Source organism: Prauserella aidingensis, assembly GCF_024171865.1.
GTDB classification, from domain to species: Bacteria; Actinomycetota; Actinomycetes; order Mycobacteriales; family Pseudonocardiaceae; genus Prauserella; species Prauserella aidingensis.
Genome location: NZ_JAMTCN010000001.1, coordinates 115,157 through 172,827 on the forward strand (window position 1 = coordinate 115,157; position 57,671 = coordinate 172,827).

The following is a 57,671-nucleotide window of genomic DNA, read 5'->3' on the forward strand; positions in this document are numbered from 1 at the left end:
GCGAGCGCGCTGGTCAGGGCCTTCGCCAAACACCCGCGCAACCCGGCCGGATGTGTCATGGGCAGCGCGAAGGCGAACATCGGACACACCGGGGCGGCAGCAGGGGCGATCGGGCTCATGAAGGTGCTGCTGAGCATGCGGAACAACCGGTTCCCCGGCCTGCCGAACTTCCGGACGCTGAACCCGATGATCAAGCTCGAGGGATCCGGGATCAGCGTCGACTCGATCGGCAGGCCGTGGCCCGAGACTCCGGGCAGGCCGCGCATGGCGGCGGTGAACTCCATGGGGCACAGCGGAACCAACGCCCACATCGTGGTGGAGGAGTACGTCGCGCGGCCGGAATCCCCGACGCCTGCCTCCGTCCCGGTCGCGGTCCCGCTGTCGGCACGCGACGGTGACCGGCTCTCCGCACTGGCCGCCCGGCTCGCCGACCATCTGGAGTCGGCCACATCGGAGGCAGGCTCCGGGAGCGACGACGGTGTGCGCACACTCATCGCGGACCTGCTCGGAACCGCGCCGTCGGAGATCCGGGGAGAGGACACGCTCGAGGACCACGGTGCGGAGCCGCACCAGCTCGCGCAGTTGGCCGTGCTGCTCTCGCGGCAGGCCGGCCGGGAGGTCACCGTGGACACTCTGTACGAGGCGCCATCCGTCGACGCCCTGATCGCCGAGTTGGCGCCGGTTTCGGAGAAGGCGCGACCGACGTCGACGTGGGAACCGCCCACCCTCGCCGACGTGGCGTTCACGCTCCAGTTCGGACGGACAGCGCTGCCCGAACGTGCTGTGGTGATCGCCGACTCGACACACGATCTCGTCGGTGAGCTGCGGCTGCTCGCTTCGGGGGGCGCAGGCGGCCGCACCGTCCGGGGCCGGGCACGGAACTCGGGGGACACACCCCCGAGCGGCACCTTGCCCGACCTCGCCGCCGCCTGGTGCGCGGGCGCCGCGATCGACTGGCCGGTGACCGGTGGGAGGCGTGTGTCGCTGCCCGGGTATCCGTTCACCCGCACGCGTTACGGTCGCGACCGCATGGCTCCGCGGAGGTCGGCCGCCGAGGGGCCGCCCGGGGCCGGTTCGGCAAGGCCGGAGCCGCTTTCGGTCGCGCTCGCCGCCCCCGACGTCCCTGCCGCTGCGGACGCCGTCGCCGAGCCGGAGGCCGTGACGGACGCAGGCCCGGACCCGGTGAGGGCGCCGGAGTCCACGCAGGAACCGGCTCGGGCCACCGTCCCGCCGAGCCCACGGGCCGGGAGCCCCTCCGCGCTGCGCGAGGACGTGGCTCGGTGGCTCACGAGCGTGGTCGCCGACCAGGTCGGAATCGACCCGGCGGCGATCGACCGGTGGGAGCGGTTCGACGCGTTCGGCGTCGATTCGGTCGTGCGGACGCGGGTGAACCAGCGACTGGCCGAGGCGTTCCCGGCGGCCTCGCGCACGCTTCTGTTCGAGTTCACCACCATCGACGAGGTCGTCGAACTGCTCAGCACCGACTTTCCGGCCGAGTGCCGGTCACTACACGGTGCGGACGTGCGGGTGACGGAGGACGAACCGGCATCGGACGTGGTGACGGCTTCCGGCGGCGGGGATGTCGTGGGGTGGTTGTCGGATGTGGTGGCCGATGAGTTGGGTCGTTCGGTTGGTTCGGTGGATCCGTGGTCGCCGTGGGACGGGTTCGGTGTGGATTCGGTGGTGCGGACGCGGGTGAATCATCGGATCGGGGAGGTGTTTCCCGAGGCGTCGCGCACGCTGCTGTTCGAGTTCTCGTGTGTGGGCGAGGTCGCGCAGAGTCTCGCGGCGGATTTCCCCGACGAGTCCGCCCGGCTCACGGCGGCTATCCCTGCAGTCTCCGGAACCGGAACGTCGTCTCCCGCCCAGGAGCCCGCGACGGTGGTCTCGGCATCGGACGTGGTGACGGCTTCCGGCGGCGGGGATGTCGTGGGGTGGTTGTCGGATGTGGTGGCCGATGAGTTGGGTCGTTCGGTTGGTTCGGTGGATCCGTGGTCGCCGTGGGACGGGTTCGGTGTGGATTCGGTGGTGCGGACGCGGGTGAATCATCGGATCGGGGAGGTGTTTCCCGAGGCGTCGCGCACGCTGCTGTTCGAGTTCTCGTGTGTGGGCGAGGTCGCGCAGAGTCTCGCGGCGGATTTCCCCGACGAGTCCGCCCGGTTGAAGGGTGGCCCCGTCGGGAACGGCACTGCCTCGGCCGTGGCGGCGACGCCGGTGCCGGATTGGCCGGTAGCGCCGACGTGGATCGCCCCCTTTCCCACCCGTGAGACCGGGTTCTCCGCCAGTCGGGTGCTGGTCGACCCCGAGGCCGATCCCGACGACACCGAACTCGTCAGGGAACGGCAGGCGGAGCTGCTGGACGTGTTGCTGGCGGGAACCGACCTCGACAGCACGGGAGGCCTCATCGATCTCCACGGCGTGCGGGGTGCGGCGGGCCTCCGGCTCGCCGGTCGTCACCCGGGGTTGAAGGTCCACGTCCGGGCCGGCGACCCCGAACAGGCCGACATCGCCAGGAGCGCCGCGAAGGAACACGGCTTGGACGGCCGTGTCTCGGTCGAACACCACGATCCTGCAACCGTGACGGGCTTCCACGAGGTCGCGCTCGGCGTCGAAGGCAGTCACTACGTGTCCGACAAGGCTGCGTACCTGACGGGCATCGCCGCGGTGCTGCCCGAAGGCGGAAGGCTGCTGCTCGCCGAATTCCTGGCGGTCGGCTCCGAGGTGTCCGACCGGCGTACCGGAATCGTGCTGTCGACGCGGGAGGACTGGCTCGACCACCTCGCCGACGCCGGATTCGTGCTTGACGAGGTGGTGGATGCGAGCGCGGAGGCCGGTCACTTCCTCGCCGACTTCGACGTCGACCAACACACCGCGGCACTCGCCGACCGGGAGCGGTATCGCTGGCGTTTCCACACCGACCTCGCGGTTCCCCTGGAACGCGGCGCGGCGGCCTACCTGCTGCTCCGGCTGCGCAAGTCGACGACCACCGACGCCGCCGGCCGCCGCTCCGGCAACCGGCGCCGCCTCGCTACGGCAACTCCCTACTCCCAGGCGGTGACCCACCGATGACTTCGACCGTCTCGACCACCCAGGATCCGGCGCTGCTCGCCGACCGGTTGGCCGGTGCCGCCCGCACCGCGCTCGAGGGTGCGGATCCCGGCGCAGGACTCGTCGTCCAACAGGGAATGGACGCGCTGACCGTCGTCGGTAGGCGACTGCTCGCCGGCGCCGTCCGCAGCATGGGAGCGTTCGCTGCGCCGGGGGAGCGGGCAGGCCCCGCCGAACTCGCCGACCGGATCGGGGTCGTCGACCGGCACCGGGCGCTGTTCGACACGCTGCTCGACGTGCTCGTCACGGCGGGGACGTTGCAGCGCGACGCGGGGGACGTGGTCGCGCCGCACCCCTTGCGCGAGCTGTCGCCGGCCGAAGTGGCCTCGATGATCGAGGGCATCGAGGGCGAGTTCCCCGGTACCGCACCGATGGCCCGACTCGTCGGACGGTGCGTCCCCTCCTACCCGGAGGTGCTGACCGGCAGGCGGAGCACTGCCGACGTGTTGTTCCCGGGCGGCGACCCGCCGGTGGACGGACCCGGTGATCACGACGCGGTTTCCGTGGTCGCGGCGGTGGTCGAGGAGTTGGTCCGGGGAACGGACGGGGCGGTGTCGATCACCGAGCTCGGCGCCGGTGCGGGCGGTGCGACGGGTCGTCTCCTCCCGGCCGTGGAGCCGTTCGCGGATCGCGTGCGGTACTCGTGCACCGACCCGTCGCCGTGGTTCGTCGAGGATGCCCGACGCCGGTTCGGAGGCGGTCGGAACTTCGTCGACTTCAGCGGATTCGACATCACGGTCGGACCGGCGGCCCAGGGTGCAACGGCCCGTGGTACGGACGTGCTGGTGGCCGCCAACGTCCTGCATGCCGTGGACGACATCGACGCGGCGCTCGGCAACGCGGCGGAGCTGGTGCGGCCGGGTGGGGCACTCGTTCTCGCCGAGACGGTCTCGGCACCGGAGCCTCTGGTCATGGTGTTCGGCCTGACGGAACGCTGGTGGCCTGCCAACCGCTCGATGCGGTTGCCGGGCTCGCCCCTGTTGTCCGCCGATGACTGGACCGATGCCCTGGTCGCCGCGGGCTTCACGGAGGTCCGCGTACATCCGCTGCCCCCGGGGTCGGATGCCGAGGACGCACCCGAAGCGGTGATCGTGGCGATCCGCTCCCACGATGGGTTCGGGCCGTCCGCAGTGGATACAGGCGTCGGTGCGAACTCGGAGAACCGGGTCGCAGCGGGGGAGCCGGGCGAGGCCGCTGACGTGACGGCGGGCCCACACGGCGGCACCGCCGCGGACCCCGTGGCCTCGACGCCACCGACGCCACCGACGCCGGCCCCGGAGGCCGAACGGGTTCGGTTCGCGGAACGGGAGGGCGCCGCCGCCGACGACCCGGTCGCGATCGTCGGCATGAGTGTCCGCTTCCCCGGCGCGCCCGATGCGCGTGCCTACTGGGATCTCGTCTCCGAGAACCGCGGCGCGATCGATGAGATTCCGGCGCGGCGGTGGGACTGGCGCCGGCATTACACGCCGAACCCTCAGGGCATCGAGGTCGTGTCGAAGAGTCACTCGAAGTGGGGAGCCTTCCTCGACGACTTCGACCGGTTCGACGCCGAGTTCTTCGGCATGTCGGACCAGGAGGCGCGCAACACGGATCCGCAGCAACGGATTTTCCTGCAGGAATGCTGGAAGGCGATGGAGGACGCCGGCTACTGCCCGCACGGACTCGACGCGAACGTGCGGAGGGCGACCGGTGTGTTCGCGGGCGCGTCGAAGCTCGGGTTCGATCGGTTGGGGCCCGAGCGGGGTGTGGAGCTTCCCCGGACATCGTTCGGGGACATGGTCAACCGGGTGTCGTACCACCTGGATCTCGGTGGACCGAGCAAGCCGGTGGACACCGCGTGCTCGTCGGCGTTGGTCGCGCTGCACGAGGCGGCGGAGAGCCTGCGATCGGGTGAGTGCGCGATGGCGCTCGTCGGCGGTGTGAACCTGTATCTGCACCCGTCGACGTATGCCGAGCTCGGCGCCGTCAAGATGCTGTCCAGCCAGTCCGAATGCCCCGCGTTCGGAATCGGCGGCAACGGCATCGTGCCGGGTGAAGGCGTCGGCGTCATGGTGCTGAAGCGCCTCGGCGACGCCGAACGCGACAAGGACGACATTCGTGCGGTCATTCGCGGCACGGCGGTCAATCACAACGGCAGGACCGTCGGCTTCACCAGCCCAAACCCGAAGCGCCAGGCCGACGTGATGACCGCGGCCCTGCGCCGGTCCGGTGTGGACGCCGACACGATCGGGTACCTCGAGACGACCGTCAACGGCACGGAGATCGGTGACGCCGTGGAGATGAGCGCCGTGACGCAGGTGTTCGGCGGCCGCCGCGAGGAGACCGCGGGCACCTTCAGGATCGGCTCGGTGAAGCCCAACATCGGTCACGGCGAGGCCTCGTCGGGAATGGCTCAGCTGGCGAAGGTGGTGCTCGCACTCCGGGAACGCACCTTCCCTCCGACGCGGGTGCCCGCGCAACTCAACCCGGCCATCGACACCGACAAACTCCCGTTCGAACTCTCCGCCGTGCCTGCTCCGTGGGAGCCGCCCGTGGTGGACGGGGGACGTCCGCCCAGACGCGCCGGGGTGACCGGCATCGGCGCGGGTGGAGCGAACGCGCACGCCGTGGTCGAGGAGGCACCGGCGGCCGAAGGGACGACCGGTCACGGACCCGCGCTGTTCGTGTTGTCGGCCCGGACACCCGAGCAGCTCGAGAAGTCGGCGGACAACTGGATCGCCCATCTGAGGGCGCATCCCGGACTGGACCTGGAACGGGTGGCGTACACGACCCAGGTCGGCAGGGAGCCGATGCGGCACCGTCTTGCGCTCGTGGCCGAAAGCATCGAGGGCGTCGTGTCCTTGTTGGAGCGTTGGCGCTCGGGCACGGCGAACGCGGTGGAGACCGGCGAAGCCACGCGTCCCCCGACAGCGGTCCGAGCCGAGCGGGCCAAGGGTCGTACCCTGCACGAGCTCGCCCGGGTGTGGGCGTCGGGCGGGATGATCGCGTGGTCGTCGGTACATCAGCGTGGCAGGCCGCGCAGGCTCGGTGGCCTGCCGACGTATCCGTTCGCCGAGACCTCGTATTGGGTGGACCCGCCGGAGGACGGCGGTCAAGGCCGCCCTCCTGTCGGGGAGGCGCCGGTGATGGACACGGTCACGCAGCCGAACACGGACCCGGTAACGCGGCCGGATGTGGTCGACGACCACCCGATGCTGGACCCTGCGGGCGCCACGACGTTCGACGACGGCACGGTGGTCGTCACCGCGACGCTGTCCCTGACGAATCATCCCTGGCTGGGAGATCACGTCATGAACGGCCGGGTGCTGTTGCCCGGCACGGCGATCGTGGACCTCGTGTGCCGGGCTGGGGACGGGGTCGGTACGGCACGGATCGACGAACTCACGTTGCAGGCCCCGCTGGACCTCACGAACGGGGACGAGGTCACGGTTCGGATCACCTTCGGCGCACCTGCGGCGGACGGCCGCCGTACGGTCGACGTGACGTCGCGTCCTGTGCACGCCGTCGAGAACCGGCCGTGGTCCCGGCACGCGGGCGGGACCTGCTCGCCGCGGCAGGAGGAAGCCGGTTTCGGGTTCGCCGAGTGGCCCCCGCCGGGGGCGCAGGCGCTGCCGATGGACGACTACTACCGGGCGATGGATGCCGCCGGGTACACCTACGGCCCGTCGTTCCAGAGCCTGCGCGCCGTGTGGGCTCGGGGCGCGGAGGTGTTCGCGGAGGTCGAGCTGCCGGCGGAACGGCACGACGAGGCGCGCCGCTACGGCGTGCACCCGGCGCTGCTCGACTCGTCCCTGCATGCCATGGGCTTCGGTGCCTGGGCCGACGGTGGCGGCGGACTGTTGCCGTTCGCCTGGACGGGCATGGCGATCCACGCGCCGGGTTGCGGTCCCCGGGCGCGGGTGCGGCTGGCGGAGGCCGAGGACGGCGGGGTGCACCTGCAGCTGGCCGACAGCACCGGCAGACCCGTGGCACACCTCGACTCACTGGTACTGCGTTCGGCAACGGGGAGGGGCCCGGACCTCGTACGGGACGCCCTCCTCGTGCCGGCCTGGTACGAGGTCGATACCGCGGGGGCACGGGCGTCGGCGATGACATGGACGCTGCTCGGCGCCGATCCGTTCGGACTGGCCTCGGCGGTCGATGCGCGGGAGGACGGCGACTACGTCGTGTTCTCGTGTCCGGACCGTTCGGGGACGCAGGCCTCGGGTGATGTGCAGGTGTCGGAGGCCCATGAGGCCACCGGCGTGGTGTTGGACAGCGTGCGCGACTGGCTGACCGATCCGGCCAACCGTGGCCGCACGCTCGTCGTGGTGACACGGCGCGCGATCGCGGTGGAGCCGGGCGAGGACGTTCTCGACCTGGCGACGGCACCGGTCTGGGGCATCCTCCGTACCGCGCAGTCCGAGTACCAGCGCAGGCTGGTGCTGGTCGACATCGACACGACCACGCGGGCCGCCGAGATCCCCGCGGCCGTCGCCGGCGCCGTGGCGGCCGACGAGCTCCACCTCGCAGTGAGGCGTGGCCGGGTGCTCGTACCGCGGCTGGCGAAGGCCGCCGAGAGTTCGGCGCTGGGGGTGCCCGACGAGCTGTCGTGGCGCCTGGACACGACGGCCCCGGGCACACTGGACGGGCTGTCGCTGGTGCCCGCTCCGGATGCGCGGCGCCCGCTGGCCGCGGGACAGGTGCGCGTGGCAGTGCGAGCGGCGACCCTCAACTTCCGGGACGTGCTCGGCGCGCTCGGCCTGTATCCGGGCGACCTCGTGTTGGGGGCGGAAGGCGCCGGAGTGATCACGGAGATCGGACCGGGCGTGACCGGATTCGCCCGTGGCGACAGGATCTTCGGACTGCTGCCCGGCGGGATCGGGCCGGTGTGCGTCGCTGACGTCCGCACCGTGCGCCACATGCCCGCCGGTTGGTCGTTCACCGAGGCAGCCGCCACGCCGGTGGCCTATCTGACCGCGTATTACGGGCTCTGTGAGGTCGCGGATCTGCGCGCGGGCGAGTCCGTACTGGTGCACGCCGCCGCGGGCGGGGTGGGCAGCGCGGCGGTGCATCTCGCGTCGTGGATCGGCGCCGACGTGTTCGCCACGGCGGGGTCTGCGAAGCACGGCGAGGTGGAACGGCTCGGAGTGCCCGCGGCGATGATCTCCTCGTCCCGCGACACGCGATATGCCGACACGTTCCTGGCCGGGACATCCGGCCGGGGCGTGGACGTGGTGCTGAATTCGCTCACGGGCGAGCATGTCGAGGCGTCGCTGAGCCTGCTGCCACGGGGCGGGCGGTTCGTCGAGATGGGCAAGACCGGCATTCGGGAATCCGAGGACGTCGCGCGACAATACCCCGGGGTCCGGTACACCGCGTTCGACCTCGTCGAGGCGGGCCCCGAACGGATCGACCACATCTTCGACGAGCTGCTGCCGTTGTTCGAACGCGGCGAACTGCCGCCGCCCACGCGGACGGTGTTCGACGTCCGCAACGCTCGCGAGGCCATGCGTCTCATGAGCGGCGGCGGCCACGTCGGCCGGGTCGTGCTCACGATGCCGCGGTCGTTCGCCCCCGGGGGAACGGTGGTGATCACCGGCGGCACGGGCACGATCGGCTCGGTCGTCGCGCGGAACCTGGTCACGGCGCACGGCGTGCGACATCTCGTCCTCGCCTCGAGGAGGGGCGAGGACGCGCCGGGGGCTGAGCAGCTGGTGGCGGACCTGACCGCGCGGGGCGCGGACGTGTCGGTGGTGCGTTGTGACGCCACCGATCGCGGCCAGGTTTCCCGGCTCCTCGCCGGCATCCCGGAGGACCGGCCGTTGACCGGGGTTGTCCAAGTGGTCGGTGCGCTCGACGACGGCATGCTGGCCGGTCAGACACGAGCCCGGTTGGAACCCGTGCTCGCCGCGAAGATCGACTCGGCGGTGCTGATCGACGAGTTGACGCGCGAGGCGGACCCGGACGTGTTCGTGACGTTCTCCGGCGCTGCCGGGGTACTCGGCAACCCCGGACAGGCCAACTACGCCGCCGCGAACTCGTTCCTCGACGCGCTCGCCCGGCGCAGGCGGCACGAGGGCCGCGCCGCGACGTCCATCGCGTTCGGACTGTGGGCGACCGAGAGCGACCTGACCCGCGACCTCGACGAGGCTGCGGCCGCACGGATGGCGAGCGGCGGGTTCCGCATGCTCTCCGACGAGGAGGGTATGCGGCTCTTCGACGCAGCGCTCGCCGACGGTGCCGACGTGGCCGTGCCGATGAAGCTCGACGTGCCCGCGATGCGCTCCGGCCCGGTGCACCCGGTCCTGCGCCGCGTCGCAGGCCTGGACGGGCCGTCGGAGCAGGAGCCGACCGTTCCCGTCACGTCTGCGATCCCGGTGCCGGCAGCTCAGGGAGAGCCGCAGCCCCCGGACGCAGCCGGCGGAGCGGGGACGGCGGGACACCGGCCGCTCATAGACCGGCTGGCGGGTGCGGAGCCGGCACGCAGACGCGAGCTGCTGCTGGGGGTCGTGGCCGAGCAGGTGGCGGCAGTCCTCGAGGGATTCCGCTCCTCGGACGTCGAGGCCGACACCGGGTTCGCCGAGATCGGCTTCGATTCGCTCACCGCCGTCGAACTGCGTAATCGCCTCGACGAGATCACCGGTCTGACCCTGCCGGTCACGTTGGTGTTCGACCAGGCGACGGCCGGTGCGCTCGCCGGGCACCTGCTGGATCGGCTGTCCGCACGGATCTCCGGTGGTCCTTCCGCGAACGACGAGGCGAAACCTGCGGAGCGGCTCGAGTCCGACGCCGCCCTGGCCGGCGTGCTCGGCGGTGAGCACATCGCGTCTGCGGGCGCGATCGCCGACGTGGGGGGTGGGGGCGGCGATCGCCTCGCGGAGCTGGCGGCTCGACAGGGTGATGCGGTCGTGCACACGCTTCCCGCCGACCCTGACGTCCCGCTGCCCGCAACCTACGACCTCGTCGTCCTGCTCGGCGGCCTGGCTTCGGTGCGCAGGAAACGCGAGCTGTTCGCGCGCATCGACGCGGCGCTGATCGACGGCGGCCGACTGGTCGTCTCCGATCACGTCGGGACTCTGCGGGGAGACCTCGACGACCCGGCCTCGGGCCTACACGTGGCGAGCGTGGACACCTGGGTCGGCGTCCTCGGTTCGGCGCGGTTGGTGCTCGAGGAGCTGGCCGAACCGGACGAGGCCGGTATGCCAGGGGCGGCGGACGCGCTCGCGGAGCCGCGCAGGAGGGGCTGGGTCCGGCCGGTCGCCTTCCGCCTGCTCAAGGACACCGCTGCTGCCGCCGCCGAGCGGGACAGCGCCAACCACCACGCGCTGACGGCGTTCATCGGCGCAGGAGATCGGGAGAGCCACACATGACAGACGTCGTGCAGATCGTCGAACAGGCCGCGGCGAAGCTGAATCTGACGACCCTCGCCGGGCTCGACCTGTCGAGGTCGGTGTCGCTCGTCGAGGCCATCAATGCCGAGCTGGGCACGAACCTGTCCACTGGAGTTGTCGCGGAACATCCCGATGTGCGGCGCCTGGCGTCGCACATCGAGAGGGTGCTCGCCGACAGGTCCGCCGGTGAGGACATCGCGGTCGTGGGCATGCACTGCCGGGCGGGCGAGGCAACCGGCACCGAGGAGTTCTGGCGGATCGTGCGTGCCGGCAAGGACGTCACCTCCGAGCTGGCCGATCCGGTCGCCCTCGACATGTACCGCCGGGCGTTCCCGGGTACCGAACTGCCGCGGTACGGCGCCATGCCCGACGTGGACGCGTTCGATCCCGCCTTCTTCCGGATCTCGCCGACGGAGGCGGCCGCCATGGACGCCGCCCAGCGCGTGCTGCTCGAGAGCAGTTACCACGCTCTCGAGGACGCCGCGATCGATGCCGCCGGCCTGCGCGGGGAACGGGTCGCGACGGTCATCGGCACGACGGGACTGGCTCCGCAGGCCGAGTACACGGCGCACTCGCTGTTGGGATCGGACACCAGCGTGATGGTGTCCCGGTTGGCGTACCACCTGGACCTGGCGGGCCCGGCCCTGGCGGTCGACACGGCCTGTTCGTCGTCGCTCGTAGCCATCGACGTGGCTCGCCGCATGCTGCTGTCCGGGGCCACCGACGTCGCGCTGGCGGGCGGCGTGTACGTGTGCAACCACCCCGGCGTGTTTCTGACGATGCAGAGCCTGGGAACCGTCTCGCCCAGCCGGTGTTGCCGCCCGTTCGATGCCTCGGCCGACGGGATGCTCGTCGGTGAGGGGGTCGGCGTGCTGGTGCTGAAACGACTCGACGACGCGGTCCGCGACAACGACCGGATCCACGGCGTGATCCGTGCGAGCGGGACCAATCAGGACGGCAGAACGTCGGGCATCACCGCGCCGAGCACCCGGGCACAGTCGACCTTGCTGCGCGAGGTGCTCGATCGCAGCGGCGTCGACGTCGCCGAACTCGGTTACTACGAGGCGCACGGCACCGGAACGGCACTCGGGGATCCCATCGAGATCGCGGGCATCACGGACGCATACTCGGACCTCACTCCCGGGACCGGCCTGTTCCCCGTCGGGTCCGTCAAGGCCAACGTCGGTCACACGATGGGAGCAGCGGGCGTGCTCGGCGTGATGAAGGTGCTGCTGAGCATGCGAGAGGGGGTGACCGCGCCGTCGGCGAACTTCGACGAACCCAACCCGCACATCGACTTCTCCTCCGCGCCGGTTCGCGTGGACACCGACGAGCGGCCCTGGCGGCCAGCGAGCGATGGGCGTAGGCATGCCGCCGTCAGCTCGTTCGGTTACAGCGGGACGAACGCACACCTGGTGTTGTCGGACCACCCTGCGCCGGAACGGCCGGAGCGGGGGATGCCGAAGCCACAGCTGGTTCCGTTGTCGGCGCGCAGCGCGGAGCGTCTCCGGACCAAGGCCGCGGAGCTCGCGGCGGCCCTGCGCGGTCCGCTCGCCGCCACCGACGTCGCCGACGTCGCCTACACCCTGCAGATCGGACGCGAATCCATGGCCGAACGCGCGGTGGTGCCTGCCTCGTCCACGGATGAACTGGCCGATCGGCTCGACGCGGTCGCCGCAGGTGAGTCCGCGGACATCGATACGTTTCCCGCCGCATTGGCCGAGCCTGCGCGCCAATGGGCGAACGGGGAGCACGTCGCGTGGGCACGGCTGCATCTGGGATCGGCGCCCGGGCGCGTCGGGCTGCCCGGATATCCGTTTGAACGCAACCGGTTCGAGCACGCGTGGGCGGACGGGACGCCGATCGAACGTCCGTCGGCGGGGGAGGCACCCCTGACCCCGCACGCCACGGCCACCGCGAGGGACGACACATCGGGGGAGGCGAGCGGACCCGCCGTACGGGAGGAGCCCGACGGCGTTCCGTCGATGCTGGCGGAGCTGGATGCGGCCGCCGCGGCGCACTTCGCGGCGGATCCCGAACGGACCAGTCTGCGGGCCGCGCTGGCTGCGGAAGAACTCGCCGCCGAGCTGGGTGCACTGTGCGAGCGTCTGCTGCTCGCCTCACTACGGCGCATGGGTGTGTTCGAGGTGGCGGGTGAACGTCACACCGCGGGTGAGTTGATCGAACGCCTCGGGGTCGTGCCCGAGCATCATCGGCTCATCGGCGGTCTGCTGCACCTGCTGGCCGATGCGGGGTATCTCGTGTCCTACGACGGCGTCTACACGACGACCGAAGCCTGCGCGTCGATGACGCTGCGGTGGGACATGTCCGAAGTGGAGGAACTGGCGGGCAGGCTCGTCGAGAGCAGACCCGAAATGGCGGGCTTCGCGAAGCTCCTCACGTCGTGCCTCGACGCCTACCCCGATGTGCTGACCGGCCGACTCAAAGCCCACGAGGTGCTGTTCCCCGAGGGATCTTTCACCGCCGTGGGCGACGTTTACCACAGCGATCAGGACGCCAACGTCCTGGTCGCCCGGTTGGTGGGCGACTACGTCGACGCCCGGCTGGCGCGGGATCCGGACGTCGGCGTGGCAGTGCTGGAGGTCGGCGCCGGAACGGGGGGCACGGCGGCCAAGGTGCTTCCGGCGATCTCAGCGCACGCGGACAAGGTGCGGTACACCTACACCGACATCTCCCGCGGTTTCACTCGTTACGGCGCCGACCGTTACGGAGGTGACCACGGGTGCCTCGAAACGGCCGTGCTCGACATCGACCGGGACCCGGCGACGCAGTCGGTGACCCCGGCCGGTTACGACGTGGTGCTGGCGACGAACGTGCTGCACGCCACTCCGCGGATCGATCGCACTCTCGCGAACGTACGGAAGCTTCTCCGCCCGGGTGGCGTCGTCCTCGTGCTCGAGGTGACGCGGGTGCAGCCCTTCCCGACGTTGACCTTCGGACTGATGCCGGGTTGGTGGAGCTACGAGGACGCCCGACTGCCGAACGGGCCGTTGCTGAACGCTCCGATGTGGCGCAGAGCCATGGAACGCGCGGGCCTGTCGGCGGTGCGCTCGTTCTCCATGCTGGCCACCCGTGAGGACCGGGCGATGGAATCCGTACTGCTCGCCGAGAATCCCGGTGCGACCACGGCCGAGGTCCACGAGGTGGAGTTCGGGGACGTCGGTGCGGCGTCCGATGTGGAGGCGGCCGTGCCGGCAGACCTCGCCGGCGGCGACCCACCGGACACGCCCGAGGGTGGGGCGCTGCAGGCGATGGTCGCCGAAGCGGTTGCGGACGTGCTGGGACTGCCCGACGTGACGGCGACCGACGACTTCCAGGAACTCGGTGGCGACTCGATCCTCGCGACACAGGTGATCTCGCGGCTACGGGGCAGATTCCCGATCGAGCTCGACCTCGGCGGGTTGTTCGAGGCCAGCACGGTGGGCGGGATGGCCAAAGTCGTCGAGTCCGAGCTCGTGGAACGTATCGACGAGCTTCCTGACGGGGTCGTCGAGGACATGCTCGCCTGACCGCCGGCCAACACGATCCATCATGAACCAGGGGAGAGGAGTCCGGATGTCTCTGGACGAGCAGGTCGGCGCGGGCCGGGACAAGCTGTCACCGAAGAAGCGTGCGCTGCTGGCGAAGCTGACCGGTAGCGCTGACGACGCCGTGCCGGTACCGCGCGTGGGCGGGATTCCCCGCCGTGATCCGGACAGTCGTCCGCCACTGTCGTTCGCGCAGCGGCGGTTGTGGTTCCTGGATCGCATGGTGCCGGGAAGCCCCGCATACAACGTCGTGATGACGTTCGCGATCAGCGGACCGCTGCGAACCGACGTCATGGGGAGGGCGGTCGCGGAGATCGTCCGCAGGCACGAGGCACTGCGGACCACGTTGCCGGACGTCGACGGTGAGCCGTACCAGCTGGTCGCCGACGAGCTGGAGATACCGGTTCGCACCCACGACGTCCGTGACGCGCCGGACACCATCGACGACCTCGTCACCCACCACGCGCGGGAACCCTTCGACCTCGCCGAGGGCCCACTGCTCCGAGTCGAGCTGTTCCGGACCGGTGACGAGCACTGGATCGTGTTCCTCAACGCACATCATGTCGTCGTCGACGGGTGGTCGCTCGGCCTGTTCTGGGAGGAACTGCTCACCATCTACGACGCGTTCGCGGACGGCAGACCGTCGCCGTTTCCCGAACTGCCGATACAGTACCCGGACTTCGCCGTCTGGCAGCGGGAACACCTCGCGGGTGATCGGCTGGAGACACAGTTGGCGTACTGGCGCGAACGCCTCGACGGGCTCGCCGAACACCTCGAGCTGCCGTTCGACCGGCCGCGGCCCGCAGTGCAGACCTTCGAGGGTGACGGTACGGAGCTCGTGTTTCCCGGGCGCGTCCGCGACGGCCTTCAGGAACTGGCGCGACAGCGCGGAGTCGGCCTGTTCACGGTGTTGCTGGCCGCGTTGAAGGCACTGCTCCACCGCTACACGGGGCAGGGCGACATCGCTGTCGGCTCACCCGTGACCAACCGGACGCACGTGGACGTCGAGCCGCTCATCGGGTTCTTCGTCAACACCCTGGTCCACCGCACGGAGGTGGTGGGCGACGACCGTTTCGTCGACCTCGTGGAACGGGTCCGCGACGGGGTGGCGACGGCACAGCGGCATCAGGAGGTGCCGTTCGAAGCCATCGTCGAGACGCTGCGTCCCGAGCGGTACCTGAGCCAGAATCCGCTGTTCCAGGTGTGCTTCAACTTCCTGCCCGCCCGGCCGATGCGTGCGCCGGCCGGGTTGACCGTCGAACGTATCTCGGGCGTACGCAACAAGACCTCGAAATTCGACCTCTGGATCAGTGTCGTCGACCGTGACGACGACCTGCTGGTCGAAGTCGAGTACGACTCGACGGTCTTCGACCGCGGGACGATCGACCGGCTGCTCGCCGGCTACCGGGAGCTGCTCGACGCCGTCGTCGACTGCGCGGATGTCCGGATCTCCCGGTTGCCGGTGATGACCGCCGAGGACCGGAAACTGGTCGAATCCGACTGGGGTGGGCGGTCGACGAACGACCCGGTTCGCCCCGAACTGTTGCATGAGTTGATCACTGCCCGCGCGAACGAGGCCCCGGACAGCGTCGCGGTCACCGACGGAACCGCTGAGCTCACCTACGGCGAACTGGACGCCCGCGCGAATGCGCTCGCCGCGGCCTTGCGGGAGCGCGGGGTGAACCGCGGCACGCTGGTGGCACTGTCGGCCGAGCGGTCCGCCGACCTCGTGCTGGGTGTGCTGGGCATCCTGAAGGCCGGTGGGGCGTACGTGCCCGTCGATCCCGCCTACCCGGCCGACCGCATCAGGTACCTGCTCGCCGATAGCGGTGCGACCGTCCTCGTGACGCAGCGCCACCTCGTCGACAGTCTTGCTCGTGCGGACGTCGAGATCGTGACCGTGGACGGCCACGTCGAGGCCGGTGACCTCGGGCGGCTTCCCGGGGCGGGCCCGCACGACCCCGCGTACGTGATCTACACGTCCGGGTCGACGGGCAAGCCCAAAGGCGTGATGGTCAGTCATGCCAACGTCACACGGCTGTATTCCGCGACAGACCACTGGTTCCACTTCGGGCCGGACGACGTGTGGAGTCTTTTCCATTCGGCAAGTTTCGACGTGTCGGTGTGGGAACTCTTCGGTGCGCTCACACACGGCGGCCGGCTCGTGATCGTGCCGTTCACTGTCTCGCGCTCACCCGAGGAATTCCTCCGGTTGCTCCGCAGCGAACACGTAACGGTGCTGAGCCAGACGCCGCTGGCGTTCCGGCACCTGATGGAGGCCGAAGAGAACGCACCGCCCGGTGAGCTCGCACTGCGCCTCGTGGTGTTCGGTGGTGAGAACCTGGACGTCACTGCGTTGAAGCCGTGGTTCGACCGGCACGGCGACACCAGGCCGAGGCTGGTCAACATGTACGGCATTACGGAGACGACCGTGCACGTCACCTACCGGGAGATCACACGCGCGGACGTCGATTGGCCGTCGGCCGGCTCACCCATCGGCCGTGCCATGCCGGACCTGTCGGCACGGGTGCTGGACGTGTACGGCGAGCCGTGTCCCATCGGTGTCCGGGGGGAACTCCATGTCGGCGGTGACGGCGTGACGTCGGGATATTTCCACCGGCCCGAGCTGACGGCGCGGCGGTTCGTCGAGGGCCCGCACGGGCGCGAGTACCGTTCCGGCGATCTGGTCCGCTGGTTGCCGTCGGGTGAACTGGAGTACCTCGGCCGGGCCGACCAACAAGTGAAGATCCGCGGACACCGGATCGAGCTCGGCGAGGTCGGCGGGGTACTGACCGAACATCCCGCCGTCCGGGAGGCGGTGGTCCTGCCGGACGACGACGGTACGCGCCTGATCGCCTACGTGATCCCCGACGACGAGCGTCCGGAGCCCGGCGGCGGAGGCGACCGCGGCGTGGAGTGGCGTGACGTCTTCGAGCGGGTCTACGACGAGGCGGCGGATGTTGACGGCGACTTCGACACTCGCGGTTGGGTCAGTAGTTATACGGGCCGCAACGTGTCCCCGGTCGATATGTGGGAATGGGTGAGCACGACGGTCGAGCGCGTGCTGTCGTTGGCTCCGCGCCGGGTCCTCGAAATCGGTTGTGGTACCGGTCTGCTGCTGTCCCGGGTCGCTCCGCACTGCGACGAGTACCACGGCACGGACATGTCGGAGGTAGCCATCGGGAACCTCCGTGAGACGGTGGCCTCGAAGCGCCCGGATCTGGCCGCGGTCGGCCTGTCGGTTGCCGCCGCTCACGAGCTCACCGAGTTCGCCACCGGACGGTTCGATACCGTCGTGATCAACTCGGTGGTCCAGTACTTCCCGGACCCGGCCTACCTGCGCGAGGTGGTGGAAGGCGCGCTTCGGGTGGTCGCACCCGGTGGTGCGATCTTCCTGGGCGACCTCCGCGCCCTTCATCTGCTCGACACGTTCCACGTTGACGTCGAACTCCGCCGGGACATCGACCGCAGCGTGTCACAGGCGCGGGCTCGCGCTCGGTATGCGCGCGCACAGGACAGGGAGCTGCTCGTGGACCCGGCCTTCTTCCACGCACTTCGGCTGGAGCTGCCCGGGATCGGCAGGGTCGAGTCGCAGCTGCGTAAGGGCGAGCGCGACAACGAGATGACACGCTACCGCTACGACGTCGTGCTTCACGTCGGTCCCGAGGTGGAGCAGCGGGTCCCGGACACGGTGGTCGACTGGGTCGACGGCGTGACGGCCCCGTCGGACGTCGAATCGCTCGTGCTCGACGGGGACCACGACGCCGTCGCGGTGCGTGCGGTCCCGAACGCTCGGCTCGCCGACGTGGCGGGGACATTGGCGGAGCTGCAGGTCCGTGGCGACGACGAAGCGGCGCCGGTCGTGTCGCCGGCCGGCAGCACACCCGGGGTGCATCCGGACCTGTGGAGCTCTCTCGCACGCCGACTCGGCCGGGTCGCGACCGTCACCTGGACCCCCGGTGCGCCCGACGGTCGGTACTCGGTCGTCGTCTCCGATCCGGCCACCAGTGGGCGATGGGTGGCCCATGCGGCCGGGGAGGCCGTCAGCATCGGTGACACCACCACCGATCCCGCCTTCGCCAACGCCGCGGCGGCCCTGGCGCCGCGGTTGCGCGCTCATGTGAAGGACCGGCTGCCTGAGTACATGGTGCCCTCCACGTTCGTTCCGCTTCCCCGATTCCCGATCAACGCGAACGGCAAGCTCGACAAGAACGCGCTCCCGGCCGCGCCACTCGACGTATCGACCAGCCAGGAGGCGGCCGACGGGGTTCCGGACACGGCCGCGGAACGGATGCTGGCCGAGATCTGGGAGGAGGTGCTCGGCATCGCCCGAGTCGGCACCAGCAGCAACTTCTTCGAGCTCGGCGGCGATTCCATCCACACGATCCGGGTGGTCTCGGCGGCGCGAAAGCGCGGTGTCGAACTCACCCCCCAAATGCTGTTCCAGCACGACTCGCTGCGTGACCTCGCGGCGGCCGTCGCACCACCGGAGACGAGTGAGGGGCACCACGATCGGCGACCCCCGCAGCGGGTCCGCGGGCGAGACCGGCAGGAGATTCTCGCTGACCCGGCGCTGGAGGACGCCTATCCGCTTGCGCCGTTCCAGTCCTGGGCCCTGCGCACTCTGCTCGACCATCCGTCGGCCGGCGCGTTCCAGGTGCACCGGCTGACGCCGATGCCGCGTGGCATGGTCGAGCCCGAGGTCTTCCGTTCCGCCGCTGTTGCGTTGGCGCGTGCGTACCCGGCGCTGCGCACGTCGTTCGTCTGGGAGGGTATGGACGAGCCGCTGCAGGTGGTTCACCGTGACCCGCTCGTCGAGTTCGAGCACGTGGACTGGCGGCATCTCGCTCCGGACGAACAGGACGCCGCGCTCGAGAAGCACCTGAAGCAGGATCGGGAACGGGGCGTCGACCCGGGCGTGCCCGGGGGCCTACGGTACTTCGTCGCAGACGTCGACGACGACCGGTGCCTGATGGTCGCGAGCCTGAGCTATCTGTGCCTGGACGGCTGGTCGTACGACATCATCGCCAACCAGTTCGACGCGGTCATCGGCGACCTGCTGGCGGGTCGTGAGCCCGACCCCGCTCCGAGCCCGCCCTATCGCGAATTCGTCGGCGGACTCGACGCGCGCGACCACGGTGCCGAGGCGGCGTACTGGCAGAAGGTACTCAGCGGGATCGACTCACCGATCGAGATGGCGTCCCGGATTCCGGGCAACGAGGTCGCCTCTGCGACCGGGTACGGCAGGCAATGGATCGACTTGCCTGCCGACCTCTCCGCCCGGGCACGTGCATTGGTCCAGCAGCGACGGACCACCCTCAACGTGTTCTTCCAGACGGCATGGGCGCTCACGGTCGCCGCGTTCGCCGGCGACGAGCCGGGTACCGACGTCGTGCACGGCATGCTGCTCAACGGCCGGTCGTCCGGTCCCGAGGGGGTCGAGCGAATTGTGGGCACGACGCTGAACATCCTGCCCTTGCGTACGCGCGTCGACGGTGCGGAACCCGCGGTGCACTTCCTGCGCCAAGTCATGGGCGAGGTGGTCGCATTGGGAACGCACGAGCTCACCCCGCTGCACGAAGCGCTGGCCCACGGCGAAATGGGAGCCGGCACGCTGCCGTGCGAGAGCTACCTGGTGTTCCAGAACGTCGGCATCGACACCTCCGAGCGATTCCCACCCGGCTACTACGTGACGCGTATGGGATTTCCGTTGCGGGTCGACGTCTTCCCGACGAGCACGATGACCGTGCACATGTCCTATTACCGCGACCGGTTCTCCGACGACGCCGTCGTTCGACTGCTGGGGGCGTACGAAGCGGCCGTTCGGGCTCTCCTCGACGGTATCGACGGGCCGGTTGTCGACGTGCTGTGCGCCGCCGGTCGAGCACGCCGCCCGTCGGCTTCGCCCACCGGTTTCCGGGAAGGCGAGTTCGTCGTCAACGACGTCCTGGCACTCGGAGGTGAAGACCTGTGACCGGCCCTGTCGTCTTCCTGCTCGCAGGCCAGGGCAGCCAGCACTACCAGATGGCGTCGCAACTCTACCGCGACGAGCCGGTTTTCCGTGCGGAGCTCGACCGCCTCGACGCCATCGTGGCCGAGCTGAGTGGCCGTTCGGTCGTTCAGGAACTGTACGGGGCGGGCAAGTTCACCGACGAGTTCAACGACACGCTCCTGACCCATCCGGCGATCGTGATGGTCGAGCTCGCCCTGGTGGAGTTGCTCCGTGCCGACGGCATCGAGCCGGACATCCTGCTGGGGTCGAGTCTCGGGGAGTTCACGTCCGCCGCTGTCGCCGGGGTGCTCACCGTTCCGGAGTGCCTCGAGCTGGTCGTCGGACAGGCCCGGTCGCTCGAAGGTCTGCCACCCGGCGGAATGCTCGCCATCCTGGCCGACCCGGGACTGTACGAACGGGTGCCGGAGCTATGTGAGGGAACGGATCTCGCCGCGCGGAACGGCCCCGGGCATTTCGTCGTGTCCGGGGCGGAAGAACAGCTCGTCGCGGCGGAGGTGGCGCTGAGTCGAGCGGACGTGCCCTGCCAGCGGGTCGCCGTGGAGCACGCGTTCCACTCGCGCCTCCTCGACTCGCGGCGGCAGGCGTTCGACGAGGCGGTGAGCCGGCTCGTGTTCCGGCGGCCGCGCGTCACGCTGGTGTCCTGTGCGACCGGGGACGTGATCGCACAGCCGGATCCGGAGCACTACTGGCAGGTCGTGTCCGGGCCCATCGAGTTCGAGAAGGCCGTGCGCGGCCTCGAATCGCGGGGTGCCCACCGGTACGTCGACGTGGGGCCGTCGGGAACCCTGCACAACCTCACCGCGGCCCTTCTGGGGCCGGAACGCGGCCGTTCGTACCCACTGCTGAGCGTCGTCGGCCAGGACGACCGGCTGCTCGCGACCGTGCGCGAGCAGCTGCGGCCGCACCCGACGAGTCCGCCGGCCGCAGCGGGTCCTCGGCGGTCCCTCGCGAAGGAGAAGACGCCTATGAAGGTCTACGGTTTTCCCGGACAGGGCTCCCAGTCGCAGGGCATGGGAGCCGACCTGTTCGACAGGTTTCCCGACCACGTCGGCACGGCGGATGCGGTGCTCGGCTATTCGATCCGCGAACTGTGCGAGCGCAACCCCGAAGGCAGACTTCGACAGACGCAGTACACGCAACCCGCTCTGTACACCGTGTCGGCGCTGGCCTACCTCGCGCACGTCGACGACGATCCTGTTCCGCCCGATTTCGTCGTGGGGCACAGTCTCGGCGAGTACGCCGCCCTGTTCGCCGCGGGCGTCGTCGATTTCGAGACAGGACTGCGGCTCGTCGCGCGGCGCGGTGAGCTGATGGCGCAGGCGCCCGCAGGAGGCATGGCTGCGGTGGTCGGCTGCGACCTGTCGACGATCGAGCACATCGTCTCCGAGATCGACGACCTTTACATCGCCAACGTCAACGCGGCCGACCAGGTGGTGCTGTCCGGGTCCGACACAGCCATCGACACGGCGAAGCCGCTGGCCGAGCAGGCGGGAGCGAGGTTCGGCCGACTGAGAGTCGGCGGTGCACTGCATTCACCGTTCGTGTCCGCGGCGGCCGAGGAGTTCGGCCGGTTCGCGCGGACGTTCGAGCTTGCCGAACCCCGCGTTCCGGTGATCGCGAACGTTGATGCACGCCCGCACGACCGGGCGACGATGGTGGAGCGGCTCACCCGTCAGATCGACAGCCCGGTGCGGTGGCTCGACACGGTGCGCTACCTCCTGGCGCTCGGCGACGTCGACTTCGTCGAGCTCGGGCCGGGCCGCGTGTTGCGCAAACTCGTCGCCAAGATCCGCGAGCAGGAAACCGTCCGGGAACCGCAGACCCGGCCCCGGGAGACCGCACGCCCCGCGGAGGACGCAGCCGTCCCTGAGGTGTCCACACCGTCCGCATCTTCGTCCCCGCACCGTGGCGAGCCGGCGCACGCGGTCAGCGTTTCCCAGGCCACTACGGCGGCTGCGGCCGCCGATGCGCCGGCCCCGGCGGCCGGGGCCGGCGCATCGTTCCGGAGGCGATACGGTCTGGACCACGCCTGTGTCGCCGGTTCCCTCTACGGTGCCGTGTCCGGTGTTGACATGGTGACGTGCCTGGCGCGGGCCGGGGTGCTCGCCTTCTACGGCGCGGGGGGTACGGGTCTCGGCCAGGTCGAGGAGGACCTCGGCAAGATCGGCGCCGACCTGAGTGGATCGCGGCCGTTCGGTGCGAACCTCCCGTATTCGTACGGCGACCACGAGCGGGAGCTCGCGCTGGTCGACCTCTATCGCCGATTGGGCGTGGACACCGTTGAGGCGTCCGGTCACCTGGAGATCTCGCCCGGCGTCGTCAAGTTCCGACTCACCGGCGGATCGGTCATCGCGAAGGTGAGCCGTTCGGACATCGCCCGACAGTTCCTTGAGCCCGCTTCGCCGGAGATCGTGCGATATCTGCACGAGAACGGCCACCTGTCCGACGACGAGGCGGCGAGAGCGGAAACGCTGCCGGTGGCCCGCGACGTCGTCGTGGAGGCCGGTTCGGGCTGGCTGAGCGGCGCGGCCACGCTTCCCACGTTGTTGCCTTCCGTGGTGCGGCTTCGCGACGCGATGCAGGCCTACGCCGAGCCCGTGCACGTCGGCGCGGCCGGTGGGCTCGGAACTCCGGAGGCTGTTGCCGGTGCCTTCTTCATGGGCGCAGACTTCGTTCTCACCGGCTCGATCAACCAGTGCACGGTCGAGGCGGCGACGAGTCCCGTCGCGAAGGACATCCTGGCAGGCCTCTCCGTCCATGACGTCGACACCGCGCCGTGGCCCGACCTGTTCGAGCTCGGCGGACGCAACACCGTGGTGCGGAAAGGCCTGTTCTATCCGGCCAGGGCGAGCAAGCTGTACGAGCTGTGGCGTGCCCACGACAGGTTCACCGACATCGACGCGGCGACTCGTGACCAGATCGAGCGCAACTATCTGCGCAGGCCGTTCACGGACGTTCTCGCCGACGTCGGTGCGAGCGGCGATGCGAAACAGGACATGGCGGAGGTGTTCCGCACGTACTTGTCGGGAGGACTCGCCTTGGTATGGGAGGGGGATCCGGGTCGCCGGGTCGACTATCACCTGCCGTGCGGCCCCGCTATGGGCGCGTTCAACGACTGGGCGCGTGGCACCCCGTTCGAGGACTGGCGCGCACGGAACGTCGACACCGTCACCGTCGAACTGCTCCGGGCTGCGGGTGCGCTCCTCGACCACCACGGGATGAGCCGATGAGCCCCGGGGTCGTCGGCCACACGGAGCCCGGGTACCGCGGGGTCGCAATGGTCTTCGCGGGCGCGGGCGGTCAGTGGCGTGGCATGGGCGCGGGTCTGTGGGACGAATCGCCGGTGTTCCGGGAGACCGCGACCGCGTGCGCCGACGCGTTCGCCCCCTACATCGACTGGTCCCTGACGGACGTGTTGTGCGGTGTACGCGGGGCCGCGTCGATGAACCGGCCCGACGTCGTGCAGCCGGCCCTGTTCACGTTGATGGTGTCGGTGGCCGCCGTGTGGCGCTCGTTCGGCGTGTACCCGGCCGCCGTCGCAGGTCACTCCCAAGGGGAGATCGCGGCCGCGCATGTCGCGGGAGCACTGTCGCTCGACGACGCTGCGCGCGTGGTCGCGTTGCGCAGCCGGCTTATCGCCGAGCGGCTCGTGGGCACCGGGTCGATGCTCTCTGTGCCGCTGTCGGTCAAGCTGGTCGAAGAGCGACTGGCCGATCACACCGGTGTGCTGGCCGTCGCCGCCGTCAACGGGCCGTCGGCGACGAGCGTCGCCGGCGATGTCGACGCGATCGAGAAACTGTTCGCGGAGCTGGTCGACGACGACGTCCGAGTGGCTCGCATCGCCTCGGACTTCGCGGCTCACTCTCCGCACATCGACGCCATCCACGCGCCCCTGCTCGACGCACTCGGCGGCATCCGCCCGCGCGCGGCGGGGATTGCGTTCTGTTCGTCCGTGACGGGCGATCTCGCCGAGCCCAGGTCGCTCGACGCGCCGTACTGGTACCAGAATCTACGCGGCCGGGTGGAGTTCGAAGCCGCCGTGCGCACTCTGGTTCGGCTCGGATACCGGCACTTCGTCGAACCGTCGTCGCATCCGCTCCTCACGGCACCGATCGGTGACATCGGCAGGGACGTGGGTGCGGACGTCGCGGCGGTCGGCTCGCTGGCGATGGGCGAGAGCGGTCTGCGGACCCTGACCGACTCGATCGCGACCGCGGAGAGACACGGCGTCCTGGTCGACTGGGAGGGCGCCCGCCGAGCGGGCCACCGGAACGTGGTCCCACCGCACCGTTCGAAGGAGCATCCGTGACAGAACAAAGTGGCGACCACCGGATCACGGTCCTGGGGGCGGGGACGATGGGCGTCGGTATCACCGCCGTGGCCGTCGGGCACGGCGTACCGGTCACCGTGGTCGATGTCGACCAGACGGTGCTGGAGGCGGCCCGGAACCGAATCCGGGCCGAGCTCCGGTTCGCCCGGATGATGGATGCGTTGCCCGAGGGGGAGCGCGGTGACCTGGTGTTGACGACGGCCGTCGACGACGGAGCGGACGCCACCGCCGTGATCGAAGCCGTCACCGAGTCGGCCGAGGTGAAGGCCGAAGCGCTGGCGGGAGCCGCCACGGTCGTGACACCGGGTACGCCGCTCGTGTCCAACACGTCGTCGATCCCGATCGACGAACTCGCCGATGCGGTCTGCCGCCCCGGCGACGTGATCGGTACGCATTTCATGAACCCGCCGTACCTGATTCCGCTGGTGGAAGTGATCCGGGGACGACGTACCGACCGGGCGGTCGAGACGACGCTGATGTCACTGCTGTCGGCGATCGGCCGTACCGGCCGGGTAGTGGGGGACAGCCCGGGCTTCGTGACGAGTCGTGTCCTGCACCCGATGATCAACGACGCGATCCGGGTCGTGCGTGAAGGCACGGCGGATGCGGAGACCGTCGACGCATTGTTCGAGGGTTGCCTCGGCCATCGGACGGGGCCGCTGCGGACGGCCGACCTCATCGGACTCGACAATCTCGCGGATTCGCTGCGGGTCCTGCACCAGCGGACCGGTGACGAGGGCTGTGCGCCCGACCCACTGCTTCTCGACAAGGTCGAGGCAGGACTGTTCGGCCGGAAAACGGGCCGAGGTTTCTACAGCTACGGAGGAGACGCATCATGACCACCACGCCCCGGCCCGTCGACCCGGCGTCCGACGAGGTCGCCGAGCGCATCTCGCGGTTCGTCGCCGAGCACACCCGGACCTCGTGGGAGCACGACACCGACCTGTTCGCCACGGCGGGCCTGTCGTCGATGTTCGCGATGGAACTCGTGGTGTTCCTCGAGAAGAATTTCGACATCGAGATCGCGGGTCCGGACCTGAAGCTGGCCAACTTCCGCACGATCGAGCTGATGGCGCAGCTGGTCGCCCGGCTCCGCGAGTCCGATGAGGACGCTCGTGGCTGACCCGGCCGCCGCCGTGCTCGCCGACGAGTCCATCGGCGAGGCAGCGGGCGAGTGGGATGCCGCCGGTGTCGTACCGGACGACGTCGTCCGTACGTTCGCGTCGCGCGGCCTGCTGTGCGCGCAGGTACCCACGCGTTACGGCGGCCTCGGGATGTCGAGTCATGAGGGAGGCGAGTTCACCGCGTACGTCGGTTCGCGGTGCAGTTCGTTGCGCAGCATCATGACGTCACAGGGAATGGCGGCGTGGACGATTCAGCGGACGGGTGATCGCAGGCAGCGCGCGGAGTTGCTGGGGCGGTTGACGAGTGGGGAGACCGCGGCCGTGGCCTTCAGCGAACGGAACGCGGGTAGCGACCTGTCGGCGATGGCGACCACGATCGAGCTTGACGGCGACACCGTGGTGGTGACCGGCGAAAAGGTGTGGATCACTGCCGCGACCTACGCCGATGTGATCGTCGTGTTCGGGCTGTTCGATGACGGTATGGGCGCGGTGGTCGTGCCTGCGACCGCCCCGGGGGTGTCCGTCGAGCGCATCGCCGAGCCGCTGGGTTGCGCGGCAGCGGGTCACGCCGTCGTCCGGCTCGACAGGGTTCGAGTCCCGGCGCGGGCTCTGCTCGGGGGAGGGGGGCAGGCACCCTCGCTGCTGACCGCGTACGCCCTGGCATCGGGGCGGATGTCGGTCGCCTGGGGCTGCGTGGGCATCCTCCGCGGCTGCCTCGCCGCCGTCAGCGACCACGTGCGGCAACGCGAACAGGGTGGTGCGGTGCTCGCCGAGCATCAGCTCGTGGCGCGTCACGTCGCGCGGTTGCACGTTGCGGAGCGGACGGCGACGCGGATGTGCGCGCACGCGAGCGAGTGCTGGGATGCGGGGTCGCCGGACGCCGTGTCGGCGACGGTACTGGCGAAGTATGTGAGCGCGCGGGGTGCGGCCGACGGGGCGTCGGACGCCGTTCAGCTTCTCGCGTCGGCCGGAGCAGGAAGCCACCATGTCGTGTCGCGTGCGTATCGCGACGCGAAGTTGATGGAGATCATCGAGGGCAGCAACGAGATCTGTGAACTGTTGTTGGCCGAGCACGCGCTCGCGGGGTCGGCTCGACCGGCGGGAGCGACGGGAGTGAGCGTATGACGACGACGGTGAAGTGCCTGGTGTGGGATCTGGACAACACGCTGTGGCAGGGGACGCTCCTCGAAGATGACGAGGTGGTCCTCTCGGAGGAGATTCGTGCGGTGATCACCGAGCTCGACAGCAGGGGGATCCTACAGGCCGTGGCGAGCAAGAACGACCACGAGCACGCGTGGGGGCGGCTCGAGAAGCTCGGCGTGTCCGAGTACTTCGTGCTGGCCGAGATCGGCTGGGGACCGAAGTCGGCATCGGTACGGACCATCGCGGAGCGGCTGAACTTCGCCGAGGGGGCCGTCGCGTTCATCGACGACCAGCCTGCGGAACGTGCGGAGGTCCGGTACCACCTGCCCGACGTGCGGTGTTTCGACGCTCCGGACGCGGCGCGCCTCACCGCGCTTCCCGAGTTCAGCCCCGCTCGGCGGACGATCGATTCGGGCAGGCGCCGGGAGATGTACCAGGCGAACTTCCGGCGTGACGCCGAACGTGCCGAGTTCACCGGTCCCGACGAGGATTTCCTGCGTTCGCTCGACCTGGAACTGCAGATCCTCCGCGCCGGGGAGTCCGAACTGAGCCGGGTCGAGGAACTGACGGTGCGGACCAGTCAGATGAACGCGACCGGCGTGCCCTACTCCGACGAGACCTTGCGGGGATTCATCGCGGACCCCGGACACGAGGTGCTCGTCGCCACGCTGCAGGATCGCTTCGGCACCCACGGCGCGATCGGTGTGGCACTGCTGGAGACCGGGCAGGCGGCGTGGCGCCTGAAACTTCTGGCGACGTCATGCCGCGTCGTGTCGTTCGGGGTCGGCACGGTGATCCTCAACTGGTTGGCTGACCAGGCCGCGTCCGCGGCCGTCCACCTGCTCGCGGACTTCCGCCGCACCGACCGCAACCGGATGATGGAGATCGCTTATCGGTTCGCGGGGTTCGACGATGCCGACTGCGCTTGCCGTCGGGTGACCGGCGCCGCAGGCGGCGACGGTGTGGAGCTGCTGCACCTGGAGGCCGAGCGGCGGGAGCCACCCGACACGATGCGTCTGCTCACCCCAGACCTGTCGGCGTGACCGGATCGCAGGCTAGCCCGCCTTGCGGGCGAGAGTGATGCCGTCGGCGACCGGCAGGACGCAGCTGTCGACCCGGTCGTCCCGGCGAACGCGTTCGTTGAGTTCGCGGACGGCCACCGTGTCGGCGTCCTGTGCGTCCGGATCGGCCACTCGCCCGAAGAAGAGCGTGTTGTCCACGACGATGAGGCCGCCCGGGCGAAGCAGAGTGACCGAGCGATCGTAATAGGCGGCGTAGTTGCGCTTGTCGGCGTCGATGAACACGACGTCGACGCTGCCGGGCTCGAGTGTCTCCAACGTGCCGAGGGCGTCGCCGAGCCGCAGGTCGACGAGATGGTCGACGCCGGCCTTGCGCCAGAAATCCGCACCGATGTCGGTGACCTTCTTGCTGATGTCGCACGTGATCAGGCGACCGGACCGCGGCAGCGCACGCGCCATGGCCAGGGTGCTGTAGCCCGTGAAGGTGCCGAGTTCCAGCACCGTGGTCGCCCCGGTGAGCCGTACGAGGAACGCCAACAGTCGGGCCTCGCTCGGTGGCACCTGCATGGCGGTGCCGCCCGGGAGTTCCGCGGTCAGCTCGCGCAGTTCACGGAGAAGGTCGTCCTCGGCCTCCGAGATGTTCTCGATGTAGGCGAGTATTGCACTGTCCGCGGTGATCTGGGTGGCCATGCGGAGCACTCTAGTGCGTGTGCCCGCAGCGGACCAGACGTCGCTGTGTCTTAAGAGGACGGACCAGCAGGAATACCGCTGTACGACCGCCGGAGTGTAACTGTTTCCCGCTACGGCCGGCGGTCCTACGTGCCGCGGACGTCCGAAATCAGTGCTTCGATGTCGATTCGATCGTGGCCTCCTGCGAGGATCTCACGTGTGTCTCCCGGGCACGCGACGGAACGCGATCGGGACGCGCGCGACGAACTCCGCTAGGCGTCGGTGTCGCCTGCGGTCGTGTCCGGGGCCAGGACGATGTCGAACCGGGCCTTCGTCCACGTGCGGTCGCCGAGGTCGCGGCCGTCCGGGGTGGGCGCGCCGGGTTCCTGCCTCTCGAACCGTTTCACCAGCGACTCCTTGACGCCGAACACCGAGTCGCCGATCTCCAGCTGCGGATCACCCTCGACGAAGATGTGCGTGACGAGGGTGCGCAGGTTCGGCGCGGTCACCATGAAATGCAGGTGCGCCGCTCGGACCGGTGACCGTCCGGCGGCCTCGAGGAGTCGTCCGACCGGGCCGTCGTGCGGGATCGGATACGGCGTCGGCGTCAGGCACCAGAACCGGAAACTGCCGTCCGCCTCGGTGAACAGGTGCCCGCGGCCCGCGACCCGCCCGTCGTCGTACTGCACGTCGTAGAAACCGTCCTCGTCGGCCTCCCACACCTCGACGCGCGCACCCGGAACCGGCGTGCCGTCGGTGTCACGCACGGTTCCCTCCACCCAGCACGGCTCGCCGGGTGCGCCGCCCGCGATGTCACCGCCGTTGCCGACCAGCGGCGCGTCGTCGACGAAGAACGGGCCGAACACGGTGGCCTCCGTGGCATCGCGGCAGGCCTCGTTGTTGACGGCGATCGTCTGCATCGACGCACCGAGCACATCGGACAGCAGGATGAACTCCTGGCGCTTGTCGTCGGTGATGTGTCCCGTGGCGGTCAGGAAGTCGATCGCCTGCTTCCACTCGTGCTCGGTGAGGCGGACGTCGCGGACGAACGCGTGCAGGTGTCGGGTCAGCGACGCGAGCACCTCGCGCAGCCGATCGTCGCCCGCGCCTGCGAACGAGGCGACGACCTCCTCGGTCAACCGCTCCTCGATCCTGCGCTGCTCGTCCGGCACCCCGCGCCTGCCGGATGCCGCAGGCGACGAGTCCTCGGTCGTGGTCATACGTCGGCTCCTTCTCGGTTCGGCCCGGTGTCGGTGCGTTCCACGGCGGCACCGGGCGGCTCAGGTGGTGGCCTGCGAGGCGGTGCGGTCGAGGATCCGGCTCAGCACGGCGACGAGCTCGCGCTCGGGGTCGTCGACGAGCCGGTGACTCCGCCAGGCGACGTGCTTGTCGGGTCGCACGAGCACCGCACCGTCCTCGGCCACGCCGCACAGCTCGGCCCAGTCGAAGTACAGGTCGGTCACCGCGCGGCCCGGCCCGATCACGACCGGCTCGACCGGTACCCCCAGGATCTCCGCGGCCTTGTGCGCGGCGGCGGCCCACGGCTCGCCCGTGACCCCGGTCAGCAGTGTGAACCCGTCGTAGCCGACGAGGTCGTGGGTGGACAGTTTCCGCTTCCCGTCACCGACCCACGCGTGTGGCAGGCGCACGCCAGGGTCGGTCGAGGGTTCGTAGTACAGCTCCGGATCACGCGCCGGCGCCCGCCGCGCTGTGCCGTCGCCGACGACGGCCGCCGACACCGCGGGGTCGTAGAACTGGCCGAGCTCCACGCCGTGTGCGTTGAACTCGTAGTTCTTCAGCGCCATCGCCTCGCGCACGGCGGCGCGTTTCGCCGCACCCTCGGGGGTGTCGTCCTTGCGTTCCTCCAACCGCGCCCGCATCTGCTCCGCGTCGGCGGCGGTGTCGAGTCCGAGCGCGGAGAAGAGCGCACCGAACTCGCGGGCGGAGGTGTTGGCACGCACCACGATCTGCCGAGCCACGGGCGCCCGTTCGGCGGTGTACGTGTCGAGCAGGCCCGGACCGGCGCGGCCCTGCAGCACCGCCGCGATCTTCCACGCGAGGTTGTACGAGTCCTGGACCGACGTGTTGGAACCGAGCCCGTTGCTCGGCGGGTGCTTGTGGACCGCGTCGCCCGCGCAGAACACCCGGCCGCGCTGCAGGTTCGTGGCGTACTGCTCGTTGTTGCCCCACAGCGAGACGCCGGTGATCTCGACCTCCAGCTCCGGGTCGCCGACGAGCTCGCGCACGATCCGTACGGCGTCCTCGTCGGTCACGTCGGGCGGCCCCTGCTCGATGTCGTAGCCCCACACGATGAGCCACTCGTTCCACGGGCGCACCATCCGCACGAGACCGGCGCCGATGCCGCCGACGTCGGCGCCGGGGCGGATCACCCAGTACAGCACCGAGGGGCGGTGGCCGCAGAGCTCCGAGAGGTCGGCCTTGAACGTGATGTTCATCGACCCCGCGATGTCCATGCGCCCCTCGTACGGCAGGTCGATGTCGGCGGCGACCTGCGAGCGCGCGCCGTCGGCGCCGATCAGGTAGCGCGCGCGAATCGTGTACTCGGTGCCGCTGAAGCGGTCGAGCACCCGGACGTGCACGCCCTCGTCGTCCTGCGTGTGGCCGAGGTACTCGGTGCTGAACCGCGTCTGCGTGCCACGCACGGTGGCGGCGCGCACCAGGGTCGGTTCGAGATAGGTCTGCGGGATGTCGCAGGGCAGCGACGGCGAGGCGAGTTCGTAGTCGGCGCGGCGCGCGGGATGGGTGCCCCAGGTGAGGATGCGGCCGATCTCCTCACCGGCGATCGCGGTGCAGAAGACGGTGTCGCCCATCAGGTGGTGCGGTGTGGCATCCGCGAGGACGCGGTCCTCGATGCCCATGTCGCGGAAGATCTCCATGGTCCGCTGGTTGGTGATGTGGGCCCGCGGTGTGTTCGCCGTCCAGCGGTACTTGGTGATCATCGTGTTGCGGACCCCGAGCGTCGACAGGAACAGCGCCGCGGACGCGCCCGCGGGCCCCGAGCCGACGATCAGCACGTCGGTCTCGATCACGGCGGTGGTCGGCTGCGCGGTCTCGGAGAGTCCGTCGTCGAAAGTCACCATGGGTCACTGGCCTCCGTCGTCGGCGCCCGGCCTCGTCGCCGGACCGTGGCCGACACGGTGCCACCGGCGGCGTGCGGGACGGTCCGTCTCGTGCGCGGATGGCGGAAACGAGCAAAAAGCCGGACGGGTGTGTCACCACGGACGGGCGTCGCGGCGGTCGCGGAGCGGTGTCGTGCCGAACCGCGCCCGATAACTACGGGAGAAGTACGCCTGCGACCGGAACCCGTGGCGCGCGGCGACGTCGGCGAGCGTCTCCGTACGTGCGGCGGGGTCGGTGACGACCGCGCGTGCGGCGTCGAGGCGCGCGGCGAGGACGACCTGTGGCACGCTGTGCCCGGTCTCGGCGAACACCCGGGACAGCTGGCGCTCCGACACGCCGACAGCGCGGGCGATCCGACCGGCGGACAGCTCCGGGTCGGCCAGGTGCCGGGTGATGAACGCCCGTGCCGCGGCGCGGTGACCGGCCGAGGCGGGCTGGTCACCCACGAGCGCCGGGAGCAACGCGAGCACGTCCGCCTCGAGCGCCGCCCGTTCGCCCGCACCGCGGAGCGCGGCGGCGACAAGCGAACCGAGGGCGTCGCCGTAGGGGGAGCCTGCGCCCACGAGCCGTGGCCGCGTGAGTTCCGAGCGGCCGGTCGTCTCGTGCAGCACGTTGCGGGGTGCCTTGACGACGAGCTCGGTGAGCCCTTGCGCGAACCCGCGGCGGAACGGCCGGTCGGCGTCGCACACGAGCGCCTGCCCCGGTGACACCAGTTCGCGGCCGTCGCGGTGGTGGAACCATCCTGCGCCCGCCACCGCGAGATAGACGACGACACCGTCGCCGGGACACGCCGCGATCCGCGCGGCGTCGCGGTCGACGACGTGCGGCGAACCGGTGACCCTGGCCAGTTGCAACCGGGGGAGCGTGAGGTTCAGTTCGGTCCCGACGAACGGCGTGTCACCCGGCGGGTGGGCGCGGAGCCCGAGGAGCGAACGCCGGTTGTGGTCCTCCCACGCGGCGAGCCTGCTGGATTCGGGCACGTCGCCGGTGTGGAAACGGGTCGGGCCGGACACGGTCACGGGCGTCCTCCGTTCGCGGGCGGCCGGGCGGATCGGCGTGGGAAGTGGCCGTTCATTCGGGGCCGGCGGCGTCGGCCAGTGCGTTCCTGCGGAACTGCGCGGGGGTCAGACCGGTTTCGCGTTTGAAGACCTGCCCGAAGTGCGAGGGCCCGGTGAAGCCCCAGCGCGCGCCGATCGCCGACGCCGGCACCTGCGCGAGAGCCGGGTCGGCGAGGTCGAGCCGGCAGCGTTCGATGCGGCGCTGTCGGATGTACCGCGCGACCGTGGTTCCGGTTCGTTCGAAGAGCGCGTGCAGCGAACGAGGGGACAGGAAGTGGGCCGCCGCGATCCGCCCGGGGTCCAGGTCCGCGTCGGACAGGTGCGCGTCGATGTGGTCCAGGACGCGTTCGAGCTGCTCCTCGTCCCGCCTGTGCGGGGGCGCGTGGCTGCCGAGTTCGCCCAGCAACATGGTGCCGACCAGGGTCATGAGCGAGTGCACGGTCGTGTGCCCGTGGACGCCGAGGGATTCGAGGTTGCGGTTGACACCCAGGATCGTGCTCCACACGGCGTCGTTGAGCCCGGGATCGCACGCCATCGGCCGTGCGGTGAGCTCGGCGAGGCGGTCGCCGTGGTGCGAGGCGACCGCCGTTTTCGGGAAGCGGATACACGTCGACCGGTAGTCCTCACCGACGGTGAGCACCGCGGGCCTGCTGGAGTCGTAGAGAGCGAACAGGCCGGGTTCCAGCGCGGCGGTCCGGTCGTCCTGCTCGATGCGGATCCGCCCTTCCAGCTGCAGGGTGAGCACGTAGAACCCGGTGTCGTCCTCGCTGATCGTCCGGTGGTCGCGGTAGGCGGCGTGCGGGCCCGAGGTCATGTCGATGAAGCTGACCCCGTGCAGGTACCGCTCGCGGACCGTGCCGGTGAACCGGTCGGGCCGGGCGCAGTCGAACTCGAACCGGAACACGCTGCGCCGGACGGCGTCCTTCCAGGACGGGAACGTGACCGGGCGGGGCGACGGCCCGGTCACGGCGAACTGCTCGGTCAGCGACGTAAGTGACATCGTTGTCATCTCCACAGCTGGCGACTGCACGTCGTTCCGGCCACAGTACCCAGCGGCCGTGCCGTGCACCATGGCCGAGCCGCGGGCGGCCGGTCCTCCGCAGGTGAGCGGTGGTGCGCGGGTTCGACATCGTCGTGCGCTCTGACGTCACACGCCGGCGGGCGGGCGTTCCTACAGTTCGCCTCAGCCGGAGTTCTCCGTGTGGATTTTCTCAGTGTGGAGGAGCCATCGATGACATACGTGACAGGGTCGCACCACGTGACGCTTTCCGTGGCCGACGCCCAGGAAGACGTCGATTTCCACGTCAAGGTCCTCGGGATGCGTTTCATCAAGCGCACCGTGCTGTTCGACGGCTCGCTGCCCGTCTACCACCTGTACTACTCGAACGCCGCAGGCGATCCGTCGAGCGTGGTGACGACGTTCCCGTGGGCGCAGGCCGGGTTCTACGGCAAGCGGGGCACCAACCAGGCGCGTGAGGTGCTGCTGTCGGTGCCGGACCACTCGCTGGACTTCTGGTACGACCGGCTCACCGGCCACGACATCGAGGTGGCCAACGTCGAACGGTTCGGCAAGCGCAGGCTCGCGTTCCGCCACCCCTCGGGCATCGAGTACGTGTTCGTCGGCAACAGCGGCGACGAGCGGATCGGCCACCCCGGTTACGGCGTGCCGCAGGAACACGCGATCCACGGCATCCACGGCGTGGGCGTGCACATGGCCACGCCCGACCGCATGGTCGAGTTCGCCGACGAGTCGTTCTTCGCCACCGGCGGGCTCGCCGAGGAGGGCTCCGTGCTCGGGATGCAGATCGGCGACGCCAAGCACGGCAACCACCTCGAGATCACGGTCAACCGCAGCGACGACCAGGGCACATGGGGGTACGGTGCCGGCACCTACCACCACTTCGCCTGGAACCTCGACACGCTCGACAACCAGGACGCGGTGAAGTTCGGCATCGAGGGCCGCGGCTACACCGACATCTCCGAACTCAAGGACCGCAAGTACTTCAAGAGCGTCTACGTCCGGACGCCGAGCGGCGCGCTGTTCGAGCTCGCGGTCACCCACACCGACGGCGGGTGGACCTGCGACGAGTCGCCGCACGAGCTGGGCAGCCGGTTCCAGCTGCCGGAACAGTTCGAACACCGCCGCGACGAGCTGCTCGGCAGGCTCGAACCGATCGACATCTGAGCCGCGGCCTTCGGACAAGCGTGGAGGTGACGGACATGACGGCACCACATGTGGCGGGCGGCCACGAGTCGACCGTCCGCCGTGGACAGTTCTGGATCCCCGGCGAGCGCGTCGTGGCCGAGCACGGAACCGTGCAGCGCGCCCCGATGTTCGTCTCGTGGGAGGCGCCGCAGGAGGGGGCTCACCCCGTGCCGCTCGTGCTCGTGCACGGCGGAGGCGGACAAGGCACCGACTGGACGGGCACTCCCGACGGCAGGCCGGGATGGGCCACGCGGTTCGTCGAGGCCGGGTTCGCGGTCTACGTCGTCGACCGCTGCGGGCACGGCAGGTCGCCGTACCACCCGGACGTGATCGGGCCGATGGGAGCACAGTTCCCGTACGAGGCCGCCACGGCGCTGTTCCTGCCCGACGAGATGCGCGAGCACCAGACACAGTGGACGTTCGCGCGGGAGGTCGGCTCCGACGACGTCGACCAGCTCCTGAGTCCGATGGGCCCACTGCCCGCGGACCTCGCCGAGTCGCAACGCCTCGACGCGGACCGGCTCGCCAAGCTCCTCGACCTCCTCGGCGAGGCGGTACTCGTGACGCACTCGGCGGGCGGGCCGGTCGGCTGGCTGGCCGCGGCCGCGCGGCCGGGGACCGTGGCGGCGATCGCCGCGATCGAACCGGTCGGGCCGCCCTTCGCGGAGATCCCCGGCATGGGCACGCTCAGCTGGGGCCTCACCAGCGCCGAGATCGCGTGCGACCCGCCCGCGGCCACTCCCGAGGAGGTGGCGGGGAGACGCATCCCCGGCCTGGCCGGCACGCCGGTCGCGGTGGTGACCGGCGGTGCCTCGGCGTTCGCGGACTTCGCGCCGCAGGTCGTGGACTTCCTGAGCGGAGCGGGTGCCGACGCCCGGCATGTGCACCTGCCCGACCACGGCATCACCGGCAACGGTCACGCGCTGATCTTCGAGGCCAACTCGGACGAGACCGTCAAGCCGGTCATCGACTGGATTCTCACCGCCGTCGAGCCGCGTGTGACGGCCCCGGCACCGACCGAAGGACGGACATCATGAACCAGCTGCACGTCAGCGAGCACTTCGACCACATCATGGAGCGTCTCACCGCGATCACCCCGGTGCTGGAGGAGAACGCCGACCAGGGCGAGGAACTGGGCAGGCTGGCCGACGAGAGCGCGAAGGCCCTGCGGGAGAGCGGCGCCCTGAAGATCGGCATTCCGCACGAACTCGGTGGGTACGAGTTCTCCCCGCGCCAGGTGATCGACACGATCGCGAAGGTGTCCTACGCGGACGCCTCCGCGGGCTGGGCGTTCATGGCCCTGCAGATGGTCACCGGGACGACGGCCGCCTACCTGGGGCCGGAGGCCGTGGCGGACCTGTACCCCGACGTGGCCGACGATCGGTACGCCACGCTCGCAGGCCAGGGCACGAAGCTCGGCACCGCCGTCAAGGTCGACGGCGGCTACCGCATCAGCGGGCACTGGCACTTCGCGTCGGGAATGTCGATGGCGTCCCACATTCACACCGCCGCGTTCTGCGAGGAGACCGGCGAGGCGCTCATCTTCTCCCTTCCCAAGGAGCAGGTGACGGTCGTCGACAACTGGGACGTCATGGGCCTGCGCGGCACGGGCAGCCACGACTACGTGTGCGAGGACGTGTTCGTGCCCGCCACGCACGTCTACGAGATCGCGACGACGACCACCCTGCAGGGCGGGGCGATCTACCGCATGGGCCTGGCCAACATGTCCGGCATCTGCCACACCGGTTGGGCGCTCGGCGTGGGCAGGCGGATGCTCGACGAGATGAAGGCCCTGGCGGCCAAGAAGACCGGCGGCCCGAACGCGTCGGTGGACACCCAGCAGTTCTACGCGGAGTACGCCGAGGCCGAGGCGAAACTGCGGGCGGCCCGGGCGTGGGCGATGGAGGTGTGGGCCGACAACGAGGTCACCCTCGACGCGGGCGAACCGCTCGACACGGAGCAGGAGACACTCACCCGGCTGATGCTGAACAACACGACGTGGTCGGTGCACGCGGTGGGGCAGACCGTCTACAAGTGGGCGGCCACCGCGGCGCTGCGGCGCGGCGTCCTGCAGCGGTTCTTCCGTGATCTGCACGCGGGCACCCAGCACGTCACCTCAGGGCCGGTCGTGTTGCAGAACTGCGGCAAACTGCTCAGCGGCCTGGCGCCGAACGCGCAGTGGGTGTTCCTGGAGCTGCAGGAGGCGCAGTGATGTCGGAGTCCGACGAGGCCCTGGCCGAGCGGTTCGCGGCCGCGTTCCGCACGCATCCGGCCGGGGTCGCCATCATCACGGCCGACGACGGCTCGGGACCCGCCGGGCTCACGGCGACGTCGGTCATCTCGCTAAGCGCACGGCCCGCCCTGCTGGCGTTCTCGTTGTCGGCCCGCTCGTCGGCGGCGCCGCGCATCGAGGCGGCGGGCAGCGTCGTGGTGCACCTGCTCGACGCCGGGCAGGTCGACCTGGCGAAGCGGTTCGCCACGGGTGGCATCGACCGGTTCGCGCCGCCGTGCCGGTGGCACCGGTTGGCCACCGGTGAACCCGTGTTGTCGTCGGTGGGTACGTGGCTGCGGGGACGGATCGCCGACGGGCTGACGGCGGGTGGTTCGACACTGGTCGTGGTCGAGGTCGACGAGGTCGGTCCGGGCGCCGCGGCCGACGCGCCGCTCGTGTACCGGGACCGCACCTGGTACGCGCTCGACGAACGGGCGGTGACCGCATGAGCGCGCCGTTGCAGGAATGGGGCGCGGCGGCCGACCGGGCCGAGTTGGCCGTCCTGACGGTCCACGGCCGCGGGCAGGACCCGGCGTTCATGCGGGAGACCTCGCAGCGGTTCGGACCGGCTCCGGTGCGGTTCTTCGCCCCGGAGGCCGAGGGCAACACGTGGTACCCGCTCTCGTTCCTCGAACCCGTGGACCGGAACGAACCGGCGCTCGGCCGGTCGTTGGAGGTGCTCGACGATGCGCTCGGGCGGATCGCACGGGCCGGGTTCGACGCGCGGCGGACCGTGCTCTGGGGTTTCTCGCAGGGCGCGTGCCTGGTCTCGCAGCTGATCCTCACCGCACCGCGCCCGGTGGCGGGCCTCGTCGTGTTCACCGGCGGGTACGTCGGTACGGAGCCACCCGGGCCGGAGGAGGGTTCGCTGCAGGGTGTCCCGGCCGTGGTGCGGAGCATCGAGCACGATCCGTGGGTGCCGCGGAACCGGGTCGAGGCGACGACGGAGCTGCTGCGCCGGGCGGGTGCGGACGTCGATCACCGGATCGACCCGGGCGACGAGCACATCATCACCGACGAGGCGTGCCGGACGGCGACCGAGTTGCTCGTCGCCACGGCCGCGCGAGTGTCGTCGGGGTGACCACCTCGGGGCGAGGATCGTGACCGTCCCCGGCAGCCGCGGATCCGTGGCTGCCGGGGACGGTTCGCGTGTCCGCCCGACACCTGGTTCTGCGGGGACCGTCGAGTGGCTCGATCGAGTGAGAATCGTTGCCGGGCCTCGGCGGTCGAGGACACCGCGGAGCCCGCGAGGCACGGAACGCGAGCTGCTCGCGATGGCGCCGTCGGTGCGTTTGCCGTGGTGAGGCGCCGCGGGGTCGCCACGCCGGCGGCCGGCGACGCGCCCGTCCGCCCCGTGCACGTGGGGCTCTCGGCGGGGGTTACCGTGACCGCGGCCACGTCGTAATCAACTCGTGACAACAACGTCGTCGGCGGCCGGAACGGCCGATTCCGTGGCACAGCGCCGTCAAGGTGACACAGCGAGAAGAACGGTCATTCGGGGCAACGGCGCCCCCTCGCGCCGGCGGTGGTCGTTCGTGTCGACGGTGGCCATCGGCGCCCACGACGGTCACAGCTCACCCCGCAGGAGGTATCGACACCGTGCTCGAGAAGAAGCGTCACAAGGCGGAGCAGTTGGCCAGGGGTGCCTACCGTGCGGTGCGGGACCGGGGTCGCTCCCGCGACGTCGAACGGCTCGAAGCGGAGGTGGCGGCCCTCCGCAAGGACGTGAAGCGCGTGCTGGACCGGGTCGTCGAGTTCGAGATCCGGTCGCGGCGCGACACGGTGTACGCGGGTGATCAGGAAGCGGCGCTGGAAAGTCACCATTTCGCGCGGGAGAACATGATCGGGGCGGAGCATTTCCGCACGCCCGCCGAGACGCTGCGGCATGCGCTGTCGCTCGCGCCGACCGGTGGACTCGCGTTCGAATTCGGGGTGGCCACCGGCAACACGCTTCGCCTGATCACGTCGGTCCGCGACGACAAGCAGGTCTTCGGCTTCGACTCGTTCCAGGGGCTCCCCGAACCGTGGCTGGTCGGGATCCAGGCCGGCACCTTCGCACGTGAGGACCTGCCGGACGTGCCCGGTGCGGAACTGGTCGTTGGCTGGTTCGAGGACACGCTGCCGGACTTCCTCGACCAGCACCCGGGCCCGGTGGACTTCCTGCACATCGACAGCGACCTCTACAGCTCGGCGAAGACGGTGCTCGACCTCGTCGGGCCCCGGCTGCGCCCCGGCAGCATCGTCGCTTTCGACGAGTACTTCAACTACCCGGGCTGGCAGGAGCACGAGCACAAGGCCTGGCAGGAGTACGTCGAGCGCACGGGCACCTCGTTCACCTACGAGGCCTACACCTACGCCAACCGGCAGGTGGTCGTCCGCATCACCGGGTGACCGCCGTCCCGGACGTGGGATTCAGGTCCGCGCCGTGGCTCCTCGGAGCTGGGCGGCCACGGCGCGGCGGAACGCCTCCACGCTCGCCGTACTGCCGGGTTCGGGTGGCGTCACGGCACCGTTGCCCGCGATGCGGTCGAACACGAGGCCCTCGGCCAGGGCCACGAGGTCGGCACCCGCGGTCTCCGGGTCCGGGGCACCCAACGCGTCGAGCAACGCGACCGCGGCGGGCACGGAGAACGCGGCACGCGCGAGGACCGGGTGGAGTTCCCCGTCTCCGGAGGTCTCGACGACCAGCGCGTAACGCGCCACGGTGTCCCGTCGGCGGGTTCCGACGGTGTGGTCGAGGAACGTGGCGATGCGCGCGGCGGCGGCGTCGATGTCGTCGGCGTCCGGCATGTCCGCGGTGTTCCTGGTGTCGGCCGGTTCGGGGTCGCTGCCGGTGCCCGCGACCCCGTCGAAGTCCGCGCGCGCTCGTGCGGCGAGCCGGTGCACCGCGGCGGCCAGCAGCGTCCGCCGGGTGCGCAGGTAGTACGACGTGGACCCCGCCGGGAGTCCGAGCCGGGTGTCGACGGCGCGGTGCGTCAGGGCGCGTGCTCCGTGGTCGGCCACGATGTCCAGCGCCGCCTCCGCCATGAGGGTGCGGCGATCTCGATCACTCATCGGCCCGCCTTCCGCTTGTCCGCAGTACTCTTCAACCGTAGAGGACTCTTCAGGTGTAGAGGAGCGGCGGATGGGCGGGACTGCTGCATTCACGACGGCGTTCACGACGGCGGCCGCGCAGCGGGGGTTCCGGCTGGACGATGCGCAGCGAGACGCGGCTGCGGTGCTCGCCGCGCTGGGGGAGCGGTTGGCGAGGCGGTTCGTGCGCCGTCGTCCCGGCGGTGTGTACCTGTACGGACCGGCAGGCCGGGGCAAGACGTTCCTCGCCGACACGTTCTGCGACGCGGTCGCGGTGCCGGCGCTGCGCGTGCACTGCCATGCGTTCTTCGATCGGTTGCACGGCGCGGTGTTCCGGTGCGGTTCGGTCGAGGCGGCCGTCGCCGAGTTGATCGGGCACGCCCGGCTCGTGGTGTTCGACGAGTTCCACGTCGCGACTCCGGGGGACGCCGCGTTGGTCACGCGGTTGCTCGACGTACTGGCGGACCGGAGGGTCGCCCTCGTGGCGACGTCGAACGACCACCCGGACGAGTTGCTGCCCGATCCGCTGTATCACCACCTCTTCCTGCCCGGCATCGCGGTGATCAAGCGGCGCCTGGACGTCGTCGCCGTGGCGGGGCCGACGGATCACCGGACACGGGGCGGGCCCGCCGGTGGTTTCGGCGGGGTTCATGTCCGGTGCACCGGTCCCGGCGACGTCGTCGCCGCCGGTCTGGCTCCGCCGTCGGCGGAGGAGCGTTCGCAGGTACGGGGGACCGGGAGAACGCTGCCGGCACTGGCGGTGCGCGCCGACAGCGGTGTCCCGGCCGTGAACGGCGAGGTGTGGTTCGACTTCGGCGAGCTGTGCGAACGGCCGACGTCCACTCACGACTACCTGGCACTGGCCGAGCGCTTCGGGACATGGGTGCTCAGCGGGGTGCGTCCGCCGCGCAGCCCGGACGGCTGGCAGCGGCTGGTGAATCTGGTGGACGTCCTTCACGATCGCGGCAGGACGCTGCATCTGATCGCCGACCGCAGCTTGCCGGAACTGCTCGCGCACCGTCCACAGGGGACGGATCGAACCGCGAGCAGGCTGGGGTTGTTGCGAGAGTCGTCGCCGGAGGCGCCGCCTGTCGGGTGACCGCGCGGGACGCCGTCGCGCATGCGGGGCAGCGTCGCGAACGGTCGCGGGCGCCGGTGGTGTTCAGCGCGGTGCGGCCGTCTCGCGGAGAGAACGCACCTCGGCGAGGCTGTCGGCCAGGGTGCGTTCGCCCAGCACTCCGAGGACGGCCTGTTCGGTGTCGGCATTCAGTCTGCTGAAGAACTCCTCGGTGTTGGCCGTCGCCTCGCAGGACGCGGTGTCGGGGCGGCAGGCCCACAACGGCTTGTCCCCGACGGAACACCGGTAGATCTCGGCGAGAGTGATCTCGTCGGCGGGGCGGGCGAGTCGGGCTCCGCCTGCGCGTCCCTTCGTCGATTCGACGAGGCCGCCGTGGACGAGCGGCACGAGCAGTTTGCGGACCAGGCTCGGGTTGGTCGCCAGGACGTCCGCGAGCTGCGCCGAGCTCGACGTCGGCGGGTCGGCGGGGTCGTGCTCCGCGGTGGCGGCGAGGTAGAGCATCGCCTTCAGCGCGCTCGAGAACCGAATGTCCAGCACGTGCCCGTTCACCACCTTCCTGTTCCATAGCTCCAGCGTACCGGCGGCGCGGGATTCCCGTGCGCCCAATGGTATTCGACACAGTTACAGTTTCGCCGCGGATATGTATGTTTGACAGGAGCAGTTTTCGTCCCGGATTCGGTACGCGGTGTCCGTGCCGACGGCGCCGCCGGTCCTGACAGTGCAGTAGTCGAAACGCAGTAGGAGCAGCATGTCCACACGCGCCGCACAGGCCCTCGCCCGCCCGTTCACCCTGGGCTCGGCGGAGCTGCCGAACCGGATCGTCATGGCGCCGATGACGCGGGCGTTCTCGCCGTACGGTGTCCCCGGCGACGACGTCGCGGCCTACTACAGCAGGCGTGCCGCCGCGGGCACGGGCCTGATCATCACCGAGGGCACGTACGTCGACCATCCGTCCGCGGGCGACATCGGGAAGGCGCCGCGGTTCCACGGCGAGGACTCCTTCGCCGGCTGGCGGCGCGTCGTCGACGCGGTACACGCCGAGGGCGGCACGATCATGCCGCAGCTGTGGCACGTGGGCATCCAGCGGGTGGCCGGGAAGCCGCCGTATCCGGAGGCGCCGTCGGTGGGGCCCTCCGGTGTGGCGCTGGACGGCACAGAGGGTGCGGGCGACGCGCTCACCTCGGCCGACATCGACCGGATCGTCGAGGCGTTCGCCGAGGCCGCGGCGCAGGCCGAGCGGATCGGGTTCGACGGTGTCGAGCTCCACGGCGCCCACGGGTACCTGATCGACCAGTTCCTGTGGGAGCGCACCAACCGCCGCACGGACGGGTACGGCGGTGACGCGGCCTCGCGGACGCGGTTCGCGGCCGACATCGTGCGCGCCGTGCGCGAGCGGGTGTCTCCCGACTTCCCGGTGTTGTTCCGCTTCTCGCAGTGGAAGGCCGACAACTACGACGCGAAGCTCGCGACCACGCCGGACGAACTGCAGGAAGTGCTCGGCCCGATCGCCTCGGCCGGTGTGACGGCCTTCCACGCCTCGGGGCGACGCTACTGGGAGCCGGAGTTCCCCGACTACGACTCGACGTTGAACATCGGCGGCTGGGCCCGCAAGGTCACGGGCAAACCGGTCATCACGGTCGGGTCGGTCGGACTCGACGCGGTGTTCAGCCCGGAGACCTTCCAGGGTGCGGGAGCGGGTGTGCAGAGCATCGAGGGGCTGCTGGAACGGTTCGAACGCGACGAGTTCGACCTGGTCGCCGTCGGCCGAGCACTGCTCGCGGACCCGGAGTGGGCGAGCAAGGTGCTCGGCGGTCGCGAAGCCGAGCTCGTCCCCTTCACCAAGGACGCCGTGCAGACGCTGCACTGACGCGTGCGGGGCCGGTGACGGCGACGTGCGGCTGCCGCCGTCACCGGCCCGGTGGTCGTCACGACTGTTCGGTCTTCTCCTTCTCGTAGCGTTCCGTCATGGTCGCCACCGCCTGCAGCTGTGCAGCGGCGTAGTCCTCCCGTGTGCTACGGGCGCGCTGCTTCGCGGCGAGCGTCTGGTCCGCGTGCGAGACGGCCCCGCCCTGGAAGTGCGGCATGACGTGTTGGGCGATGAGCTCGTAGGAGCGTTTCGTCGCGGCCGGGTCGGCCCACTCGTGGGCGAGCAGCAGCATGCAGCCGAACCCGCCGGACTGGTCCCACAACCGTTGCACCTGGGCGCGGGCGTCCTCCACGGTGCCGATCGCGCCGACACCGGCCTCGTTGATGAAGTCGATCATCTCGCGGAGGCGGTTGCCTTCGACGGCCATCTGCGGGAACGCCGCGGTCTTCTGGAAGTAGTCGAACCACGTCTCGATCCCGTACTCGACGTCCCGGTAGGCCTGCTCCCGTGTCTCGGCCACGTGCATCAGGCCGACGAGCCGCCAGTCGCGGCGCGACACGGTGTGGCCGTAGTGCGCCGCGCGTTCCTCGACGACGCCCCAGTGGTGGGCGAGTGCGTCGAAGCCGTCCTGCGTCATCGTCGCTCCGATCGACAGCAGTCCGGCGCCGTGGCGCCCTGCCAGCCGCGGTCCCGTCGGGGAGGCCACCGCGGCGACGGCGATGTCGAAACACGGCTCGGTGTACGGCCGCAGGTGCAGTCGCGCGTCGACGAGACTGTGCGTCCGTGTCTGTTCCGTGACGGTCTCGCCGCGCAGCAGCCGCATGATGATGTCGAGATCGACCTCCATCAGTTCACGGGTGTCCGTCGGCGTGAGGCCCAGCATCATCGAGTCCGACGGCAGGGATCCCGGGCCGCAGCCGAGCATCGTGCGCCCGCGCGTCAGGTGGTCGAGCAGCACCATGCGCTCGGCCACCCACAGCGGATTGTGATACGCGATCGACGTCACGCCGGTGCCCAGTTTGATCCGCCGCGTCCGCTCGGCGGCCGCGGCGATGAAGATCTCCGGTGACGCGATCAGTTCGGTGCCCGCGGAATGGTGTTCGCCGATCCACGCCTCGTCGTACCCGCACGCGTCCAGGTGTTCGACCAGCTCGAGGTCGCGCTGCAGTGCCAGCGTCGGGTTCTCGCCCGCGGGGTGGAACGGGGCGAGAAAGGTGCCGAAACGCAGTCGATCCATGGGGCTCTCCTTGAGCTCGTGGTGCTCGGGCGATCCCTCCGAACGTAATCCGGATCACACCCGGCGACTGTCCAGATATTCGACACCGCGACTCGCGGCCCGCTCGTTCGGGCGATGTACGCGCCGCTCCCTATTGTCCATGCCGCTTTACAAACTCTACGATTCTGTAAATCGGATCGAGGAGGCATGCGATGAGTGACGCGACGGCAACGGTGCCCGCCGGCTCGACGGAGGAATGGACCGACCGCAAGCGGTACCTGTGGTTGATCGGCCTGGTCGTGCCGTCATTGGTGTTCGTCGCGATCGGCCTGCACGCGGCCACGGGATGGGGTGTGTGGCTGTGGATCGGACCGATCGTGATCCTGGGGGTCGTGCCGCTGCTCGACCTGGTGGCCGGACTGGACCGGAGCAATCCGCCGGACGACGTCATCGAACGGCTCGAAAGCGACCGCTACTACCGGTGGGTGACCTACGCGTTCCTGCCCATCCAGTACGCGGGGTTCGTCGTCGCGCTGTGGCTGATCGCCCGTGGTGACCTGTCGGCCCTGGACGAGGTCGGGCTGGCGATCACGGTCGGCTGCGTGGGCGGTATCGGTATCAACACCGCGCACGAACTGGGGCACAAGAAGGAGAGCCACGAACGGTGGCTCTCGAAGATCGCGCTCGCACAGAGCTTCTACGGCCACTTCTACATCGAGCACAACCGCGGCCACCACGTCCGTGTGGCCACGCCCGAGGATCCGGCGAGCAGCCGGGTGGGCGAGAGTTTCTACCGGTTCTGGCCGCGGACCGTCGTGGGTTCCCTGCGGTCGGCGTGGCGGCTCGAGCGCAAGCGCTACGCACGGCGCGACCGGCACCCGTACCGCATCGGCAACGACGTGCTCAACGCGTGGCTCATGTCGGCGCTGCTGTGGGCGGCGATGGTCGTGTGGCTCGGGATCGGCGTCCTGCCGTACCTGCTGATCCAGGCGGTGGTCGGGTTCTCGCTGCTCGAGATCGTGAACTACATGGAGCACTACGGCATGCTGCGGCAGCTGCGCGGCACCCCGGGGCGCCGCCGTTACGAGCGCGTCGACCCCAGCCACAGCTGGAACTCGAACAACATCGCGACGAACGTCCTGCTGTATCACCTGCAACGGCACAGCGACCACCACGCGAATCCGGTCCGCCGCTACCAGACGTTGCGTGACTTCGCGGAATCGCCGGTGCTGCCCACCGGGTACGCCGGGATGATCGTGCTCGCACTGATTCCGCCGCTGTGGCGGCGCGTGATGGATCCGCGCGTGCTGGCCCACTTCGACGGCGACATCGCCCGCGCCAACATTCAGCCGAGCAAGCGGGAGAAAATCCTCGCCCGGTACGGCGGCGCAGGCGTGTCGGACACCGGCGCGGCGACCACCGTCACCGAGGCGACCCTCGAGAACGAGACGTCCCTCGAGAACACGGCCACGCGGGACACGGCCGAGGACTCGGCGACCGGGTCCGTCGCCGCCGACGTCCACGGCGAGGCCACCGAGGGCGGGATGTGTCCCGGCTGCGGCTACGTCTACGACGAGCGGACCGGTGATCCGAGGGAGGGCTTCCCGGCGGGCACTCCCTGGTCGGCGATCCCGGACTCGTGGTGCTGCCCTGACTGCGGTGTGCGCGAGAAGATCGACTTCGTCGCTCCGGGAAGGGTCGGCGCGTGAGCCGGTTCGTGGCGGGCCGGGAGCACGGCGGGGACGCCTAGAATGGCGATCATGGGTGACACTCTCGCGGCCGCGACGGCGGTCGGCGGTCAGTACCGGCAGCCGATCATCGTCGCGGCCGTCGAGATCACCGCGCGCGAGGGCTGGTCGGCGGTCACGATGGCCCGGCTGGCCGAGCGCATCGGGGTCAGCAGGCAGACGGTCTACAACGAGGTCGGGTCGAAGACCGCGTTGGCCGAAGCCATGGTCGCCCGCGAGCTCGACCGGTTTCTCGCGCTCGTGCGCGGGGCGTTCGACCGCCACCCCGACGACCTTCCCGGCGCGATCTACGACGCCGTGCGCGGCGTGCTCGACCTCGCCGCCGACAACGTGCTGCTGCGTGCCGTCGCGTCGGCCACCCACGGCGGGGACACGGAACTGCTGCCGCTGCTGACCACCCGCGCCGACACGCTCATCACCGAAGCGACGGCGATCCTCGCCGAGCGGGTGCGCTCCCACCGGCCCGGACTGGGCGCCGAGCAGCTCGACGTGGCGGTCGACGTGCTCGTGCGTGCGGTCCTCAGCCACGTCATGCAGCCCTCCGACACGCCCGCGCGCACCGCGGACGGGCTGGCGTGGCTGGCGGCAAGGGTGCTCGACGACGGTTCGTCGGGCGTTCCCCTGCGCTACGGCGGTCGCTGACCGGCCCGTCCGGGACCGGTCAGACCACCCAGTGGTACCGGTGTTCGGGACGGCCCGCCGAGCCGTAACGCATCCGCAGCTCGGCACGTCCGTCGGAACACAGGTACTCGAGATACCGGCGCGCGGTGACGCGCGCGATCCCCGCACGTTCGGCGACCTCGACGGCCGACAGGTCGGCACCCGCCGTGCGCAGGGTGTCCGCGACCAGCCGGGCCGTCTCGGCGGTCAGCCCTTTCGGCAGCTCGCGCCGGCTGGCGGGTCGGTGGACGCCGAAGACGCTGTCCACGTCGCGCTGGGTGACCTCGTCGACGCCGGTCAGCGTGTTCCGAGTGGCGGCGAAGCGTTCCAGTTGGTCCCGCAGCGCGTCGAGGTCGAACGGCTTGATCAGATAGTAGACGGCGCCGCCGTGCATCGCCCTGCGTACGCTGTCGACGTCGCGCAATGCACTGACGACCAGCACGTCGACGGGCGCCGAACCGCCGGCACCGGTGCCGCCGCGCAGTCGCTGCAGTACGTCGATGCCCGACATGTCGGGCAGGTACAGATCCAGCAGGACCAGGTCCGGCCGGTGCGCCGCGACCGCCTCCAGTGCCGCCGAGCCGGTGTGCACGACGCCCGCCACGGCGAAACCGCGCATCGCGGCGACGCAGTCCGCGTGGTTGCGGGCCACCCGCGCGTCGTCGTCGACGACGAGTACGGACAGCACTCGGGCACCTCACCTCTCCTGGATCTCTGCGGCCGGGTTCGGGGCCGGCCGCACCCGCGCATCCTCCCGTACGGGAAGGAACGCGCTGAACACGGTCTCCTCGGTGGTGTCGACGTCGACCCAGCCGCCCCAACGCGCACATGCCTGCCGCACGAGCGCCAGGCCGAGCCCGCGCGGCCCGGAACCGTCCGGCGCGCGGTCCTTCGTGCTCACACCCGGGGTGAACACGCTGTCACCGAGCTCGACGTCGATGCCCGGGCCCGCATCGGTCACGCGCACCTCGAGCAACCGGTGCTCGTCGTCGTGGAGCCGGACGAGCAGTTCGACCCAGCCGTCGGAACCGACCGCGTCGAGGGCGTTGTCGACGAGGTTGCCGACGACGAGCAGCACGTCGTCGCGCAGCCCCGGCGGCAGGGTCGCAGGCACGTCACTGAGCGCCGCGAGCTCGAAGTCCACACCCTGTTCGGAGGCCTGCGCCGACTTCGCCAGCACGAGCGCCGCCAACGCCGTGTCGGCCACGTGGTCCGAGACCCGGGTCGACGCCTCGGCCGTCGTGGCCGACAACTCGGCCAGGTACCGCCGTGCCTCCGTGACGGCTCCGAGGTCGAGCATGCCGCCCACCGTGTGGATCCGGTTGGCGAACTCGTGGGTCTGGGCCCGCAGGCCGCCGACCACGGTCCTGACGCCGTCGAGCTCACCGCCCAGCCGCACGAGCTCGGTGTGGTCGCGCAGGGTGACGAGTCTGCCCGTGCCCTGCGCGCCGATCCGCACGGCACGGTGTTCGCACACCAGGAGCCGGTCGCCTGCGGGCAGGAACACCTCGCCGTCGGTGTCCTCCTTGCCCTCCAGCATCGCGCGCAGGCGCGGATGGAGCCCGAGATCGGCAGGGGTTCGCCCGACGCAGTCGCCGGGCAGGCCGAGCATCGCGCGGGCCGAGTCGTTGGCCAGCAGCACGGCTCCGTCGGCGTCGGCCGCGAGGACGCCTTCGGAGATCGCGTACAGCAGCGCCTCCCTGCTCTCCAGCAGTTCGGTGATCTCCCGCGGTTCGAGGCCGTGTGTCTTGGCGCGGATCCTGCGCGAGATGAGCCACGCCCCGCCCGCACCGACGACGAGCGCGAGCAACAGCCCGGCGCCGATCGTGGGCAGCGTGCCTGCCGCCGCGAGCGAGACCCGCGAGGACAGCACGCCGACCGACACGTAGCCGACGACCTCGCCCGAGCGCGACTCGACCGGCACCCGGGTCCGCAGCGTCAGGCCGGCGGGGCCCCATTCGGTGCCCGTCCAGACGTTGCCCGCGAGGACCGGTGCGGGGTCGGTGTGTGGCCTGCCGCCGATCTCGTCCGGATCGGGATGGGAGTGGCGGATGCCGTCGGAGTCGACGATCACGACGTAGCGCACCTCGGCGGCGCGGCGGATCCGCTCGGCGAGGGAGGCGATCTCGCCGCGATGCCGGGGATCGGCGAGGTAGTCCCGCACCGTCGGCAGTTCGGCGACGGAGTGGGCCAGCGTCAGCGCGCGTTGCGTGTACTCGTCGCGCACCTCGCGGTACTGGTTGACCGTCCACAGTGCACCGGCGGCGAGCAGGGCGACGAGTAGCAGGAGCGTGATCGCGAGGAACAGGGAACCGGTCAGGGACAGGCGGGGACGGGTTCTCCCGGTGCGGCGCGCCCTCACCGCCGCCGCTCCTCGGGACTCACCGGCATCCGCGGAGCCCGGGAACTCGGCGAAGCCGGTGAAGCCGGTTCTGCGGCTGAGACCACTACGACCATTACCGATCCAATGCACACAACGCTCGTGGGCGCGGCCACGCCCGGTTCATGATGTCGCAAATCGCCGTACATCCGGGTGACACACCTCCTCGGGTCCGCGGCGGGCGAACTCGATGACCAACGGAGGCAGGAGACGCGCCCATGCTCAGTATCGTCGGCTTCGGGGTGATCGCGGCGATAGCGACGCTGTTGATCCTCGGCCGGATCGCACCGGTGGTGGGGATGACCGTCATTCCGACGGTCGGCGCCTTCCTCGCCGGTTTCAACGCCGAGGAGATCGGCGAGTTCTTCGAATCGGGGCTCGCCTCGGTGCTCAACGTCGCCGTCATGCTGGTGTTCGCCATCCTGTTCTTCGGCATCATGAACGACGTCCGGCTGTTCAACCCGCTGATCAACCTGATGGTGCGGATCAGCGGTGGCAACGTCGTCGGCGTCGCGATGGTCACCGTGATCATCGGCGTCGTGTGCCACCTCGACGGATCCGGTGCCACGTCGTACCTGATCGCGATCCCCGCGCTGCTCCCGCTGTACCGGCGCCTCGGGATGAGCCCGTACCTGCTGATGCTGCTGCTCAGCACCAGCATGGCCATTCTGAACATGTTGCCGTGGGGTGGCCCGGTGGGCCGAGCCGCCGCGAGCACCGGGCACGACCCGATCGCGCTGTGGCAGGAACTGATCCCGTTGCAGATCGTGGGCGTCGTGATGCTGCTGGGTATGGCCGCGCTGCTCGGGCTGCGGGAGAACCGGAGGATCGCACGCGTCGCCGCGGCGGGAGACCCCGAACCCGAGCTCGCCCTCACGGCGGCCCCGTCGGCAGGCTCCGGTGGAGGCACCGATGTCGGCGGGCACGGACCCGACGTCGCCGCCGGCGGGCACGGCGGCGCCGTCGACACGCCTTCGGGACTGTCCGGAGGTACGGGCGACGCGGGGAACCCTGCGGCCCCGGGCGACGCGGATGCCGGCACCGGCGGGGACGCGGTGGCCGGAAAGCCGTACCGGCCCTGGTTCAACGGACCGCTGGTCCTGACGTTGCTGGGTGTCCTCGTGGCCGACGTGCTGCCGGCGGGACTGGTGTTCATGCTGGGTCTCAGCGCGGCACTCGTGGTGAACTACCCGAAGGTGTCCGACCAGATGGAACGCATCCGCGCCCACGGCGGCGGTGCCCTCGGCACCGGCGCGATCATCCTCGCGGCCGGTTGTTTCCTCGGCGTGCTGGAGGAGTCCGGCATGCTGCGGTCGCTGGCGACCGACATGATCGCACTGCTGCCGGACGGCGTCGTGCCGTTCCTGCACCTCGTCGTCGGTGTGCTCGGGATGCCGTTCGAACTGGTGCTGAGCACCGACGCGCACTACTTCGCGCTGCTGCCGCTCGTGCACGACGCGGCGACCCAGCTGGGCGTGGGCTCGACCACGGTCGTGTTCGCGGTGCTCATCGGCAACGTCATCGGGACGTACATCAGCCCGTTCAACGCCTCGGTGTGGCTCGGGATCGGACTCGCGGGCGTGGACATGGGCAAGCACATCCGCTACTCGTTCCTCCCGATGTGGGGCTTCAGCATCGCGCTGCTCGCCGTCGCGGTGCCGCTCGGGATCGTCGCGTTGTAGGAGTCGGGGCCGGGTGCTGCGGCAGGAAGGAACCGGTCGTGTCGCGATCGACCCGTCACTGTGGGCGGGCCTCCGGGGGTTCCGGAGACCCGCCCACGGCTCGCGCGGGTCTCAGCCGTCCTCGAGCAGGTCCTCGATCCGGATGGGCAGCCGCCGCACCCGGATGCCGGTGGCGTTGTGCACCGCGTTGGCGACGGCCGCGGCCACGCCCACGATGCCGATCTCGCCGAGCCCCCGCGCGCCGAGATCGCTGAGCAGCGTGTCCGGGTGTTCGACGAACTGCACGTCGACGTCGGGAATGTCGGCGTTGACGGGAAGGAGATAGTCGGCGAGGTCGCGGCGGGACATCCTGCCGTCGTCGTCGAACTCGATGCCCTCGTGGAGTGCCGCGGACACGCCCCAGATCATGCCGCCCGCGAGTTGACCGCGCGCCGTGCGCGGGTTGATGATCCTGCCCGCGTCGAAGACACCGAGCAGGCGTGACACCCGGACCTCCCGGGTGAGCCGGTGCACCCGCACCTCGCAGAACTGCGCGCCCCACGAGCCGAACGAGTGTTTCGTCGTCTCCTCTCCCGGCGCGGTGGTTCCCGTCGCGGACAGTGTGCTGCGCCCGGTGGCCCGCAGTACGTCGCCGAACGTCATCGGGTCGCGCTCCGGAGCGTCCAGCGCGTACACGGTCCCGTGGGCGTAGCCGACGTCGTGTCCGCGCAGCGGCCCTTCCTCCGACGACGCGAGCGCCACCAGCTGTTCGATCACCGTGCTCGCGGCGACCATCGTGGCGGACCCGGCACTCGCCGTCGCGGTGGAACCGCCCGACAGGCCGCCGGGCGGTAACCGCGAGTCTCCGAGCCGTGGGACGACGCGGTCCTGCGGGACGTCGAGCGATTCGGCGCCGACGATCCGCAGTACGCCGAGCAGGCCGGTGCCGGGGTCGGCACCCGCCGTCGCGACGTCCGCGGTGCCGTCGTCGTGGAGGGTCACCCCGACCGTCGCGGGGAACCGCAGCCCGGGGAACATCGCGGTGGCCGTGCCCATGCCGACGAGCCAGTCGCCGTCGCGCCGGCCACCGGGCGTGCGGTCGGCCCAACCGAACCGGGCGGCACCGATCTCGAAGCATTCGTCGAGGTGCTTGCTCGACCACTGGAGGTCCTCGCCGGGCGGTGCGGTCGAGTTGTTGCGCAACCGCAGCGCGACCGGGTCCATGCCGATGGCCTCGGCGAGTTCGTCGACCGCGCTCTCGAGGGCGAACGATCCCGGTGCCTCGCCCGGCGCCCGCATGAAGGTCGCAGGCGGGACGTCGAGCGGCACGGCCTTCTGGCTGATCGCCAGGTTCTCCGTGGTGTACCACTCGCGGGACGTGCCGTGCGAGGTCGGCTCGACGAAGCCGATCTCCCGGGTGGTGGTCGACCACGAGTCGTGCCGCACCGCGACGAGGCCGCCGTCGCGGCGCGCACCGAGGGCGATGCGCTGGCGCGTGGCGGGACGGTTGGCCGTGGCGGTGAAGACCTGCTCCCGGGTGAGGGCGGCTTTCACCGGCCGGTCCAGCGCCACGGCCGCGGCGGACGCCAGCAGCGCGGGCATCGACGTCGCCTTGCCGCCGAACGCACCGCCCACCACCGGGTTCTCGACGTGCACGGCGTCCACGGGGACGTCGACGGCGCTCGCGAGGTCGCTCGCCACCAGGTGGGGCGCCTGATTCCCGGCGTACACCGTGAGTTCGCCGCCGGACCACACGGCCAACGCGGAATGGGGCTCCATCGCCGCGTGGTTCTGCGCCGCCGTCTCGTACGTCGCGTCGATCGTCACGTCGCTCGCCTCGAGTGCGTCCTCGATGGACGCGACGCCGTCGGCCAGGACCGTCAGCGACGGCGGTGCCTCGCTGGCGGCGGGTTGCGCGTCGACGGCGGACGTGAGCCCGTCGGAGAACGAGGTGGCCGCCGGTCGCTCGTGGTAGGCCACGTCGGCGAGCGCGGCGGCGTCCCGCGCCTGCTCGAACGTCTCCGCCACCACGAAGCCGATCGGCTGGCCGTGGTACCGCACGTCCTTGTCCTGCAGTGGCAGCCACATCCGGCCGAGCAGCGCCGAGTTCACCGGGTGCAGGGGGAGTGGTTCGAACGGCGTGTACACCGCGAGCACCCCCGGAGCCGCGCGCACCGCCTCGACGTCCATCGACGCCAGTTCTCCGCGGGCGACGGTGCTGAGGACCAGGTAACCGTGTGCGGCGCCCTCGACGACGTTGTCGAGGGCGTACGTCGCGCGGCCGGTGACCTTGAGCGGGGCGTCCGGTCTGGCGGTCATCGCGTGCTCCCTTCGGCCAGTTCGAGCAGCGCACGGACGAGCGTCCGCCGCAGCAGCGGCACCTTGAACCCGTTGTGCGTCAACGGTGTCGCGCCGTGTGTGGCGACCTCGGCCGCTGCCGCGAACGCCGATTCGGTCGCCGGTTCGCCCCGGAGTGCCGCCTCGACGCCGGGGAGTCGCCAGGGGATCGTGCCCACCCCGCCCGCGGCGATCCGGGCGTCCACCACGACGCCGTCGCGGACGTCGAGTGAAGCGGCGACGGAGCAGAGCGCGAACTCGTACGACTGCCGGTCACGGACCTTGACGTAGGTGGAATGCGCCGCCCGCTCCGGATGGGGGACGACCACGTCGGTGGTCAGCTCACCGTCCCGCAGGCCGGTCTCGATCTCCGGGGTGTCGCCCGGGGTCCGGTAGAAGTCGGCGAGCGGGGTGGTCCGGGCGCCGTCGGAGCCGACGAGGCGTACCTCGGCGTCGAGCGCGACAAGGGCGACGGCGAGGTCGCTCGCGTGCGTCGCCACGCAGTGGTCGGAGGTGCCGAGCACCGCATGGCCGCGGTTGTTGCCGCCGAGTGCGCTGCAGCCACTCCCGGGGGTGCGTTTGTTGCAGGGCATCGTGGTGTCGCGGAAGTACCCGCACCGCGTGCGCTGCAGCAGGTTGCCGCCGATGGTGGCCATGTTCCGCAGTTGCTGCGACGCGCTGAGCGTCAGGGCGCGACGGACGGCGGGCGGCACGTCGGGATGCTCGGCCACGTCGCTCATCCGCTCGAGTGCGCCGATCCGGAGTCCGTGGCCGGCGTTGCCGTTGTCGCTGTGGCCGCCTTCGTCGGCGCCGATCCCGCGGAGCGGCAGGGCGTTGATGTCGGCCACCCGTGGGGGAGTGAGGACGTCCAGTTTCATGAGGTCGACGAGTGTCGTGCCGCCCGCGAGGAAGGTGTGGCGGCCGTCGACGGCGTCGTCGATCGTCGTCGGGGCGGTGATGTCAAACTGTCGCATCGGCTCGCCCTTCTTCGCTCGCGCCGTCGCGGACGGCGGCGACGATGGTGGGATAGGCCGAGCAGCGACAGAGGTTGCCCGACATGAACTCCCGGATCTCGTCCGGCTCGGCGAGGCCGCGGTCCGCGGCGGCGACGGCGGACATGATCTGACCGGGAGTGCAGAATCCGCACTGCAACGCGTCGTGCTCGGCGAAGGCGCGTTGCATCGGGTGGAGTCGTTCGGGAGTGGACAGTCCTTCGACGGTGGTCACGGGCTGTGTCACGGTGGCGGCGAGGGTGAGGCAGGACAGGGCGGTGCGTCCTCCGATGTGGACGGTGCAGGCGCCGCACTGCCCGCGGTCGCACCCCTTCTTCGGTCCGGTGACGCCGAGACGCTCCCGCAGTGCGTCCAGGAGTGTCACGCCGGGTGCGACATCGAGGTGTTCGGTGGTGCCGTTGATCTCGAGTGCGATGTTCATGGGGTCCGTTCCGCGCAGTTCGGATGCGCTGTCGAGTGCGGAAGGGAACGAGAAGCGGATAGGTATCCGCAGTGACGTCCACGACGTTAGCGGATACCTATCCGGTTTGCAACGGGTAGGCTGCTCGGGCCGGGGAGTCGTGTCGAGCAGTCGCGGGAGGGTGGATGTCGAGCGGATCGGTGAGCCGCAGGCGTGCCGATGCCCGCCGCAATCACGAGGCGATCCTCGTCGCCGCGGCCGCGTCGCTGACCAGAACCGGTGAGCTGTCGTTCAACGCGATCGCGAAACAGGCCGGCGTCGGGGTCGGCACCGTCTACCGGCACTTCCCGACGCCCGCGTCGCTCATCCTGGCGGTCTACGAGCGCGAGGTCGACCAGATCGTCGACGCGGTACCGGGCCTGCTCGCCGAGCAGCCCCCGGACGCGGCGTTCCGCGCGTGGATCATGGACCACGTCGCGCACTACATGATGACCAAGCGCGGCCTGGCCGAGGCGTTGCAGCGCGTCAGTGCGACGTCCGAGGAGTCCGACGCACTTCCGGCCGGCGCCTTCGACCGGATCCGCTGTGCGCTGGCGGACCTGCTGCGCGCGAACGTGGAAGCCGGGAACGTCCGCGAGGACGCGGAGGTCGACACGGTCATCCGCTGCCTGTTCGGCCTGTTCCATCTCGACCCGGCGAGCGACTGGCAGGCCGAGGTCGCCAAGGTGACCGACGTGGTGTGGCGCGGCATCCGAGCCGACTGAGGAGACCGCCGGGTCGAGCGGTCGACGATCACGGGTCCCACCCTGGTGCTAGCGTGCCTCGGTATGTCTTCCGCCGACCCGGCCGCACGACGCCGGATCTATCTGGTCGCACCGACCGGGCTGCCCAACTTCGGTGACGAGCTGGTCGCCGCGACATGGCTGCGGTACCTGGCAGGCACCGAGCCCGACGCCGAGGTGTGGCTCGACTGCCACACGCCCGGCACCGCCCAGGTGATGCTCGCGGGGCTGCACCCGGGCCTCCGGTGTACCAACACGCTGTGGCGCCTGGCGGTCGAGGCTCCCGACCCGGAGCCCTGGGCGGTCGCGACGTGGATCCGCAAGGTCGTCCACGATCCGGGGCTCGCACCGCGGTGCCGGCCAGGGGTCGAACTGCTCGCCACCGCGAACGTGATCCACCTGCTCGGAGGTGGCTACGTCAACGCCCTGTGGCCGCAGCACGTCGGACTGCTCGCCGGGGCCATCGCGGCGAGCGTGCGTTCGGGCGCGCGGCTCGCGATGACCGGGCAGGGCTTCGTGCCGGCCGCGCCGCACACCGCGGAACTGCTGTATGCGCTCGCCGCCCGGTTCGACGTCGTGGACGTCCGTGACCCGGATTCGGCCGACCTGCTCGCCGACGGCGCGGCCGTGGGGTTCACGTGCGACGACGTGTTCCTCGACGTGCCGGAACCCGAATACCAGGACTGCACGCGCGCGGTCATGGTGTGCGTGCAGTCCGACATCGGCGAGCTCGGCCCGCCCGCCCTCGCGAGCCGGGTCAGGGGCATCCTGCGCCGGTGGGACGTCGATCCCGGCGACGTGACGTTCGTCGAAGCCATCCCGCGGATCGACCGCGCGGTGTACGACCTGCTCGCCGCGGACCTGCCGGGCGCGGCCTTCATGCCGTTCTCGGACCTGTGGCGCGACGGCGTGCCCGCGCTCGCCGGGCAGGTGTGGCTCTCCACGCGATTCCACCTGCATCTGACCGCCGCCGCGGCGGGTGCAGGCGGAGTCGCGCTGAGCGTGTCGCCGGACTACTACGACACGAAGCACCGCAGCCTGATCGACCTCGGCAGCGGCTGGACGATGCTCGACGCGGCCGGTGCCGACGTCCCGGAGTTCCCCGGGAGGGGTGGTTTCCCGGACGGCACCGTCGCGGAACTGCGGGCCCGCAAGGCGGAGGTCGCCGACCGCATCTACGGCCGCAGCTGACCGCGCACCGCGGCCGCGCCGGCACCGCTGCCGCGGTCCACCCGACGACCGGTCCACGTGGCGGCGTGCCCGCGTCCCCGTGTGGCGGCCGGTTGCGGTTCTCCGAACCGGGGTACGTCATCGCGTAGTGGCGCCTGGACGGGGGAACATGGCGGGACGGCGGAACCAGGGGCGCGCGACCGCGCCCGGCCGCGGAGGCATGCGCAGGGCGGTCGGACTGCGCCGGACCGGTGTGACGACCGTTCTCGTCACCGTCGTGATGCTGGTCCTGGTCACCGCAGGCAGCCAGGCGTACTTCTCCGACACGGCGGAGGGTTCGGCGGTGTCGTCCGGAAGTCCCGCCCTCACGATCCGGGATCTGACCGTGGCCGGGCGGTCGGAGGGCCGCGTCGTCGACCACGGGGAGCCGTACGAGGTGAGGTTCACCGTCGTCAACGACGGCGGTGCGCCGTGGCGCGGGAACCTCACGCTGTTCGACCACGTCGACACCGACTCCGGCGCGGACCTCGGCGAGCGGGGTGTCGTCCTGGCGTGGCCGGGCTCCACGCCGCGGTCGGACATCGCACAGGCGGTCGGGGCGGGCGATTACTCGACGGCGACGGTGATCGGGCCGAACACCTCCGACACCGGTGCCATGCCGGGCGCGAGTCCCGCCACCACCGGACAGGCGGTGGACCTGCCGGAATTCACCCTCGGCGCCGGACAGCAGCGGTCGTTCACGTTCCGGGTGGTGGTGCTGTCGAACCGGCTCGACGCGGGCGGCGAGGGCATGTCGCGGCTCGCCGAGGACTCCGGGGCCGTGGCGACGCCGCTGCGGTTCGGCGTGCTGGCCCGGAACACCGGTACGGCCGGGACGCGCACCTCCGCGCGGTCCGGTGGCCGGGGGCGGATCGTCGATGCGCACGTACGGATGCGGGTCAACACTCCGCCGGAGCTGCGGGCCGCGGGCGCGAACACCGGACCGTTCCTCGGTCAGGTGGGCGGTGATCAGGCCACCGACGGGTACCTGCGCGCGCTCGTCAGGGCCACCGACGCCGAGGACGATCCCGACGGCGACGGGGAGAAGCTGGAGGGAAGCATCTCCTGGACCTCGGACTTCGACCCGGACACGGCGGGCGAGTGGTCGGCGCGGTACACCGTGACGGATTCGGCGGGTGCCTCCGCCGAACCGGTCACGGTCGCGGGCGAGACATGGACGTTCGTCAAGATCGTCACCGGCCGGGACCACACGCTCGCCCTCGACTCGACGGGCCGAGTGTGGA

Annotated in this window: 37 protein-coding genes (2 of these 37 running past the window's edge); 24 read left to right on the plus strand and 13 right to left on the minus strand. The window is 70.5% G+C overall.

Annotated elements, in window-relative coordinates; translation table 11 throughout:
* The 10 genes in view from LY13_RS00340 to LY13_RS00385 are tightly spaced (at most 46 nt apart) and all read left to right on the plus strand, a layout consistent with a single transcriptional unit that may run on beyond the window.
* On the plus strand, positions 1-3,069 hold the 3' portion of the coding sequence (locus LY13_RS00340; RefSeq protein WP_253826077.1) for a beta-ketoacyl synthase N-terminal-like domain-containing protein. Its footprint begins 975 nt before the window's first position; the window shows 3,069 of its 4,044 coding nt (coding positions 976-4,044); the start codon falls outside the window, past its left edge; the stop codon is at positions 3,067-3,069.
* Positions 3,066-10,460, plus strand: coding sequence for an SDR family NAD(P)-dependent oxidoreductase (locus LY13_RS00345; protein ID WP_253826078.1), 7,395 nt, complete (start codon positions 3,066-3,068; stop codon positions 10,458-10,460). The genes LY13_RS00340 and LY13_RS00345 overlap by 4 nt, the downstream gene beginning before the upstream one ends.
* Positions 10,457-14,011: a class I SAM-dependent methyltransferase gene (locus LY13_RS00350; RefSeq protein ID WP_253826079.1), complete on the plus strand. Its 3,555-nt coding sequence runs from the start codon at positions 10,457-10,459 to the stop codon at positions 14,009-14,011. The genes LY13_RS00345 and LY13_RS00350 overlap by 4 nt, the downstream gene beginning before the upstream one ends.
* A gap of 46 nt (positions 14,012-14,057) precedes the next feature.
* Positions 14,058-20,003, plus strand: a complete 5,946-nt coding sequence (locus LY13_RS00355) for a non-ribosomal peptide synthetase (protein WP_253826080.1) — start codon at positions 14,058-14,060, stop codon at positions 20,001-20,003.
* Positions 20,000-23,272: an ACP S-malonyltransferase gene (gene fabD / locus LY13_RS00360; RefSeq protein WP_253826081.1), complete on the plus strand. Its 3,273-nt coding sequence runs from the start codon at positions 20,000-20,002 to the stop codon at positions 23,270-23,272. Before LY13_RS00355 ends, fabD begins: the two co-directional genes overlap by 4 nt.
* Entirely contained in the window at positions 23,269-24,351 is a 1,083-nt protein-coding gene (locus LY13_RS00365; protein ID WP_253826082.1) for an acyltransferase domain-containing protein, read from the plus strand. Before fabD ends, LY13_RS00365 begins: the two co-directional genes overlap by 4 nt.
* The gene (locus LY13_RS00370; RefSeq protein WP_308216237.1) at positions 24,348-25,211 is read left to right on the plus strand and encodes a 3-hydroxyacyl-CoA dehydrogenase family protein; all 864 of its coding nucleotides are present in this window, start codon (positions 24,348-24,350) and stop codon (positions 25,209-25,211) included. Before LY13_RS00365 ends, LY13_RS00370 begins: the two co-directional genes overlap by 4 nt.
* Positions 25,208-25,495 carry an acyl carrier protein gene (locus LY13_RS00375; RefSeq protein WP_253826083.1) on the plus strand — a complete coding sequence of 96 codons (288 nt, stop codon included), beginning with the start codon at positions 25,208-25,210 and terminating at the stop codon, positions 25,493-25,495. The genes LY13_RS00370 and LY13_RS00375 overlap by 4 nt, the downstream gene beginning before the upstream one ends.
* On the plus strand, positions 25,476-26,621 hold the full coding sequence (locus tag LY13_RS00380; RefSeq protein WP_301298252.1) for an acyl-CoA dehydrogenase family protein: 1,146 nt from the start codon (positions 25,476-25,478) through the stop codon (positions 26,619-26,621). The genes LY13_RS00375 and LY13_RS00380 overlap by 20 nt, the downstream gene beginning before the upstream one ends.
* Complete coding sequence (locus LY13_RS00385; RefSeq protein ID WP_253826085.1) at positions 26,618-27,682, plus strand: HAD-IIIC family phosphatase; 1,065 nt, start codon at positions 26,618-26,620, stop codon at positions 27,680-27,682. Before LY13_RS00380 ends, LY13_RS00385 begins: the two co-directional genes overlap by 4 nt.
* 12 nt (positions 27,683-27,694) lie before the next feature.
* Here the strand turns inward: LY13_RS00385 and LY13_RS00390 are convergent, their stop codons facing one another.
* From LY13_RS00390 to LY13_RS00410, 5 genes are all read right to left on the minus strand, one after another.
* Positions 27,695-28,348 carry an O-methyltransferase gene (locus tag LY13_RS00390; protein WP_253826086.1) on the minus strand — a complete coding sequence of 218 codons (654 nt, stop codon included), beginning with the start codon at positions 28,346-28,348 and terminating at the stop codon, positions 27,695-27,697.
* Positions 28,349-28,599: 251 nt separating this feature from the next.
* A complete protein-coding gene (locus LY13_RS00395) occupies positions 28,600-29,547 on the minus strand; it encodes a hydroxyquinol 1,2-dioxygenase (protein WP_253826087.1) in 948 nt (315 codons plus the stop codon).
* Between the two features lie 60 nt (positions 29,548-29,607).
* Positions 29,608-31,428, minus strand: coding sequence for an FAD-dependent oxidoreductase (locus LY13_RS00400; protein ID WP_253826088.1), 1,821 nt, complete (start codon positions 31,426-31,428; stop codon positions 29,608-29,610).
* A 132-nt stretch (positions 31,429-31,560) separates the two neighbouring features.
* Positions 31,561-32,487 (minus strand): helix-turn-helix domain-containing protein, encoded by a 927-nt coding sequence (locus LY13_RS25830; protein WP_253826089.1) that lies wholly within the window; start codon positions 32,485-32,487, stop codon positions 31,561-31,563.
* A 52-nt stretch (positions 32,488-32,539) separates the two neighbouring features.
* Positions 32,540-33,526 (minus strand): AraC-like ligand-binding domain-containing protein, encoded by a 987-nt coding sequence (locus tag LY13_RS00410; RefSeq protein ID WP_253826090.1) that lies wholly within the window; start codon positions 33,524-33,526, stop codon positions 32,540-32,542.
* Between the two features lie 231 nt (positions 33,527-33,757).
* On the opposite strand from LY13_RS00410, the gene LY13_RS00415 reads away from it, so the two are divergent.
* The 6 genes from LY13_RS00415 (at position 33,758) to LY13_RS00440 (ending at position 39,395) form a co-directional block, all read left to right on the plus strand.
* Positions 33,758-34,711, plus strand: coding sequence for a VOC family protein (locus LY13_RS00415; protein WP_253826091.1), 954 nt, complete (start codon positions 33,758-33,760; stop codon positions 34,709-34,711).
* A gap of 35 nt (positions 34,712-34,746) precedes the next feature.
* On the plus strand, positions 34,747-35,769 hold the full coding sequence (locus tag LY13_RS00420) for an alpha/beta fold hydrolase (protein WP_253826092.1): 1,023 nt from the start codon (positions 34,747-34,749) through the stop codon (positions 35,767-35,769).
* Positions 35,766-36,944, plus strand: coding sequence for an acyl-CoA dehydrogenase family protein (locus tag LY13_RS00425; protein WP_253826093.1), 1,179 nt, complete (start codon positions 35,766-35,768; stop codon positions 36,942-36,944). The genes LY13_RS00420 and LY13_RS00425 overlap by 4 nt, the downstream gene beginning before the upstream one ends.
* The gene (locus LY13_RS00430; RefSeq protein WP_253826094.1) at positions 36,944-37,453 is read left to right on the plus strand and encodes a flavin reductase family protein; all 510 of its coding nucleotides are present in this window, start codon (positions 36,944-36,946) and stop codon (positions 37,451-37,453) included. The genes LY13_RS00425 and LY13_RS00430 overlap by 1 nt, the downstream gene beginning before the upstream one ends.
* On the plus strand, positions 37,450-38,085 hold the full coding sequence (locus tag LY13_RS00435) for an alpha/beta hydrolase (RefSeq protein ID WP_253826095.1): 636 nt from the start codon (positions 37,450-37,452) through the stop codon (positions 38,083-38,085). The genes LY13_RS00430 and LY13_RS00435 overlap by 4 nt, the downstream gene beginning before the upstream one ends.
* A 518-nt stretch (positions 38,086-38,603) precedes the next feature.
* A complete protein-coding gene (locus tag LY13_RS00440) occupies positions 38,604-39,395 on the plus strand; it encodes a class I SAM-dependent methyltransferase (RefSeq protein ID WP_253826096.1) in 792 nt (263 codons plus the stop codon).
* A 21-nt stretch (positions 39,396-39,416) separates the two neighbouring features.
* On the opposite strand, the gene LY13_RS00445 is transcribed toward LY13_RS00440, so the two are convergent.
* A complete protein-coding gene (locus tag LY13_RS00445) occupies positions 39,417-40,058 on the minus strand; it encodes a TetR/AcrR family transcriptional regulator (protein WP_253826097.1) in 642 nt (213 codons plus the stop codon).
* Positions 40,059-40,128: 70 nt separating this feature from the next.
* On the opposite strand from LY13_RS00445, the gene zapE reads away from it, so the two are divergent.
* Complete coding sequence (gene zapE / locus LY13_RS00450; protein WP_253826098.1) at positions 40,129-41,175, plus strand: cell division protein ZapE; 1,047 nt, start codon at positions 40,129-40,131, stop codon at positions 41,173-41,175.
* 63 nt (positions 41,176-41,238) lie between these two features.
* On the opposite strand, the gene LY13_RS00455 is transcribed toward zapE, so the two are convergent.
* Positions 41,239-41,691: an RrF2 family transcriptional regulator gene (locus LY13_RS00455; protein WP_253826099.1), complete on the minus strand. Its 453-nt coding sequence runs from the start codon at positions 41,689-41,691 to the stop codon at positions 41,239-41,241.
* A 211-nt stretch (positions 41,692-41,902) separates the two neighbouring features.
* On the opposite strand from LY13_RS00455, the gene LY13_RS00460 reads away from it, so the two are divergent.
* The gene (locus LY13_RS00460) at positions 41,903-43,021 is read left to right on the plus strand and encodes an NADH:flavin oxidoreductase (protein WP_253826100.1); all 1,119 of its coding nucleotides are present in this window, start codon (positions 41,903-41,905) and stop codon (positions 43,019-43,021) included.
* Positions 43,022-43,079: 58 nt separating this feature from the next.
* Here LY13_RS00460 and LY13_RS00465 read toward each other — a convergent pair whose 3' ends face one another.
* Positions 43,080-44,258 (minus strand): LLM class flavin-dependent oxidoreductase, encoded by a 1,179-nt coding sequence (locus LY13_RS00465; protein WP_253826101.1) that lies wholly within the window; start codon positions 44,256-44,258, stop codon positions 43,080-43,082.
* 191 nt (positions 44,259-44,449) lie between these two features.
* Between LY13_RS00465 and LY13_RS25535 the strand changes: the two genes are divergently transcribed.
* Entirely contained in the window at positions 44,450-45,946 is a 1,497-nt protein-coding gene (locus LY13_RS25535; RefSeq protein WP_301298253.1) for a fatty acid desaturase, read from the plus strand.
* A 42-nt stretch (positions 45,947-45,988) separates the two neighbouring features.
* The gene (locus LY13_RS00480) at positions 45,989-46,627 is read left to right on the plus strand and encodes a TetR/AcrR family transcriptional regulator (RefSeq protein WP_253826102.1); all 639 of its coding nucleotides are present in this window, start codon (positions 45,989-45,991) and stop codon (positions 46,625-46,627) included.
* Positions 46,628-46,646: 19 nt separating this feature from the next.
* Here the strand turns inward: LY13_RS00480 and LY13_RS00485 are convergent, their stop codons facing one another.
* Together LY13_RS00485 and LY13_RS00490 are read right to left on the minus strand one after the other, a co-directional pair.
* Positions 46,647-47,333, minus strand: coding sequence for a response regulator (locus LY13_RS00485; RefSeq protein WP_253826103.1), 687 nt, complete (start codon positions 47,331-47,333; stop codon positions 46,647-46,649).
* A 9-nt stretch (positions 47,334-47,342) separates the two neighbouring features.
* The gene (locus LY13_RS00490; RefSeq protein WP_253826104.1) at positions 47,343-49,007 is read right to left on the minus strand and encodes an ATP-binding protein; all 1,665 of its coding nucleotides are present in this window, start codon (positions 49,005-49,007) and stop codon (positions 47,343-47,345) included.
* A 236-nt stretch (positions 49,008-49,243) separates the two neighbouring features.
* On the opposite strand from LY13_RS00490, the gene LY13_RS00495 reads away from it, so the two are divergent.
* Entirely contained in the window at positions 49,244-50,707 is a 1,464-nt protein-coding gene (locus LY13_RS00495) for a CitMHS family transporter (protein WP_253826105.1), read from the plus strand.
* A 111-nt stretch (positions 50,708-50,818) separates the two neighbouring features.
* On the opposite strand, the gene LY13_RS00500 is transcribed toward LY13_RS00495, so the two are convergent.
* From LY13_RS00500 to LY13_RS00510, 3 genes are read right to left on the minus strand one after another with little or no spacing between them, the layout of a single operon-like run.
* The gene (locus tag LY13_RS00500; RefSeq protein ID WP_253826106.1) at positions 50,819-53,005 is read right to left on the minus strand and encodes a xanthine dehydrogenase family protein molybdopterin-binding subunit; all 2,187 of its coding nucleotides are present in this window, start codon (positions 53,003-53,005) and stop codon (positions 50,819-50,821) included.
* Positions 53,002-53,997: an FAD binding domain-containing protein gene (locus LY13_RS00505; protein WP_253826107.1), complete on the minus strand. Its 996-nt coding sequence runs from the start codon at positions 53,995-53,997 to the stop codon at positions 53,002-53,004. The genes LY13_RS00500 and LY13_RS00505 overlap by 4 nt, the downstream gene beginning before the upstream one ends.
* On the minus strand, positions 53,984-54,457 hold the full coding sequence (locus LY13_RS00510; RefSeq protein WP_253826108.1) for a (2Fe-2S)-binding protein: 474 nt from the start codon (positions 54,455-54,457) through the stop codon (positions 53,984-53,986). The genes LY13_RS00505 and LY13_RS00510 overlap by 14 nt, the downstream gene beginning before the upstream one ends.
* A gap of 164 nt (positions 54,458-54,621) precedes the next feature.
* Between LY13_RS00510 and LY13_RS00515 the strand changes: the two genes are divergently transcribed.
* From LY13_RS00515 to LY13_RS00525, 3 genes are all read left to right on the plus strand, one after another.
* Positions 54,622-55,200, plus strand: coding sequence for a TetR/AcrR family transcriptional regulator (locus LY13_RS00515; protein ID WP_253826109.1), 579 nt, complete (start codon positions 54,622-54,624; stop codon positions 55,198-55,200).
* A gap of 63 nt (positions 55,201-55,263) precedes the next feature.
* The gene (locus tag LY13_RS00520) at positions 55,264-56,409 is read left to right on the plus strand and encodes a polysaccharide pyruvyl transferase family protein (RefSeq protein ID WP_253826110.1); all 1,146 of its coding nucleotides are present in this window, start codon (positions 55,264-55,266) and stop codon (positions 56,407-56,409) included.
* A gap of 199 nt (positions 56,410-56,608) precedes the next feature.
* On the plus strand, positions 56,609-57,671 hold the 5' portion of the coding sequence (locus LY13_RS00525) for an RCC1 domain-containing protein (protein ID WP_253826111.1). Its footprint extends 1,022 nt past the window's final position; 1,063 of the gene's 2,085 nt are visible here — the first part of the coding sequence; the start codon lies at positions 56,609-56,611; its stop codon lies beyond the right edge, outside the window.

Excerpts from the sequence above, each read along its gene's own strand:
- LY13_RS00495 (WP_253826105.1), top strand. The coding sequence starts at position 49,244 with ATGCTCAGTATCGTCGGCTTCGGGGTGATCGCGGCGATAGCGACGCTG.
- LY13_RS00515 (WP_253826109.1), top strand. The coding sequence starts at position 54,622 with ATGTCGAGCGGATCGGTGAGCCGCAGGCGTGCCGATGCCCGCCGCAAT.
- LY13_RS00375 (WP_253826083.1), top strand. The coding sequence starts at position 25,208 with ATGACCACCACGCCCCGGCCCGTCGACCCGGCGTCCGACGAGGTCGCC.
- LY13_RS00480 (WP_253826102.1), top strand. The coding sequence starts at position 45,989 with ATGGCGATCATGGGTGACACTCTCGCGGCCGCGACGGCGGTCGGCGGT.
- LY13_RS00420 (WP_253826092.1), top strand. The coding sequence starts at position 34,747 with ATGACGGCACCACATGTGGCGGGCGGCCACGAGTCGACCGTCCGCCGT.
- LY13_RS00350 (WP_253826079.1), top strand. The coding sequence starts at position 10,457 with ATGACAGACGTCGTGCAGATCGTCGAACAGGCCGCGGCGAAGCTGAAT.
- LY13_RS00410 (WP_253826090.1), bottom strand. The coding sequence starts at position 33,526 with ATGTCACTTACGTCGCTGACCGAGCAGTTCGCCGTGACCGGGCCGTCG.
- LY13_RS00385 (WP_253826085.1), top strand. The coding sequence starts at position 26,618 with ATGACGACGACGGTGAAGTGCCTGGTGTGGGATCTGGACAACACGCTG.
- LY13_RS00355 (WP_253826080.1), top strand. The coding sequence starts at position 14,058 with ATGTCTCTGGACGAGCAGGTCGGCGCGGGCCGGGACAAGCTGTCACCG.
- LY13_RS00435 (WP_253826095.1), top strand. The coding sequence starts at position 37,450 with ATGAGCGCGCCGTTGCAGGAATGGGGCGCGGCGGCCGACCGGGCCGAG.
- LY13_RS00445 (WP_253826097.1), bottom strand. The coding sequence starts at position 40,058 with ATGAGTGATCGAGATCGCCGCACCCTCATGGCGGAGGCGGCGCTGGAC.
- LY13_RS00365 (WP_253826082.1), top strand. The coding sequence starts at position 23,269 with ATGAGCCCCGGGGTCGTCGGCCACACGGAGCCCGGGTACCGCGGGGTC.
- LY13_RS00395 (WP_253826087.1), bottom strand. The coding sequence starts at position 29,547 with ATGACCACGACCGAGGACTCGTCGCCTGCGGCATCCGGCAGGCGCGGG.
- LY13_RS00465 (WP_253826101.1), bottom strand. The coding sequence starts at position 44,258 with ATGGATCGACTGCGTTTCGGCACCTTTCTCGCCCCGTTCCACCCCGCG.
- LY13_RS00505 (WP_253826107.1), bottom strand. The coding sequence starts at position 53,997 with ATGCGACAGTTTGACATCACCGCCCCGACGACGATCGACGACGCCGTC.
- LY13_RS00345 (WP_253826078.1), top strand. The coding sequence starts at position 3,066 with ATGACTTCGACCGTCTCGACCACCCAGGATCCGGCGCTGCTCGCCGAC.
- LY13_RS00415 (WP_253826091.1), top strand. The coding sequence starts at position 33,758 with ATGACATACGTGACAGGGTCGCACCACGTGACGCTTTCCGTGGCCGAC.
- LY13_RS00430 (WP_253826094.1), top strand. The coding sequence starts at position 36,944 with ATGTCGGAGTCCGACGAGGCCCTGGCCGAGCGGTTCGCGGCCGCGTTC.
- LY13_RS25535 (WP_301298253.1), top strand. The coding sequence starts at position 44,450 with ATGAGTGACGCGACGGCAACGGTGCCCGCCGGCTCGACGGAGGAATGG.
- LY13_RS00520 (WP_253826110.1), top strand. The coding sequence starts at position 55,264 with ATGTCTTCCGCCGACCCGGCCGCACGACGCCGGATCTATCTGGTCGCA.
- LY13_RS00460 (WP_253826100.1), top strand. The coding sequence starts at position 41,903 with ATGTCCACACGCGCCGCACAGGCCCTCGCCCGCCCGTTCACCCTGGGC.
- LY13_RS00510 (WP_253826108.1), bottom strand. The coding sequence starts at position 54,457 with ATGAACATCGCACTCGAGATCAACGGCACCACCGAACACCTCGATGTC.
- LY13_RS00500 (WP_253826106.1), bottom strand. The coding sequence starts at position 53,005 with ATGACCGCCAGACCGGACGCCCCGCTCAAGGTCACCGGCCGCGCGACG.
- LY13_RS00400 (WP_253826088.1), bottom strand. The coding sequence starts at position 31,428 with ATGGTGACTTTCGACGACGGACTCTCCGAGACCGCGCAGCCGACCACC.
- LY13_RS00380 (WP_301298252.1), top strand. The coding sequence starts at position 25,476 with ATGAGGACGCTCGTGGCTGACCCGGCCGCCGCCGTGCTCGCCGACGAG.
- LY13_RS00425 (WP_253826093.1), top strand. The coding sequence starts at position 35,766 with ATGAACCAGCTGCACGTCAGCGAGCACTTCGACCACATCATGGAGCGT.
- zapE (WP_253826098.1), top strand. The coding sequence starts at position 40,129 with ATGGGCGGGACTGCTGCATTCACGACGGCGTTCACGACGGCGGCCGCG.
- LY13_RS00390 (WP_253826086.1), bottom strand. The coding sequence starts at position 28,348 with ATGGCCACCCAGATCACCGCGGACAGTGCAATACTCGCCTACATCGAG.